Source organism: Thermoplasmata archaeon (assembly GCA_035532555.1).
Lineage (GTDB): Archaea > Thermoplasmatota > Thermoplasmata > Lutacidiplasmatales > UBA184 > Lutacidiplasma.
On the sequence record DATKQS010000012.1, the window covers coordinates 1 to 57,671 of the forward strand.

Genomic DNA, 57,671 nt, shown 5'->3' on the forward strand with positions numbered 1-57,671 from the left:
TACCCGGAGATTTGCCCGGCCAGCTACGGACGCTTTAGGCTCAATAATAATGAGCACCACTCGGGCCGCGGGTATTACCGCGGCGGCTGGCACCCGTCTTACCCGGCCCTTACTTCTCGAGCTTTTTAGGCTCGAGAACAGCTTACACAAAAGTGTAAGCACTTGGAGTTCCCCCATCGTGGTTGCCCACATTGTGGAGGTTTCGCGCCTGCTGCGTCCCGTAGGACCTGGATTCGTGTCTCAGAATCCATCTCCGGGCGACTTCTCCCAAAGCCCGTACCCGTCTTCGGCTAGGGGGTCCGTAAAACCCCCTACGACCTGATAGGCCGCAGACCCATCCTCGAGCCCCGGAAGATTTTGGCCAGGGAGCCTTCCATCATCCCAGACCTATCGGGTATTATTCCCAGTTTCCCGGGATTATCCCCGTCTCGAGGGCAGATTGTCCGCGTGTTACTGAGCAGTGCGCCGAGGGCTTACCCCTCTCGACTCGCATGGCTTAAGCGAACTCCAATAGCGGTGCCCGCCGGCAGGATCAACCGGATTTACGCACACTGAAGTGCGTGGGAATACACATTATTCTGGCTACTTGTCGCAACTACTGATCTCTCTACTGGCGGTCGTGTCTTTGCATTAGATGAGCTATTTTTCGCGTACGATACTTGCTAATCTCCCCTGTCAGTCCCGAGAGGTCACTCCCCGTCTCCAGGGAGGGGATCTCGGGGCTCCACGCCCCATCGGGCCATCGTGTGGCGCCGCCTTGGAATGAGCTCGGATCACGGATCCCCGGCTCGCCGTGGCGACGCCGCGCTCCACGCTCCCCGAAGGGCGCGTGGTGCGGCTCCGTAAGCCACTCGGGCGTGGTATTTAACGGCCGCGATGCGCTCGGGGACGGCGGCGCTCGCCCCCTCGACTTCCCTCCGTCCGCCCCATCCGCCCGATCGACTCCGCTTCGCGCGCCCTCGTCGACCTGCTTCGGCCCGCGATGACCTTCAAGTTGATAGGTGCCACGTTCTGAGAGTTCAGGGCACTCTCCGCGAGAGACGATCCGGCGCGGAACCCGGGCCCGACCTGGTCCGGCAGGTCCGCGAGATACGACCGCATGCAGTCGAGATCGATCCGATGCGCGGTCGCCATGCTTCCCGACGGAGGGCGGGATAGATATTCCTTGTACTTACTTGGAGATCGGGCGGCAGGATCGCCGACCGGCCGCGGCTCGAGGATGGGAGCGCGCCGAGTCGGCGAGGAACGGGGCCGTTCCGAGTGCCCGGGGGATCAGCGCTTTCCCTGCGCGGGCCTGCGATGCATGGAGGGGTTAACCGGACCGGTGGCTCAGGCGCGGTCGGGTACCCCAACGATTCAGATGCGGACAGCGATGGACACCCCGGTCAACCCCGGCAAAGTGAGGAGGGTGCTCGTGGTCGGGGCCAGCGGTTTCTTGGGCCAATCGGTCGTCCGAGCCTTTTCGAGGGCGGGTTATGAGGTTCGGGGCCTCGTCCGCGATCCCGTCAAAGGGGCTTGCGTCGGTGAGGACGGAGGAACCCCGGTCGTCGGGGACGTTCTGGATGTTCGAGCGGTGCGGAATGCCGCGGCGGGCTGCTCCGGGATCATCCACCTGGCCGCCAACCCTCCCGTGGAGTGGGATTCGGCGCGAGTGCGGGTCGAGGGCACCCGGAATCTCGTGGATGCTGCGCGTCGGCAGGGAGTCGCTCGCCTCGTGATCGGCTCGGGCTACTGGGTCTACCGGGGGCAGCCGGAGCTCATTGACGAAGACTCACCGGTGGAGCCTCGCGGCGAGTCGCAGATCAATTACGACGCCGAGCGGGAAGGACTGGAGGCGAACCGGGTAGGCGGTCTCCAAGTGCTGGTGGTCCGACCCGGGATGGTGTACGGAAACGGGTCGTGGTTCCGCGGCCTGGCAGAAGCGATCCGCGCTCGCGAGTACCGGGTCGTCGGTGGAGGCACGAACCACTGGTCGTTCATCGACCGGTGGGACGTGGGAACCGCGTTCCAAGCTGTCCTCGAGTCGGGAATCGCAGGCGAAGTGTACAACGCCGTGGACGGGCATCCGGCTCCCCTTCGAGAGTTTGCCGACTTCATCGCGGCCAATCTCGAGGTACCGCCCCCGAAGACTGTGACCCTGGAAACGGCGGAACGCGAAATGGGAGAGGTCGTGGCCCGCCATCTCGCCGCCGACCGGCCCTCTTCGGCCGGCAAGCTGCGGAGACTGGGCTGGAAGCCGCGGATCGCGAGCTATCGCGACGGGGTCCCCGAGCTGCTTCGGGAGATGTTCCCCCGTAACGGCACGACTCCGTAGGGGCGATCCGTTCGAGTCCCGCACCAGACTCCTCCGCCCACCATCACGGATCGCGCATCGTCGCGGGCGACCCTTCCTCCGGCTTCACCCGACTACAGGTCCAGACTCAATCGGGTAGAACAATCGAACGTACACCCACCCCCTAAGTGCGCGTCGCAATCCCCCGGACCTGGGTCGCCCACCTGCGCCAGCGACGGCGCATCCTTTGGGGTCACCTCCAGGCCCGGGACACTTTCGGCCAGGCGCCAGGGACTTTCCGCACTTTACGCCGCCCATCACCCGGCCTGGGCGCTCCGCGTCATGCGGGAGGAAGCCTCTGGGCGTCAACTGGGATTCCGAGCTACGCTATTGCCCGTCGCGGGAGAACTCCTCGCGGCGACCGCCGCGATGTGCGACCGGGGACTCGGACGACACTCCCACGAGGTGTGGAGGCGGGTGGTCGTCTCGCCTCAGTGACCGCCCGGGATCTGCCCGTCTTCGGCCCCGGCCGGATCTACGACGGAGGGCGCTCCTCGAGCTGCCGCACGACGATGGGGACCTCGAGGAGCGACGTGATCTCGGGCGGATCGTCCCCGAACCCGGTTCCGTCCCGGTGGAGCCACACCGAGTGGAGCCCGGCCGCCGCCGCGGCCTTGGCGTCGGTGTAGGCTAGGTTTCCCACGTACAACGATTGGTCGGGGCGCACCCCCATGCGGCTCACGGCCCGGTGGAACAGCTCCGGGTTCGGTTTCGCCACCCGTTCGGTGCCCGAGGAGACGATGCACGCGAAATGATGGAGGATCCCAGCGTTCGTTAGGATCTCTCGAACGCTCTCCTCGCTGCGCGAGTTCGACACGACGCCCATCTCCCGGTGCTCGGCGGCGAGGAGCTCGAGACAGCGTCGGGCGTCGGAGAACAGACGGAGGGGCCGCGCACTCCCCTCCAGCCTCGCTCCCCAGTCGTGCACGAACTTCTCGGCGACCGGGACGCTCACTTCCCGTCCGCTCGCGCGCTCGAGGGTACGCTGCCAGAACTCGACGTGCGTGACCCGTTCGGGAGTGTCCGTCTCTCGCTCGACCTCGGCGAAGGCGTGCGCGAGGTCCTCCGGATCGAACTCGATATAGAGATGGCGCGCGAGCTCGGTCCAGCCCGCGTAGTCGCGCTCGTCGATCAGCGTGCCGCCCAGATCGAAGAGCACGGCCCGGATCGCCGTGCGGTCCACCTCCATGGGCGGGGTGGGGCCTCCGAGGGCCATCAACTTGACGGATGCCCCGGTGCCGGGGTAGATCCTTCCCGGGAACCGTGCGACTACGCCACGGAGACGCTGACGATGTCAGTGTGCCGGACCAAGATCGCGCGGGCGATCTTGAGCTGCTTGCCTTGCTTGCCAATCGCGCGGGCCTTCCAGACCGGATCGACCGTCACCGTCACGTGCCGGCCCCGCTCCTTCGGCGCGAACTCGACCTTGATCGGATGGTACGGGTAGAACACGTTGAGCGCGAGCCGGGCCGGATCGTCCGAGTACTCGACGACCACGATCTCCTTCTTGAGCATCGTCTTCAGGCGCTCGACCAGCACCCCGCCGGGCCCGATCGCCTTGCGCAGATCCTCCGGGGGGATCAGGAAGATCCGCTTGTCCTCGGCCTCGAGGCAGTCCTTGACCTGGGCGCCCGTCGCCTCCTCGAAGAGACGGATGTAGGCGATCGTCTCGTTGTCGAGCGTGATCTCCGGCATGGGGAAGGGGTTCGGCGTTTCTCGACTAACCGGTTTCGAGGGTGAGGATCGCGCTCGATCCCGGATCGAGGATCGCCATCGCGCTGATCGGGTGGGGTCGACCGCAGGCCTGGCCGAGGTCGACCGCGGTGCCTTCGTAGTGATAGATCGGAGCGGAGCCGATCTTGCGACCGGTCCGGAGCGCCTCGTCCGGGCAGCTGGTAGCTACGATCACGAGCCGGGCCTTCTTGGATTCGGCGGCGGCCCGGGTCTCGGTCACCCCGATGCGGACGGTGCCGGTCTCGAGCGCGACCTTCAGCGCGTGGGCGAGATCCATGTTCAAGCCACCTCCTCGGTCCCATGCGTCGGCGTGCCGGTCGCGGCGGCCGTTGCGGCGGGGCTGGCGGGCGGGGGCACGACTCCCGGGGGTAGCGCGGTTCGGATGGGCCGGTAGACGAGGTTCACGGCCCCGGTGCCGAGCGTGATCGGCTGGCCGACGATGATGTTCTCCGCGACGCCGCGCAACTCGTCCGTCTCACCGGTGATCGCGGCGTGCAACAGGTGCGCCGCCGTGATCTCGAAGGCGGCGCGAGCGAGCACGCTCGTCTTCTTGCCCGAGATCCCGTGGCGGCCGATCGCGCGGATGTCGCCTTCGTTGGTCATCATGTCGCTCACGAGCATCAGGTGACGCACGTCGACCCCGAGTCCCTGCTCGCCGAGCGTGCGGCTCGCTTCATGGATGAGGGCCGTCCGGGCGGCCTCGACGCCGAACACACGGTAGATCTCGAAGACCGAGTTGGTGGTCGTGCGCGCAGCGTCCACCCCGGGGATCTCGAGCACGCCGTCCAGGTTCGATCCCTCGGTGTAGATGACGTACTCGTCCTTCTCCTTGCGGATCAGCGCGCGCTTGATGCCGGTCACGCCCTTGATGCGGACCGCCTTGGCCTCCTCGCTCGCGAGGAGCAGCTTCTTGAACGGCATCTCCTCCACGGCCTCCTCCTTCTTCGTCTTCGTGGCCGTGCCGCGATCGTGGAGGTGGATCTCGAGCGAGCGCGTCTCCCCGCCACCCGAGCCGGGCCGGATCTCGAACATCCGGGAGTCGAGGTTCTCCGCGAGCGCCGCCTCGATGTCCGCCCGCTTGACGCCGCGCGTGTGCAGCAGCGAGCCCTGAGGAGAGATAACGACCTTGAGTTCCTCGACGACGGTACCGACCGACGCGACATCGGGCAACGTCGTGACCTCGATCCGGAGCGCGATCTCCTGGACCGCTTCGCGGTTCGATCGCAGCTTCGGATCGACGTAGACGGTCATCATCGGCGTGGATGGGACCCTCCGCGCGTCGACGAGCTCGATCAGACGCGGGAGTCCGAGCGTCACGTTCATCTCGGCGACTCCAGCGTAGTGGAACGTACGCAGGGTCATCTGCGTCCCCGGCTCGCCGATCGACTGCGCGGCGACGATCCCGACGGACTCGTGCGGGTCGACGAGCGCCTTGTGGAATCGCTGGGCGACCTCGCGCACGATCTTCGTGGTCTCGCTGGTCGAGAGCTTCTGGCGCAGGAGGCGCTCCTTGAGCTCGGTGACGAGCGACGGGGGGAACCGGATACCCTCCTTCCGGGCGATCTCGTCGATCTTGTGGCTGAGCGCCTCGCGTCCGCTTCCCTTCTCTTCGACCATCTTCATTCGCCTCCGAACTCGGGTCCCTCTTCGGGTGCCCCGACCTCTTCGGTCTCCTCCTCTTCCTCGGATTCCTCGAGCTGGGCCTCGGCCTGCAGATCCATCTCTTCCTCGGTGACGGGCGGCGTCCCGTCGGGGGAGTCAGGTCCGCCCTTGCCGCTCGGGCGGACCCGGCGGCCGAGCACGCGTTCGACGATCTCATCGATCGCGACCGGGCGTCCCTGGTAAGAGCGCGTCGGGTCGATGCCGTCCTCTCCGTACTCGTACTGGATGATCGTGCCGGCCGTGTTGCGGACGGTCCCGTCCGCGGCGACCTTGAGGTCCTCGAGGGCGTTGATCAAGCGGCGCTGCATGTATCCCGACCGACTCGTTCGAACGGCCGTATCGACCAGCGACTCCCGGCCTCCCATCGAGTGGAAGAAGTACTCCGTCGGGGAGAGCCCGCTCTTGTAGTTGGAGCTAACGAACCCCCGGGCATCGGCCCCGAGGTCCCCCCGCTCGAAGTGCGGGAGCGTGCGGCGCACATAGCCCCGCATCAGCCGCTCTCCTCGGACGGACTGCTGACCGACCGCGCCGGCCATCTGCGTCAGATTGAGCATCGAACCGCGGGCCCCGGACTTCGCGAGGATCACGGCGGGGTTCTCCAGCCCCAGGTATCGACCCGCGATCTCGCCCGCAGCGTCCCGCGCCTGTCCGAGCTCGCGTCGTACCATCACCTCGAGCGTCTCTTCCAGCGAGCGCCCGGGCATCTGCTCGAGCTCCCCCTTGCGGTACTGCTCGACCAGTTCGCCGACCTGGTTCCGAGCGGCCTCGAGCGACTTGCGGATCTCCTTGCGCGCGTTCTCGGGAACGTCCTCGTCATCGATACCGGTCGAGAGGCCCTTCAAGCCCATCGCGGTGATCGACAAGCGGCTCATCTCATCGAGGAACTGGCGCGCGCGCCCCATTCCGTAGTTGCGCGCGATCGCGTCCAGGACGGCTCCCTTCTCGTAGGCGATCGCCTTCTTGTCAATCGTCCCGGCCTTGAGGATCCCGTTCTCGATGATGACGGTCGAGTCGGGGTTCGACCCCGGGGTCGCTCCATCGCCCTTCGACCAGATGTTCGAACGGAACTCGAGCGTCAGATCGCTCGGGAGGGTCAGGCTGAACAGCTGCTTCCCGAGCCAGTACGGCACGCCGTTCTTGTCCTTCCCCGCAGGGGGAGGCATCGGGTAGTTGAGCTTCGAGAGCAGGTAGGTGACCTCGTTCTCGTTGAAGGACGGGTTCTGGTAGGTCAGCAAGAAGGCTGCGGTGATGTGGTCGTGCAGCATCCCGATGATCGGTCCGCCGTACCGAGGCGAGAGGATGTGCTCCTCCACCTTCATCAGGACCTTCGCTTCCGCGCGGGCCTCCTGGCTCTGGAGGACGTGCAGGTTCATCTCGTCGCCGTCGAAGTCGGCATTGTACGGCGGGCAGTCACACAGGTTGAAGCGGAACGTCTTGTGCGGCAGAATGCGGACCGTGTGGGCCATCATGCTCATCCGGTGCAGGCTCGGCTGCCGGTTGAACAGGACGATGTCGCCGTCGACCAGCTGGCGCTCAACGACGCAGCCGGGGGAGAGAAGCTCCGCGCACGCCTCAGAGTTCTTTTCCATCACCTTGATGCGTTGTCCGTCCTCGCGGATGAGGTAGTTGACCCCGCAGCGGTATCGGCCGTCCTCGGTCGGTGGGGGCGTCGGGCCGCGCTTGACGAGTTCGCGCGCGATCTCCTGGTTGTGCGCGGTGACCTCGAGCGGAACGGTGAGCCCCCGTGCGATCTCTGCGGGGACTCCGACCTCGTTGATCGACAGCAACGGGTCCGGGCTGATCACCGTGCGGGCGGAGAAGTTCACCCGCTTTCCCGAGAGGTTCGAACGGAAGCGGCCGTCCTTGCCCTTCAGGCGCTGGGCGAGGGTCTTGAGGGGACGGCCCGACCGGTGACGGGCGGGAGGGATGCCGCTCGTCTGGTTGTCGAAGTACGTGGTGATGTGGTACTGCAGGAGCTCCCACAGATCCTCGACGACCAATTGCGGCGCGCCCATGTCGCGGTTCTCGCGCAGGCGCTGGTTGATCCGCAGCACGTCCACGAGCTTGTGGGTCAGATCGTCCTCGCTACGCTCCCCGCTCTCGAGCGTGATCGATGGCCGCACCTGGACCGGCGGAACGGGAAGGACCGTGAGCACCATCCACTCCGGGCGCCCGAACTTCGGGTTCAGGCCCAGGTGTAGGACGTCCGCATCGGGGATCCGTTCGAGGCGGGCGCGGACCTCCTTCGGAGTGATCTTGTGCCCGTTCTCACGGAACGTGGTGGGCTTGTCGAGCAGGATCCGCTGCTGGATCTCGTGGCAGTGGGGGCAAGCGCGCTCCTCCTTCGGCTCGCGCGTGCGCACGACGACGCCCTCCTCGCCCTCGCCGGCGGCGCTCTCGGCGCGCGGGGAAGGGGCGCTCGGCAGGAGCCGACCGCAGGCCCGGCACGTGGATTGCAAGAGGCGCTTGATCTCCTTCGCATACCCGACGTGGATGACCGGCATGGCGAGCTCGATGATCCCGAAGTGGCCCGGGCACTCGTTGACCCGCCCCCCGCAGGTGCGGCAGCGCAGGTTCGGTTCGATCACGCCGAGATGGAGATCCATCAGACCCATCTCGATGGGGAACCCGTCGTCGTCGTAGGTGTCGGCCGTGATGATCTTCGCGCCGCTCATGCGCCGGATCTCGTCCGGTGACAGGAAGGCGAACTGGAGGCTCTTGATCCGCTTGGATAGACCCTGCGCCATCGTGGAACCTCCTACCGCATCTCCTCGAGCTCGAGCCGCATGATCACGCCGAGTCCGATCAGCTCCTCCAGGAGGAGCTTGAACGAGTAGCTCATCTCGATCGGATAGATGGACGAGGTGTTCCCGCAGCTCGGGCAGCGGAGCGAGCCCGCCCGCGCGTCGGGGATCGCGATGTGGCCGCACTCCGAGTTGCCGCAGACGTACTGGATCGTACCGTCCGACTGATCGAGCAGGCGGTCCTTGATCACCATCGCGACGCCGTGGCCGATCAGGCAGTCGCGCTCCATCTCTCCGAACCGGAGACCTCCCTGGCGGGAGCGCCCCTCGGTCGGCTGCCGGGTGAGGATCTGAACGGGCCCGCGCGAGCGCATGTGCATCTTGCCCGCGACCATGTGGTGGAGCTTCTGGTAGTAGATGACGCCCATGAAAATCTCCGCCTCAAAGCGGCGACCGGTCATGCCGTCGTAGAGGGTCTCCCGTCCGGACGGATGCAGGCCGAGCGCCTGGAGGCCCTCGCGCAACGCCTCCTCTCGCTCCCCGGAGAACGCCGTGCCGTCGATCGTGCGGCCCTCGAGCGCGCCGACCTTGCCTCCCAACATCTCGAGGACATGGGCGACCGTCATGCGCGACGGGATGGCATGCGGATTGATCAGCAGGTCCGGCGACATTCCATTCATCGTGAACGGCATGTTCTCCTGGGGGACGATGAGGCCAATGACCCCCTTCTGCCCGTGCCGGCTCGCGAACTTGTCGCCGAGCTCGGGAATGCGCTGGTTGCGGACCTTGACCTTGACGAGCTTGGAGATATTCTCTCCCTCCGTCAGGATCACGTTGTCGACCCAGCCGGACTCCCCAAAGCGGACGGTGACGCTCGTCTCGCGGCGTTTCTGAGGCGTCAGCAGGTCGGTCTTCTCCTCCAGGAAGCGCGGCGGGCTCGTCTTGCCGACGAGCACGTCGCCTTCGCTGACCTCGAGCTCGGGGAAGATGAGGCCGTCCTCGGCGAGATTGCGGTAGGCGGTGTCGACGCGTGCTCCCGTCACATCCGGCCGTGGGATCTCGAAGCGATCTTCCTGACCGCCGGGATACTTGCGTTCCTCGCCCCGGTACGTCCGGAAGAACGAGGAGCGGCCGAGCCCGCGCTCGATCGATCCCCGCGAGAAGACGAGCGCGTCCTGCATGTTGTATCCCTCGAAGGATAGGACCGCGACTACGAAATTCTGGCCGGCGGGACGCTCGGTGAAGTGCACGTAGCGCATCGTCTGCGTGCGAAGCAGCGGCGACTGCGGATAATGCAACAGATGACCCCGCGTGTCAGGACGGCGACGGTAGTTCACCGACTCGACGCCGAGCGCCTGCTTCGCCATCGCCGAGCCCATCGTGTTCCGCGGAGCGGAGTTGTGCTCCGGGTACGGGATGAGGCCGGTCGTGACACCGAGCATCAGGTTCGGGTCGATCTCCAAGTGCGTGTGGCGCGGATCGAGCAGCGTGGGCGTCTCGAAGGTGGCGTGGCAGTGCCCGCACTCAACGGTGGCACCCTGGCCCTTGCCGCCCGCGGAGAGCCATTTGACGTCGGAGCGGCTGAGCGCGTGCTCGCACTTGGGGCACCGGTCGGGAGGCACCGACGCCTCCACCGCGATGAGGGCGTCCTCCTCCTCTTCCGCATCCATCCACTCGACGGCGCCGGCCCGGATGAGGTCGGAGTACGTCCGGGTCCCGATCGTGAGCTCCTCGAGGTCGGAGCGGCTGACCTTGGGGGTCGCGTTCTGAACGAAGACGAGCGGGCGGCGTAGCCGACCGGAGTCGGAGTGCACGATGACCTCGTTCATCGCTTCGTCATACCGGACATTGATCTCGTAGGTCTTCTCCCCGAGCGTGGGCGAGAGCGTCCCCGCGCGGCGGCGCTCGCGGATCTCGCGCACGAGCTCGATCGGGTTCGAATGCAGCCCGATGAGATTCCCATTGACGTAGACACGCGCGGCCCTCTTCCCCTTCGGGGCGGCCGATTCGCGGAAGACCTCGGGGCCGATCTCGCGGGTGTTGAGATCGCGCAGGATCAGCGCCACCTCCTCCTCGTCGGCGCCTTCGGAGACATCGACGCACAGCGCGTAGTTCTTGACGAGGCCGCAATTCTGACCTTCGGGGGTCTCGTTCGGGCACAGGCGCCCCCACTGGGTGGGGTGCAGATCGCGCGCCTCGAAGTGGGGTTGGCTGCGCGTGAGCGGGCTCGTGACCCGGCGCAGGTGGCTGATCGTGGACATGTGACTGGTCCGGTCGAGGACCTGGCTGACTCCCGACCGACCTCCGACCCAGTTTCCCGTCGCGAGGGCGTGGACCAGACGCTGGGTGAGCAGATCCGGGCGGATGGCGCTCGCGATCCGCAGGTCCTTCTTGCGCGCGAACGAGCGCTCGAGCTGGTACTTCAGGTCCTTGAGCAGGAGGCTGAAGGCGACGCGGAAGAGATCCTCCATCAGGTCGCCGGCGAGCTTGAGGCGCTTGTTCGCGTAGTGATCCTTGTCGTCCTCTCCTCGCTCCTTGAGGTGAAGCTCGAGGACCGTCCGCGCCATGCGCGCGAGGTACAGCGCCTTCTTCAGCCGGTCTTCGCGCGTGTCCCCGAGGTGCGGGAGGAGCGAGCGGTCGAGGATGCCGTCCACTTTGCGCTGCCGGTACTCCTTCGCCTGCCCCGTCGCGAACTTCTTCTCGAGGAACAGGAGCGCCTGTTCCGGGTTGAGGATCCCCTCGGGCGGGTAGTTCTTCTTCGAAAGGCACTCCTCGAGATTGACATTGAGGAGGTGCTTCATCGTCTGGACGAACGGTTCGTCCAGCGGCAACAGCTCTCCGAGGACCGCCTGGAAGATCTCCTCGTCGTTGTTCATCCCGAGGGCCTTCATCAGGATCGTGAGCGGGATCTGCCCGCTCGCCGTCGGGACGCTGACCTGGAGGAGCCCGTCCTTCTTCTTCTCGACGACCGTGAGCGACCGGTACCCACCGCGCTGGCTGAACACTTTAGCGCTCTCGATGGGCGTCCCGTACCGCTCGCTGTACTCCGCGAAGATCCGGTTCGGTGCGAGGTCTTCGAGGCTGATGATGACGCGTTCCGTTCCACCGATGATGAAATATCCGCCGGGGTCGAGGGGATCTTCCCCGTACTCGACGAGCTTCGCACGGTACTCCTCATCGGAGATGGGGACACCGGAGTCGCGCTCGATGTTGACGCGGTTGAGGTTGCACGGGCGGCTCTTGACCATGATAGGCATGTCGCCGATGTGCACGGTCTCCGGCGCGCGCTCGACGCCGTTCTCGACGACGGTGACGTTGAGGTAGATCGGGGCTTGGTAGGTGAGGTTGCGCAGACGCGCTTCCATCGGGGTCAAGGTGGGCTTAGAGCCGACGGGCTCCTTGACGAACGGCTGTCCGACGAAAATGGTGGACTCCGCCGACGGGTTCACGAGGTTCGTGCGGGTGTCCCGGCGCCGCCCGACGCGGACGTGAATAGAGCTCTTCGTCTTCTGAACGTCGAGGCGGACGACGCCGCGCTCGCCGGCGTCCTCGCTGACGCGGGCATCGTCGACGATCCGCTGCATCCGCGAGTTCGGGTTGTCGTTTGTCGGTAGGAAATCGTTGAAACTCGCGAGATGGTGGTTGACGATCGACCGCTCCCGGAAGAAGGCGTCTACGATTTCTCGCATGGAATTTCAGTCCCCCCCGCTCGACGGGACGATGAGCCGGTAGGCGATCGCTTCCCCCGCCGTCTCCGACTGCCGGCGGATCCGGACCAGGCGCCCGGTGAGGTTCTCGCGCGCGTCGCGCGCCTTCACGTAGGCGAGATCGGTCTTCAGACCGGGATCGTTGGCGAGGATCTTGGGGAGCCGCTCGGGCGGGGTCCCGAGGTCCTCCAACACCTTCCGGCTCTCCGTCTCGCTGAGCACCTCATGGCGGGGCACCATGTGGTGGGCGACGAACGGTCGAGCCTGGACGGGCGCGCTCGGCGACTTCGAGCTCTTCTTGGACCGCGTTCGGGGGGTTGCAGGAGTCATGGAGATCCTCGAGGAGGGTCACGGGCCCGGGGGGATGCTCGGAGGATTTCCGCGCGCCGCGCGGGAACCCGCGTTCGAACCCCCGACCAACTGGTTAAAAGCCAGTTGCTCTTTGCCGGGCCGCCGAGGGCATCGGTCGACCAACCGGACTGAGCTACGGGCCCGATCCCGCTCCGAGGAACGGAGACCCGAGCCGTGTATTTCAGCCTATCTGCGCCCGAGATCACTGTACGCTCTCCAGGTTGGACATGATCGACCAGATCGCGGTCCGGCCGTGTGTTGGAAGGTTGGGATTGTTGGCGAGATCGTCGAGCACGCCGACGGCGCTCGCGATCCGGACGTCCTCGGGAGTCCCGGGCTTGGCGAGCACGTCCTTCGCCGACTGCGCCGCACGGCGAGCGCTCCGGGGCAGGGACGCGTCGTCGGCGAGCTGCGTGAGCGATTCGAGCACGCGGCCGACCACGACGTTCGGGGACGCGGATTCCTCGCGCGAGGGGACCGGCGCGGCCCTCTCGCCCGCGGCCATGAACGAGAACGTCATGGTCGGCGCGCCTCCCCGCCTTCCTTGTAGGTCGTGACGACGAGCAGCGTCTTCGTTTCCCGGATGCCCGCGACCGATGGCAGGCGGTGGAGCACGAACTCCTTGAGTTCGTCGTAGTGGGGAAAGCGCACCTTGAGAAAGATGTCCGTGTCCCCGGTCACGAGGAAGACGTCCTCGGCCTCGGGGAACTTCGCCACCTCGCCGGCGACGGTGTCGGCCTCGCTGGTCTCGACCTTGAGAGCGATGAGGGCGACCACGTGTTCATCCCCCCACGCCTTCGTGAACGCACTTTCGACGGCTCGGCTCACCGGCGGTCTTTGAGTTGATTTCTCCATCGGTCCGCACCTCCCAATCGACTACAGCGCCACCCTCTCCACGGTCTGCGAATGACCCCCCGATCCTGCCACTCAGCTGGATGGGGCCGATTCGAACTCCTCTTGGAGGTCGTTGATCACTTGATCGATCACAGCGCCCGACGACGGCCCGCGATATTCACGAACCCCTCCGGCTTCGCTCGACACTCGGGCGACCAGTTCCGAGCTGCCGCGGAGGAACTCTACGTTGCAAATGAGCTCCTCCATGATCGGCCGGACCCCCGAGCCTAAATGCCGAAAAAGGAGTGCTATATGAGTTTTCGCATCCGTCTAGGATTCTAGAGGGTGTAGTAGTGGGCCCCGCCGGGGCCGGTCTAGCGACGACCGCGCGGGGGACCGCGGCGATCCCCGCCCCGCTGCGATTCCGCGCGATGTCCGCGGTATCCGCGATCGCCCCGGTCCCCGCGATTGCCTCCGGGTCGGCGGAACTGCCGGCCTCCCCCTCCTGCCCCACCGGAGCGGGCATGGGGGTGAGGGGTCGGCGTGGGGGGGGCCGAATAGTCGAATCCCGGGACCTGGGCCCGAAGCACCGGGGTTCCGAGGAGCCGCTCGATCCGTTCGAAGTCGCGCGCTTCCTCCGGGCTGACGAGGGTGATGGCTTCGCCCCGGCGCTGGGCGCGCGCGGTGCGGCCCACCCGGTGGATGTAGGTTTCCGGTTCGTGGGGAACGTCGTAGTTCACGACGTGCGTTACTCCTTCGACATCGATCCCGCGAGCCGCGATGTCGGTCGCGACGAGGACGCGCATCTCTCCGCTGCGGAAGGCGTCGAGGGCCTGCACGCGCTGGCGCTGGCTGCGGTTCCCGTGGATGACCGCCGAGCGAACGCCCATGGTCGCTAGCTGGAGCGCGACCCGGTCCGCCCGGTGTTTGGTCCGCGTGAACACGAGCATGCTCGTGATGGTCTCGTCCCGAAGGACCTCCCGGAGCAGATCCGTCTTCTTGGCCATGGGGACGGGCAGGGCGAGGTGAGAGATCCCCTCGGCCGCCCGCGAGGTTTCGCCGATGCGCACGACGTGGGGATCGTGCAGGAACTCCCGGGCGAGTTTGGAAACCTCGGGGGACATCGTCGCGGAAAAGAGCATCGTCTGGCGCTCCCGAGGAAGTTCGCGCAGGATCCGCCGGACGTCCGGCAGGAATCCCATGTCGAGCATCCGGTCCCCCTCGTCGAGGACCAGGATCCGCAGCGAGCGGAAGTTGACGTACCCGCGCTGCATGTGATCGAGCAGTCGGCCCGGCGTGGCAAGGATGATCTCGGCGCCGCCCCGCAAGGCGCGCTCCTGATCCCCCATTCCCACTCCGCCGTACACGACGCCGCCACGCAGGTTCGTTCGACTGCCGAGTTTTCGGAGGAATTCGTCGGCCTGCAGCGCGAGCTCGCGGGTGGGAGTGAGAACGAGGGCATAGATCGATCCCCGACGCTCCTTCAAGAGACGCTCCAAGATCGGGAGCAGGAACGCGGCGGTCTTCCCGGTCCCCGTCTGAGCCGAGCCGATGATGTCACGCCCGACCACGGCGTACGGGATCGCTTCGCGCTGGATTGGGGTGGGCTCTCGGTATCCCATCTCGCGGACCCCCTGTCGAAGGGACGGGCTGAGGGGAAGCTCGTCGAACGACGAGACGGCCGGCGTCCTCGGAGGGTGAGCCTGGTCGGTCATCGATACGAGGTCCGTTCTGATGCGTTCTATCCGCGCCGGAGGGGAACGATTGCCACGTCGCACGCAGACGGCGGAATAATACGTCTCCCTCCGCCGGGGCTTTGAAAACGGATGCCCATTTTTGACCGATCTGATTTCACTCCTGCCCATCCGTTTTCAAAGCCCTCCGCCGGTGCTGCGGGCGCCCGGACGACCTGGGCCTCGTCCGGCGGGGCCGGGAGCCGTTATGAAGCGAGGGCGATTCGACACGCGAGGCCCCTCGTGGACCCGGCGCAGCGCACGGTGCGGATCGAAGTTCGCGTCTCGCTCAAGCCGGGGGTAATGGATGCCGAAGCGGAGAGCGTAGAGAAGGCACTCGGCCTGCTCGCGATTTCCCCGACGCCCGTCGTACAGACCGCGCGCATCTACGATCTAGAGTTTTCGGGCGTCACCGTCGAAGAGGCCCGCCACCTGGCCCAGGAGGCGGTCGACCGATTGCTCGCCAACCCGGTCGTTCATCGCGTCAGCATGCGTGCCGAACCCGGGTGAGGAGATGCAGGCCGAGATCCCCGGCGCGCCCGAGCCCTGGGCTCCGAACGTCCAAACCGTACCCGTGAACCGGGCGCGCCCGGCGGAACTTGCGAAAATCTCTACGGAGCGGGGTCTCGGCCTCGACCGGGAAGAGCTCCGCCGGATCCAAGAGTACTTTCGCGCGGAAGGACGAGAACCGACCGACGTCGAGCTCGCCGGCCTCGCGCAGAGCTGGAGCGAGCACTGCAGCTACAAGAGCTCCCGAGTTTTTCTGAAACGATCGTTCTCCCAGCTCCATCCCAAGCCGCGCGTGCTCGGCACCGGGGACGCCGGGGTCATGGCGTTCGAGCCGGGATGGGCCTACGCCCTTCGGATCGAATCCCACAACCATCCGTCCGCGGTCGAGCCGTACGGCGGCGCCGCGACCGGGATCGGCGGGATCCTCCGGGACGTGCTCGCCGTAGGAGGTAAGCCCATCGCGCTCGCCGATCCGATCTTTTTCGGACCGCTCGACCTCGACCCGGAAGCGCTGCCTCCCGGAGTGAAGAGTCCGCGTTACCTGATGGACGGGGTTGTCAGCGGAATCCGCGATTACGGCAACCGCGTCGGGGTTCCCACGGTGAGCGGCGGTGTGTATTTCGATCCGTCGTTCGTGGTCAACCCCCTCGTCAACGTCGGATGCGTGGGCTGGCTTCCGAGATCGCGACTTCTTCCGAATCGCGCGCGACGCCCCGGGGACCGGCTCGTCCTGACCGGCGGGCACACCGGTCGAGACGGGATCGGTGGCGTCGCGTTCGCGTCGCGCGAATTGACGTCCCAGAGCGAGACGGAGTCGCGCGGAGCGGTCCAGCTCGGTAACCCGATTCTGAAGGAGCCGTTGATACACGCCTGCCTAGAGGCCTTCGATCGCGGGCTCGTGCAGGGACTGAAGGATCTCGGAGGGGGTGGGATCGCGAGCGCCGTCGGTGAGCTCGTGCACGCCGGAGGCTTCGGTATGCGGATCGATCTCGCACGCGTCCCGCTGCGCGAGCCCGGTCTGGCTCCTTGGGAGGTCTGGATCTCCGAGTCGCAGGAGCGAATGGCGCTGGACATCGCCCCCGAAGACGTGGAGACGGCCGCGGCGATCTTCCGTCGGTACGACGTCCCATTCACCGATATCGGTCAGGTCACGCGGGGGCCCCTCGAGGAGATCGACTGGGACGGTCACCCCATCGCACGGCTGCGACTCGGGTTCCGGGTCGACCCGAAGCTGCGTCACCGGCCCTATCGGGTCCGACGCCGACGGTTCGGTCGCGCGCCGTCGGTCCCCGACACGAACCTCGATGGATTGGTGGAGGAGCTAGTGCTCGCGCCGGATTCTCGCTCTCGCGAGCCCTTCCTGCGGGTCTATGATCACGAGGTCCAGGGGCGCACCGTGATCAAGCCCCTCCACGGGCGCGTCACGAGCCCCTCGCACGGAGACGCGGCCGTCCTTCAACCCCGGCCCGAAAGCTGGAAGGGGCTCGCTATCGCGGTCGCCGCCCAGCCCTGGACCTGCCGGGAGGATCCGTATGCGGGGGGCGTCGCGGTGGTCGAAGAAGCGGCCCGCAATCTCTACTCGGTCGGCGCGCGGCCGGACGCGTTCACCAATTGTTTGAACTTCGGGAATCCGGAAGATCCGCGCGTCCTCGGCGACTTTTCCGAGACCGTCCGCGGGCTGGCGGCCGGCGCGCGCGCGCTCGGCTTCGCGGTCCCTTCCGGCAATGTCAGCTTCTACAACGGAGGCATCGGGCACGAGATCCCCCCGACTCCCGTCCTCATGGCGACGGGGATCGTTCCCGATCTGCGGCGGGCGATCACGTCGGATCTGAAGACGAGCGGCGACGCGCTCTACCTCGTCGGTCGCTCGTTCCCGGAGCTCGGGGGCTCACTGTGGGCACGCCGTCATTCCGATCGACCTCTTGCGCCGCCGCGGCCCCGCCCTGCGGAGACCCGACGCGCCGGGGAAGCGATCCTAGCGGCCGGACGCCGGGGGTGGCTGCGCGCGGCTCACGACATCTCGGATGGAGGGCTCGCCGTGACCCTGTGCGAAATGGCGTTCGGGGGCGGATTCGGATTCTCCGTGGACCTCCAAGCGACCGGCCTGAGCTCTCCAGGACTCGCGCTCGCGAGCGAAGGCGCGTCGCGCTGGGTCGTGGAAGTGGCGGCCGGCCGCGAGCGTGCGTTCGAACGAGCGATGCGGCCGAACCGAGTGGCGCGCCTGGGCGCGGTCGAGCCGGGAGCCGGACGTTGGCTCTGGGGGGCGACCCCTCGGGCAAGCACCGATCTTGAGCGACTGTACGAGCGCTGGCGGACCGGCCCGGTCTAGAGGGAGACCGGAGGAACATGACCGTCACCGCGCTCGTCTCGGGCGGCAAGGACTCGATCTTTTCGGCGTACCTTGCCGACACCCAGGGATGGACGGTCGACGAGCTCCTCGTCCTTCGGCCGGAAGACCCAGATTCTTGGATGTTCCACACGCCGAACCTCGCGCTGGTGGCGCTCCAGGCGGAAGCGTGGGGAAAGCGGTGCCGCTCCGAGCCGGTCGCCGGCCGCAGCGAGGCGGATGAAGACAACGCTCTCCGTTCGGCCCTCTCCACCGCTCACGGACCCGTGGTCGTCGGAGCGATCGCCTCCTCCTACCAATGGTCGCGCCTCTCGCGCATCGCCGACGAGATCGATCGGCGGGTGTACGCTCCGCTGTGGGGCAAGGACGGATCGATCGTGGTCCGCGCCGAGATCGACGCGGGACTTGACATCCGGATGATCCATCTCTCGGCCGAGCCCTTGACCGAGGAGCTCCTGGGCCTACGGCTCGACCTTGCTCTCTTGACCGAACTCGAGCGGCGGAGCCGGGAGCAGCGGCGCTTCCACCCGGCCGGCGAAGGTGGAGAGTTCGAGACCCTCGTCGTCGACGCTCCCTTCTTCGACCGGCGGATCGCGCTGGACGAAACGCATGTCGAAGAGCGGGGCGGTGCCCGGCGACTCACCGTGGACCGCGCCCACCTGGAGGCCAAGCTGACACCGGGTGGACCGAGGACGGGAGGCAGGACCGCGTGACCCTCTCCCGAACCTTCTCGCCTCCCGCGGAGGCCGAAGTAGCGCGTCGACGGCTCGGCGACCCGCGGGCACGAGCGAACGTGCGATGGCTCTCCGCGCTGCTCGGTCTCCCGCCGCGATCGGTGCAACGGACCCTGAAGGAGACCGGCGCGTTCGTGAGCGTCGATCAGGAGATCCACGATCGGCTTCGGTCCGGTGGCCGGAGCAACTACGCTCAGTTCCGTGCCCCGCTCGAGCTCTACACGATCGTGCGGTCTCTTCGCCCCGAACACGTGATCGAGACCGGGGTCAGTAGCGGCGTCTCCTCGGCGCATCTCCTCCTCGCGTTGCGCCGGAACCGACGCGGGACCCTGCACTCAATCGACTTCCCCACGCATCAACGAGGAGCCCAACTCGGCCCGAGCGAATCTCCGGTTTCTCTGCCTCCGGGCCGCTCGACCGGCTGGGCGATTCCGCCGTCCCTTCGACACGGCTGGGACCTCAGGATCGGCCCAAGCCAACGCCTCCTCCCCGAGCTCGTGGAGGACCTTCCCTCGATCGGCTTGTTCCTGCACGACAGCCTGCATACGAGCGCGCACCTCACCTTCGAGCTCGAGACGGTGCGCCCCAAACTGGCCGCGGGCGCGGTGGTGCTCGCCGACAACACGGCCTGGACAGGGAAGGCATTCCCTCGATTCGCGCGACGGGTCGGATCGCGCTTGCATCGTCGAGGGAGGGGCGACCTCGTCGGCTTCCGATTCGACCCGGGACGAGTTCTCGCGCCGTCGCCTCCCTAGCCGAGCCGGCTACGCGGCGGCGAGGTTATGGCCGCCAAGGATACTCGCCTATCCATGGCGGAGAGCCGCTCCCGGCCCACCTCGGAAGGCCCGGGCCGCCCCCGCGCCTCGCGCTCCGACCCCCTCGTCGAGGCGGAGAAGCGCTGGCGGGAGGAAGTGCTCGCGCCCGCGCTCGCGAGGGGCCCGGAGCGGCGATCGGAGTTCACCACGCTCGGCGGGATCCCCGTGGACCGCCTGTACACTCCGCGGTCGCCGAAGAGCTCGTTCGAGCGTATCGGCTACCCCGGTGAGTTTCCGTTCACCCGTGGCATCCACCCGACGATGTACCGAGGCCGGCGCTGGTCGATGCGGATGTTCTCCGGCTTCGGCTCACCCGAGGATACCAATCGCCGATTCCACTATCTGCTCGCCCACGGGGAGTCCGGACTCTCGATCGCCTTCGACGACCCGACGCTCTACGGGATCGATGCCGACGATCCGGAGGCGTTCGGCGAGGTGGGAAAGTGCGGGGTCAACGTCAGTTCGCTCGACGATATGCAGCGCCTGCTCGCGGGGATCCCGCTCGCGAAGGTCACGACGAGCATGACGATCAACGCGCCCGCGAACGTCCTCTGGGGGATGTACATCCTCGCGGCCGAGCGAATGGAGATCGGACCCGACCAGCTCGGGGGCACCACGCAGAACGACATACTGAAGGAGTACATCGCTCAGAAGGAGTTCCTCTACCCACCGCGCCCGGCGCTCCGATTGGTCACGGACACGATCGAGTACGCGACGCGCACGATGCCCCGCTGGAACCCGGTTTCGATCTCGGGCTACCACATTCGGGAAGCCGGTTCGACCGCGGCGCAGGAGCTCGCCTTCACGCTGGCCGACGGGATGGCGTACGTGGACGAGACGATCCGCCGCGGGATCCCGGTGGACGACTTCGCGAGCCGCCTCTCCTTCTTCTTCAACGCCCACAACGACTTCTTCGAGGAGATCGCGAAGTTCCGCGCGGCCCGCCGCATCTGGGCCGAGACGATGCGGGACAAGTACGGTGCGAAGAAGGAGCGCTCGTGGTGGATGCGCTTCCACACGCAGACCGCGGGTTGCTCGTGCACCGCGCAGCAGCCCGAGCTCAACATCGTGCGCACGACGATCCAGGCGCTCGCCGGGGTGCTCGGCGGTACCCAATCGCTCCATACGAACTCCTACGACGAGGCGCTTCAACTACCGAGCGAGGACGCGGTGCGGATCGCGCTCCGCACCCAGCAGATCCTGTCGCACGAGAGCGGCGTGTCCGAGGCCATCGACGCCTTCGGTGGCAGCTACTACCTCGAGTGGCTCACCGATCGGCTCGAAGAAGAGGCCCATCGGTACTTCGACCGGATCGACGAGCTGGGAGGCGTCGTTGCGGCCATCGAGCGGGGATTCTTCCAGCGGGAGATCCAGGAGGCGTCCTTCCGCTACCAGCGACAGGTCGAGAACGGAGACGCCAAGGTCGTCGGGGTCAACGTCTACGCGAGCGCGGACCCCGTCAAGGTCCCCCGCCTCAAGATCGGGGAGGAAGCGCGGACGCGGCAGGCCCGGCGACTCAAGGCTCTGCGCGAGCGGCGCAACGCCTCGAAGCACGCGAGCGCGCTCGATCGCCTGCGCAAGGTCGCCGCGACCGAGGACGAGAACACGATGCCCGCGGTCCTCGACGCGCTACGCGCGCGGGCGACGCTCGGCGAGATCGTGCGCGCCTTCCAGGACATCTACGGGCCGTACCGCGAGCGCTCGATGTTCTGAGCGCGCGTCCGCACCGGGGCGGTACCCCTTAAACAGGCTTGCACCTTTCCCCATCGATTCCCGTGAGCACCGATGCCTATCGGGCTACGCTCGGGGAGCTGTTCCGTCGCCGCCGCTTCGGGATACGCCCCGGGCTCGATGTGATCTCCGCGCTCCTAGAGGCCCTCGGGGCTCCCCAGCGTTCGTTCCCCGCGGTCCACGTGACGGGGAGCAAGGGCAAGGGTTCGGTCTCGGCGATGACCCAGGCCATCCTATCCGCCCACGGACTGCGCACGGGACTGTTCATCTCCCCGCACCTCGCGAGCTATCGAGAGCGGATCCAGATCGACGGGAGGCTGATCTCACCCGCCGACGTGGTCCGTGGTCTTGATCGGATCCTCGGGGCCGAGCGGACGCTCCACCGGGAGCGCCGCATCGAGCGGGACGCGACCTTCTTCGAGTGCACAACCGCCCTCGCGTTCGACCACTTTGCGCGCGCGCACGTGGACGCCGCCGTGATCGAGGTGGGCATCGGAGGTCGATGGGACGCGACGAACGTACTCGGGTCGCGCGTCGGGGTGATCACGACGCTCGAGCTCGAACACACGGAGATCCTCGGTCCGACGATCGCCGCCATTGCGCGCGAGAAATCGGGGATCTTCCACGCCGGGATGACCGGGGTACTGGGGGATCTCCCCGCCGAGGGCCGCGCCGTCATCGAGGCCTTCGCCTCCGAAAAGGCGGTCGCTCTCTGGCACCTCGGTCGCGAAGTGCGGGTGGAGAACCGCGAGCTCCGCCCCGAAGGGCAGACCCTCGATGTGCACATCCCGGCGGTGACCCTCCCGGGCGTCCGCATCCCGCTCCTCGGCCGGTTCCAACCGGCCAACGCCGCGCTCGCCATCGCCGCGGCGGCCCGGTTCCTCGAGTCGAGTTCGACCCGGATGGACGGGGCCTCCGTGCGCAAAGGACTGCGCAGCATTCACTGGAGGGGGCGAATGGAGCGGATCGCACGCCGGCCGGACGTGTATCTCGATGTGGCCCATACGCCGGAGAGCATCCGGGCGGTGGCCCAGAGCCTCGCCGAGATCGATCCGGCGATGGATGCGATGGACAACGCGATCGTCTTCGGCTGCCTCCTCGGGAAGGATGCCGGCACCATGCTCTCCACGCTCTCCGATCTCGCGCGCACGCTGGTGCTCGTGCCCGTCGCGAGCGAACGGGGCATCGCCCCCGCCGCGCTGAAGGTCTTCGCCGCCGGCCGTTTTCCGATCGTCGTCATCGCCCCCAGCGCGTCGGAAGGCTTGCGGCTCGCGCGCGCTGCGGCCAGCCGCGACGGGTTCGTGCTCGTCACCGGCAGCGATTACCTCGTGGGCGACCTCCTCCGCTCGCTCCAAGGCGACGCATCGGAGGAACCCGACCTCTCGGATCCCGGCCAGGGGCCGCCTCCCGCGCTCGGGAACTCGGCCTCCCCTTCCCTCGCGGACGGACGAACTCGATGACCACGACCCCCGCGTTCGACTGGGAACGGGTGATGGATCGCCTATCGTCGTTCTATGGCCGGGGCGATTGGCGCGTGCCATACCTGCGGGAGCACGCGGAGGATCCGTTCCAGGTCTTGATCGGAACCGTGCTCAGCCAGAGGACCCGCGACGAGGCGACCGATGTCGCCTCGGCCCAGCTGTTCGCGCGGTACCCCGACCCCGGCTCGCTTGCCCGCGCCCCTCGGGCACGCCTGGAACGGCTCATCCACGGGACGGGGTTCTATCGGGTCAAGTCGCGTGCGATCCGCAAGATCGCTCGCGAGATCTTGGATCGGTTCCACGGTGAGGTTCCCCGGACGCTGGAGGAACTGACCTCGCTGCCCGGCGTGGGGCCGAAGACCGCCAACTGCGTCCTAGTGTTCGGATACGGGATCCCGGCGATCCCGGTCGATACGCACGTCCATCGGATCGCCAACCGGCTCGGGATCGTGCGAACGCGCACGCCCGAGGAGACGGAGCGACGCCTGCGGCAGGTCGTGGATCGACGGTACTGGATCCCGCTCAATCCGCTCCTCGTGCAGCACGGACAGAACCTCTGCCGGCCAATCTCGCCGCGCTGCCCGGAGTGCCCGATCCGAGACGACTGCGCTACGGGGCGCGCTCTAGCGGCCGGCCGGGCACCGCCCCGACCGCAGGACCGGCCCCGCCGGAGACCGCGCTCCTCCGCGACGAGCGGCGGAGCGGGGGGATCGCGAGGAGCACCGCGAGCGGAACGAGCATCATCACCGCGAGCGCCGGCCAGGCGAACGAGTACGAGGTCGCCGCGAGGACCCAACCAAACGCGGACGCGATCACCGCCGAGCCGGCGAGCTGGATCGAGTTGAACAATCCGATCGCGAGCGGGATCTCCTCGCGGGGGAGATCCGGCATGTACTGCGGAACGATGTACATGACGGCGTAGATGAACCCGTACGAGAAGGAGAAGGCGATCCCGATCACCACGGCCCCGACGAGGCCGGACCACGGAAGGACGAACAGTACGGCCGCACCCGCCAGCGTCGCGAGGACGAACTGGGTCCGATGATCCGGTCGGCGTTCGGCGACCGTTCCGCCGTACGGGCCGCCCACGACGCTCGGTAAGACGAAGGCGATCCCCACGGCACCGGCCGCCGCCGCCGTCCATCCTTGGGTTAGGGTCCCGTACGGAACGACGAACTGGCTGGTCACGAACGCCGCTCCTTCGAGACCGATGAACGCGAAGCCGATGGCCCACACCGCGGGGGTCCGGAACGCTCGAGGGGAGCGTTCCATGCGAACGGTCCGAGGAGGTGCGGCGCCGGCGCTCCGGGGGATGATGAACGCCGCGATGCCCGTTAGGACGAGCAGGCCGATCCCGCCGAGCGCGAGATCCCATTGCCAACCGATATCGGCAACCACGATTGCCGAGACGAACAGGCCGAGCGCGGCCCCAGCGCTGAAGGCCGAGCTGAATCCCCCGACCGCGAGACCGCGACGCCCTTCGGCATGGAGCGAGGAGACGAGCCCGATCGCGGGGGAGAAGAACAGGCCCGCGCCGATCCCGGCCACGATCCGCAAGACCCAGAGGATCAGGAAGGACGGCGCGAGCGCACAGAGGATGCTCCCGACCCCGAGGAGGACCGCTCCGGAGAGTCCGACCGATCGGGGACCGTACCGTCGGGCCCACAGCCCCGCGGGGACCTGCATCGCCCCCGCTCCCACGAGGAAGGAGGCGACCAGGACTCCCCACTCCCCCGGTCCGACCGAGAACGCCGCCCCAATCGCCGGCAGGGCCGGGCCGATCGTGAACCAGTTGTAGGCATAGCCGGCCCGGACCGCGATGAGAATCCACGTGGAGCGGTTCGCGTCCCTAGCGGAGGGCGCACCGTCGGACGACACGGGGGCGGAGGAGGCGCCGAAGGTCTTGAAGCTGGGGCGCGCGTGAACGCCGGTTCGGCGCCCACGCCGTTCGTCCTCCCTTCGCTCGACCAAACGGCTTAAGGGCCGGGAACGGTCCAAGCGTGTGACGATGGACCCGAGCGAGTACGACCTGGCCTACTTCCATCGGGAGGGGTTCCAGCGCCGGACGTGCACCGAGTGCGGATCGGCATTCTGGACCCTCGGGGATCACACGCGCTGTCAGGAGGCGCCGTGCGCCCCGTACGCTTTCATCGGCCAACCCGGGTTCCGCCGTCCGTACACCCCCCACGAGGCGCGGGAGGCTTACCTCGGTTACTTCGAACGGCACGGCCACACGCGGGTGCGTCGCTACCCCACGGTCGCGCGGTGGCGCAACGACGTGTTCTTCACGCAGGCGAGCATCTACGACTTTCAGCCGTGGGTGACCAGCGGTGCGATCCCGCCTCCGGCCAATCCGCTGACGATCTCCCAGCCCTGCCTGCGGTTCATCGACATCGATGAGGTCGGCGTCTCGGGCCGACACTTCACGGAGTTCGAGATGATGGCCCACCACGCCTTCAATCGACCGGACCACGAAGTGTACTTCAAGGACCGCTGCGTGGAGCTCTGCCAAGGCGTCTTGGTCGGAGAGTTCGGCGCGGACGCCCGAGGGATCACCTACAAGGAGGAGACCTGGGAGGGAGGCGGGAACCTCGGCCCCTCGCTGAGCGTCGGCCTCGCCGGCCTCGAGTTGGGGACCCTGGTCTTCATGGAGTACGTGCGGGACCCGGCCGGCATCCGGCCGATGCCGCTAACGGTGGTCGACACGGGCTACGGGCTCGAGCGATTCGTTTGGATGAGCCACGGGACGAAGTCCGCGTACGAGCCGGTGTTCGGAGCTGCGTACGAGGAGCTGCGCCAGACCCTCGCTCCCCGGGATGCCGCGATCGTCATCGATCACGCCCGCGCGCTCTCGTTCATGCTGACCGACGGGATCGTGCCTTCCAACTCGAAGGAGGGGTACTTCGCCCGGCTCCTGATCCGACGCGCTCTGCGCGTGCTGTCGAAGGTGCCCGAGGCGCCCGACCTGATCTCGGTCATCGAACGTGTGGCGCGGGAGATCGCCCGGGAGTATCCGGAGATCGGTGCCCACCGCGACGATCGCGATCGGCTCCTCACCGCCGAGATCGAACGGTACTCGGAAGCCCTCGAACGAGCGCGCCCGATCCTCCAGCGGCAGGAAGAGCGGCTCGCCGCCTCCGGCGGTCGCGTCACGGAAGAGAACCTCGTGGAGTGGTACGACTCCCTCGGGGTCCCACCGGAGGTGGCGGTCAGCCTGATCTCGAATCCGCCGAAGGTCCCCGATGACTTCTATTCGAAGGTCGCTACGCGGCACGAGCAGGAAACCCCGACCGGCGATTACGTGGAGCCGTCGGTGAGCCTCCCCGAGGTCTCCGCGAACGTGCCCCCGACCGAGGTGCTCTACTACCTCGACCCGTACACGCTCGCCTTCGATGCCCACGTGCTCTGGACCGAGGGAGCGTTCGTCGTGCTCGATCGAACGTACTTCTATCCGACCGGGGGAGGCCAGGTTCACGACACCGGCCACCTCGGCGAGCTCGGGGTCACCGATGTCCACCGCAAGGGCCCCTGGGTGCTCCACCGTCTCGATGCCCCTTCGCCCTTCCATGCGGGCGATCGCGTGCATGGGAAGATCGACCGCGCGCGCCGCATCCAGCTGATGCAGCATCACACCGCGACGCACCTTCTGAACGGAGCCCTGCGCGAGACCCTCGGCCCCCACGTTTGGCAGGCCGGCGCGTACAAGGGCACCGAGGCCGCCCGGATCGACATCACCCACTACCGGCCCCTCTCCCGGGACGAACTCCGCCGTGTTGAGCGACGGGTCAACGAGATCGTGCGCGAGGACCGGCCCGTCAAGAGCTACTTCGAGTCCCGCAACGAGGCCGAGCGGCGATTCGGCTTCACGCTCTACCAAGGAGGGGCCGTGCCCGGCAAGGAGCTGCGGATCGTGGACATCGGCGACTTCGATGTCGAGGCATGCGGGGGCACCCACTGCACGCACACGAGCGAGGTCGGTGCGATCGCGCTCCTCGGGGTCGAGCGGATCCAGGACGGGATCGTTCGGCTCACGTACGCGAGCGGCGAGCGGGCGCTCGACATCCGGGACGAGCACGAAGAGGTGCTGCGCGAAGCGGCGCGCCGGCTCCACGTCCCGCTCGAGAAGATCCCCGATGGGATCGATCGACTGCTCTCGGAGGTGGAGGCATCGCGCCGGGCCGAGAAGGGGCGACGCGGCGACGACCTGCGGGCGGTCGCGGACCGGCTTTCGACCGATCCGGGCAATTCGGAGACCGTCGGCAGCCGGACGATCGTCCACGCCCGGATCGACCTCGATCGGAACGAGCTGATGGAACTCTCGCGCTTGCTCACACGCCTTCCGGGCCGCGTAGCGCTCCTCGCATCCGAGCGCGAGGACAAGGGTACCCTCTTCGTCGGCTCCTCGGACCCGACGGTCGCGGCGGACGCGCTCCTGCGCCTCGCCCTACCGGCCTTCGAAGGAAGAGGCGGAGGGAACCGGTCGGCCGCGACCGCGGTCGGCGAACCCGGTGCACCGCTCGAAGCTGCGCTCGAGGCGGCCCGTCGCGGGGCGCGCGACGCCTAGTCGCTCGGTCGCGGGCTCAGTGGACGAACCCCGGCGAGATCCACACGATCGCGTACACGGCGACGGCCGGGATCAGGGTCATGGCAAGGTCGTCGTCGACCAGGGTCCACTTGGGCCGCTCCACGAGGAGCGCGAGCACGGCCGCGACCACGGCGAGGGAGAGTGCCGGCACGGGCGCCCACGCCCCGAACCCGATGAACGCGACGTACGCGAGCCCCGCGTACAGCGCGAAGGGGACCCACGGGTAGGCGGCGCGGTACGGATTCGGCCGACGGAGCTCCCCGATCAGGGGGTCGATCAGGGACGTCCCGAGCACGACGGCCGCGGCGATCGGCGGCGGGAACAGGAGGACCGCCAGCACGAGCGCGATGGCGAAGTAGGCATAGCTCGCGAGCCGGTGCTGCTCGTACGGTCGGATCGTCGGGATCTCGATCGTACCCCGGAGACGCAGCGCCTCAAGGACGAAGATCACCGAGACGGCGAGGAGGGGGATGACGAAGTTTGGGACGATGACGAGGAGGTTCGGCGGGAAGAGGTAGTAGGCCAGGATCGCCACGCCGGCACCGTGCAGGATCCGGCGGAGCGCCCGATCGCCGGTCTCCACATCGCCTCCCAGCCGGGTTCCGAGCCAGGTCCGGAATCGGCCGCCCCCATGGAGCCGGTGGGTGGTCATCGGGGAGCGGAGGGTTTCCGTGCTATGAGACTATGGTGAGGGACCTCCCGAAGCCTTTTCTCCCGCGAATCCTCCATGGCGTCGTGAAGGTCGCAGTGCTCGTAGGGAGCGCGTCCGATCTCGAATTCGCGGAGAAGGTCCGCACGCGCCTGATCGAGTTCGGCATCGCCTGCGACGTGCACGTGGCCTCGGCCCACCGCAACCCGGACAAGGTCGATCGGTTGACGGCCGATGCCCGTACGGACGTGTTCATCGCGATGGCCGGACTCTCTGCCGCGCTCCCGGGCGCGGTGGCCGCGCGCACGCTCAAGCCGGTCATCGGCGTGCCCCTGCATCGAGGGCTCGGCCTCGACAGCTTGCTCTCGGTTGTCCAGATGCCTCCCGGGGTGCCCGTCGCCGCGGTCGGGCTCGATGCCACCGAGAACGCCGCCCTCCTCGCCACCGAGATCCTGGCCCTGAAGTATCCGGCTCTCGAGGAGAAGCTCCAGAAGTACCGGGCGAAGTGGCGGGAAGAGCCGCCGGCGCTCCCGGGAGACCGGGCGTGACCGATCCCGCGCGATTCATCGAGGAAGCGCTCCATCGGCTACGCTCGGAGATCCCCGGCCGCGCCATCGTCGCGGCGTCCGGAGGCATCGATAGCACCGCCGCGGCCATCCTCACCCAACGCGCGGTGGGCGATCGGGCGCGGGCGATCTTCGTCGACACGGGTCTCTTGCGGGAGGGCGAGGCAGCGCGAGTCCGCGCGCTCTTCGAGGCGAGCGGATTGCGCTACGAGGTCCTGGATGCCGCGGCCCGCTTCTTCGAGGCACTCGACGGCATCGTCGATCCCGAGGAGAAGCGACGTCGGATCGGCGCGACGTTCATCCGACTGTTCGAGATCGAGGCCGAGCGGTTCGGTACCGACCGGTTGGTCCAAGGGACCATCGCGCCGGATTGGATCGAGAGCGGCGGTTCGCTTCGGGACACCATCAAGACGCACCACAACGTCGGTGGGGTTCCCCCGGACAGCCGGCTCCGACTGATCGAGCCCCTGCGCGATCTGTACAAGGACGAGGTCCGCGCGCTCGCCCGGGCGCTTGGGATCGCCGAGCCGGATCGCCAGCCGTTCCCGGGCCCGGGACTGGCCGTGCGGGTCAACGGCCTCGTGACGCCCGAACGGGTACGGCGCGCCCGCGTCGCGAATCGCATCGTCGAGGAAGAGGTCGAACGCGCCTTCCGGGCGGGCACAATGCCGCGCCCCTGGCAGTACTTCGCGGTCCTACTGCCGACGCGCACCGTCGGCGTGATGGGGGACAACCGGGTCCACGGGGAGGCCGTCAGCGTGCGCATCGTCGAGTCGAGCGACGCGATGACCGCGACCGCGGCGACTCCCCCTCCCACCGTTCTGAAGACGATCGCCGAACGGATCACGCGCGAGCTCTCCGGAGAGGTCGTACGCGTGCTCTACGATGTCACCGACAAGCCCCCGGCGACGATCGAGTGGGAGTGACGCGCGCCGGACGCCGACCCGTCCGTGCCCCACGCGCCAGCAACTTCAGCTCCGACCACGAGCCCGGGACATAGCGGGCGCGGGATATCGCCCCGCGGGGCGAGGTCGGCGCCCCGGGTCCGCGTGAGGGTGGCGCCGCGACCTCCACGGCGGAGCATGCGAGAGGACGCCCCGACCGCGTACTGCGATCCCGACGGCCCACAACCCACGGCATCGCGTGCAATCTCACGTGATGCGAGGTCCCGGGAGGACGCCGTTGGACGGCCTCAGAGCTCCGTTCGCGGCAGGTACCGCCCGGTCCAACTCCGGAGGGCGGGTCCCGACGAACGCTAAGGGGGGCCGTCCGATATCTCAGACGTGCTGAACTGCCCATTCTGCGGAGCCGCCGAGAGCGATCGGATCGATATCGAGGGCCAGCGGTTCGTCGTCTTTCCCTGCATGTTCACACCGGCAATCGATCCCCAGATGCCCGAATCGGCCCTCCCGGACTACCTCCGGACGGAGTACGGCCGCCAGGGACCGCAGTACTTCCGCTCGATGTGCGACCGACTCCACCTCGCGGTCGTCCGCGAGCCCGCGTCGGAGGGTACCACCGAGGAACGGGGGCCCTAGGCGGGTCGGTCGGCGCGACGGTTACGGGGCCGTCCCGATCCGGGCCAAGGCCGGCTCGACCGGTACGAGGTGGCGCGGAAGGCCGAGCTCCTCCGGCGAAGCTCCCAGCGCGAGGCCCACGAGCTGGGGGAGGTGGAAGACCGGCATGTTCAGCTTCTGGCCCACGGCGGCCGATGCTTTGTTCTGGAAAGAATCGAGCGAGATGTGGCACAGCGGACATGGCGTCGCCATGGCGTGCGCTCCGTGATCGCGCGCGTCGACGATCTGGCGCGCCGAGATCCGGTTCGCGGTCTCGGGTTTGACGAACAGTATCGGGAATCCGCAGCACATCACCCGACCGCGGTACATGACCGGGGTCGCGCCGATCGCGGCCAGCAGGTCCTCGAAGGCGTGGGGCTCCTCCGCGCTCTCCGATCCGAGCTCCAGGGTGGGCCGAAGCAAGTGGCACCCGTAGAATGCGCCGACGTTCATCCCGGTGAGAGGACGACGGACCTTCGCCCGGATCGCCTCGACGCCGATGTCGTTCACCAGGACCTCGAGCAGGTGCTTGACCCGGACCTTGCCTCCATAGGCGATCTGGAGCTTCGCGAGGACGGGATCGATCCGGGCTCGCATCGCCGGCTCGGTCATCTTGACGTTGGCGAGCGTGAGCATCCCCTGGCAGGTCGAGCAGACGGTGAGAAGGTCGAGCCCCGCCCGCTCGGCGATGGCGAGGTTGCGGGCGTTGAGCGCTACGTTGAGGGTCAGGTTCGCCTCGTCGACGAACCCGGAGCCGCAGCAGGAGAACGTCGGGAACTCGACCAGCTCGATGCCGAGCTCCCGGCAGACCCATCGGGTGGCCATGTCGAGCTCGCGGCCGGACTCCTGGGCGACGCAGCCGGGATAGTACGCGATCTTCATCGGTCCCCCTTCGGCTTCGGATCGAGCTCCTCGTAGATCCGCTCGACCTCCTCGATCCCTTCGATACGACGGGGCTTCTTGGAGATCTCCGGCTTCTTCCGCCAGATCTTGAACCCCTGGCCGGCCTGTCCGACCGCTCCCAGGATCCCGTCGGTCTGGAGGACGAGTTTCATCTCGTTGAGCTGGCCGCGTTCCCGGATGTTCTGCTTGAACCCGATCGCGTGTCGCGAGCCTCGTTCGGTACCTCCCTGGGCAGCGATCGCCATCTCCTTCAGGTCACGGATACGCTCGGAGGGGCGCACGTCCTTGGGGCAGGCCTCGGTGCAGAGGTGGCAGCGCAGGCAGAGCCACAGGCCCTCGGTCTGGATCCGCAAGAGGCGGTCCTGGCGGGCCTGGTCCCGCGGGTCGACGACGAACCGGTACAGCTTGGCGAGCGCCATCGGCCCCGGGAAGGACGCATCGGCCTCGACCGCGGGGCATGCGGAGTAGCAGGCGGCGCACGCGATGCATCGCGGGGTCTCGCGGAACTGCTCGACCTGCGCCGGGGTCATGGAGGTCTCCCTCCCCTCGGGCATCGGGCGCAGCGGATCCGTGATGAGGTGGGGCCGCATCCGATCGTAGGCCTCCCAGAAGGACGTTTGGTCGACGACGAGATCGCGGACGCCGCCCTGATTGCGCATCGGCTCGATCACGATCCGTCCGTGCTCGGCGATCTCGGGTCCGATGGGGGTCTGACATGCGAGCCGGCTCTTCGAGTTGATCTGCATCGCACACGAGCCACAGATCGCGCTTCGGCATGAGTATCGGAGGGTCAGGGACGGGTCCTGTTCGGCCCGGATCCGCAAGAGCGCGGTCAGCACCGGGGTGTGCGGGGGAAGCTCGAGCGTGAACCGTTGGTACCGCGGCGCACCGCCCGCCGCGGAATCGTGCCGGAAGACGTCGATCTGGGCCGATACCATCTTCTCCGGCATCAGTACACGCGCTCCTTCGGTTCCCACCGGGTATAGCCCACCGGCGCATAGGTCAGGTTCGGTCCCTCGGGGGTCTTTCGCGCCAGCGTGTGCCGCATCCAATGGGCGTCGTCCCGCGAGGGATAGTCCACTCGGGAGTGCGCTCCCCGGCTCTCGGTCCGGGCGAACGCTCCGACGACGATCACCTCCGCCAGCTCGAGCATGTGACCGGTCTCCAGTGCATCGGTGAGGTTGAGGTTGTACACGTTCGAGCGGTCGACGACTCGTACCTGTTCGAATCGCTTTTGGATGGCACGGATCTGCCGCAGCCCCTCGAGAAGGTCCGCTTCGGTCCGATAGATCCCGACGTACCGGTCCATGGTCTGCTGCATCGCCGTCCGGATGGCCTGGGGGTCCTCTCCATCGGTGCGGGACATCATGCGCCGGACAGGTGCTTCGGCGTCGGCGACGTCCGAGTCGTTGAGCTCCGGCGCGCTCGCGCTCGCGGCGTGCGCCGCGGCCGCGAGTCCCGCTTGCTTGCCGAAGACGAGCGTCTCGAGCAAGGAGTTGCCTCCGAGCCGGTTGGCTCCGTGGATCGATACACAGGCCGCCTCGCCCGCGGCGTAGAGCCCCGCGATGTTCGTCTCTCCGCGGATGTTCGTTCCCACTCCGCCCATCATGTAGTGCTGGGCCGGGAAGATGGGGATCGGACTCACGACCGGATCGACGCCCGCGAAGTTTCGGCAGAAGTCGCAGATCTCCTGGAGGCGGGTCTCGATGCGCTCCTTCCCCAGGTGCATCAGCTCGAGGTGGACGAAATCCCCCGGGAACCCTCGGCCTTCGCGAACCTCGGTCACGATCGCCCGTGAGACCACGTCTCGGGAGGCGAGGTCGAGGACGTGGGGGGCATACTTCCCCATGAACCGCTCCCCGAGGACGTTCTTCAGAATCCCGCCCTCCCCTCGAGCGCCTTCCGTGATGAGGATTCCCGACTCGAGGAGAGCGGTCGGATGGAACTGGACGAACTCCAGGTCCTTGAGCAACGCCCCGGCATCGTACGCCGCAGCGACCCCGTCCCCGGTGCACGTGTGAGCGTTCGTGGTCCGCCCGTAGATCCGACCGGCCGGCCCCGTCGCAACGATCACGCTCTTCGCGGCGATACCCTCGAACTGCCCGGTGCGCCGATCGAACGCGACGATTCCCTGGACCCGCCCCTCCCGGACGACGATGTTCGTAAGGTCCCATTCTTGGTAGAGCGTGAAGTGCTCCGTGCCGAGGCGCTCCCACAGCGCCTGCAGCAGGGCGAGCCCGGTTCGATCCGCCGCATAGATCGTGCGGGGGAATCCCTGACCGCCGAACGGCCGTCGAGCGAGCGAACCGTCCTCGGCCCGGCTGAAGATCGTGCCGTAATGCTCCATCTCGACGACGGTCGGGCCGGCCTCGCGGCAGAAGAACTCGATCGCGTCTTGATCGCCGAGGTAGTCCGAGCCCTTCACCGTGTCATAGATGTGGGTGTCGACCGAATCCTCCTTCCCCACGGCCGCGTTGATCCCGCCTTGCGCCGCGCCGGAATGGGATCGTAGCGGGTGCAGCTTGGAGATGATGGCGACGTCGCGCCGGGCCTCGACGGCGGCGAGCGCCGCGCGCTGACCGGCGAGGCCGGCCCCCACTACGAGCACCTCGTGACGTCGCATGATGCTTCGGTGCCCCCGAGCCGTCCCGGGGATTAATGTTTCCCACCCTCCGATGCCGTACTCGGTCCGGAAAACGTCGCGCGCGCGAGCGGCCGGGAGGCACGTGCGCTTCCGTCGGTGGTGGAAGCGTAATTCGTTCGCGAGCGGTTATATACCGACCCACGGTCCCCCGGTCGTCTTCCCCACCTCGGTGGGAGGTCGATCGATGCAGAACAGGGTCAACGCGATGGATGAGGACCGGCTGCTCAAGGGCACGACCACGATCGGTCTCGTCTGCAAGGACGGGGTCGTCCTCGCGACGGAACGCCGGGCGACCGCCGGCAACATGATCGCGAACAAGCAGACCCAGAAGCTGTTCAAGATCGACCAGAACATCGGCATCACGATCGCGGGCCTGGTCGGCGACGCCCAGACCCTCACGCGCTACCTCAAGGCCGAGGTCTCGCTCTACCGGCTGCGGCGCAACGGCCAGCTCAGCGCCGAGGGCGCGGCGACTCTGCTCGCCAACATCCTCTCGGGGAACCGGATGTTCCCGTTCTACGCATGGCTGATCCTGGGCGGCGTCGACGCGAAGGGCGGCCACGTGTTCTCCGTCGACCCCGCCGGGGGCTCGATCGAGGACCGGTACGTTTCGGTCGGGAGCGGTTCGACCTTCGCCTACGGGGTCCTGGAGGAGGCGTACAACCGCGAGCTCTCGGTCGCCGACGGCGTCGATGTGGCCCTGCGGGGGCTGACGGTTGCGATGAAGCGCGACAGCGCGAGCGGGGACGGTTACCTCGTTCACTCGATCACAAGCAAGGAATATCACGAATTCTCCGACGACGAAATCAATAAACGCCTCAAGGCGTTGAAGATCCCGTTGCCTCCGGTCCTCGCGTAACCTGCGCGGGGGCTGGATCGCGGCCCAACCCCTTCTCTCCAACCCCTTCCGAAGTAGATGAGTTTCGACTCGCTCATAGAGCAAACGAAAGAGGCACTGCGAGAAGTGCTGCCCGAATCGGTGGTCGTCACCGACATCGAGCTGGAAGGCCCACACATCGTGCTGTACACGAAGCAGCTGGACTCCTTCCTATCGGGGGGAGACCTGCTCCGCCAGATTGCCCAGCGACTCCACCGCCGCGTCCTCGTCCGGAGCGACCCGGCGAGCCTGATCGATCCGAAGGAGGCGGAGAAGCTGATCCGCGAGACGATCCCGCCCGAGGCGGAGATCACCCAGCTGTTCTTCGAGCCCGAGACGGGCGAGGTCAGCATCGAGGCGTCGAACCCCGGGGCCGCGATCGGCCGGGGCGGCTCGACGCTCAACGATCTCAAGCGGCGGATCGGCTGGATCCCGACGGTCGTCCGCACGCCCCCGATCCCGTCGAAGACGGTCGAAGAGGTTCGCATCCACCTGAGGAACGTCTTCGACGAGCGGCGGGCGTTCCTGAAGAAGGTCGGGATGCGCATCGCGCGGGATCGACTTCCCGAGAAGCTCTGGGTCCGGAGCACCGCCCTCGGCGGTTACCGCGAGGTCGGTCGGAGCGCCCACTTGCTCTCGAGCCAGAATTCGAAGATCATGATCGACTGCGGGCTCGATCCCGGCTCCGACCGGACCCCGTACTTCAGCGCCCCGGAGCTCCTCCCGCTCGACTCGCTCGATGCGGTCGTGATCACTCACGCCCATCTGGACCACGTGGGACTCGTTCCGGTGCTCCTCAAGTACGGGTACAAGGGGCCGATCTACTGCACGGCCCCCACCCGCGACCTGATGACGCTGATGCTCCTCGATGCGATCAAGGTCGTCAACCAAGAGGCCCGCAAGGGCCTGTACGATTCCTCCCACGTGCGGGAGCTCGTCCAGCGGGTGATCCCGCTGCGGTGGGGCGAGACCACCGACATCTCTTCCGACGTGCGGCTGACGCTGCACAACGCGGGGCACATCCTCGGCTCGTCGATCTGCCACTTCCACATGGGCGATGGGGACCACAACCTCGCCTACTCGGGGGACATCAAGTTCGAGCGGAGCTGGCTGTTCAACCCGGCCACGAACCGCTTCCCCCGTCTCGAGACCCTGGTGCTCGAATCGACCTACGGAGGGTTCCGCGACGTCCAGCCGACGCGCCAGCAGGCGACGGAGGACTTCACGCACCTCGTCAACAAGGTGCTCTCCCGACGAGGCCACCTCATCGTGCCCGTGTTCGCCGTCGGCCGATCCCAGGAGGTCATGCTCGTGCTCGAGGAGAAGATGCGGGAGGGCAAGATCCCGCAGGTCCCCGTGTACCTCGATGGGATGATCTTCGAAGCGACCGCGATCCACACCGCCTATCCGGAGTTCCTCAACAGCCAGCTCCGCACGCAGATCTTCCAGCAGGGGGACAACCCGTTCCTCTCCGACATCTTCCACCGGGTGGATTCCTCCACGATGCGGATGGGCATCCTCGACTCCAAGGAGCCGTGCATCGTGCTCGCGACCTCGGGCATGATGAGCGGAGGACCCGTCATGGAGTACTTCCGCGCCTGGGCCCACGACGAGAACAATGGGCTCCTGTTCGTCGGGTACCAGGCCGATGGGACGTTCGGCCGGCGTCTGCAACGCGGACTCTCCGAGGCGACGTTCATGGAGGGCCCCCGGCAGTCCGGCGTCGCGGTGCGCCTGGAGCTCGCCACAATCGAAGGGTTCTCGGGCCACTCCGACCGGGTGCAGCTGATGAACTTCGTCGCGTCGCTCGATCCTCGGCCGCAGCGGATCATCCTCAACCACGGCGAGGAGTCCAAATCGCTCGATCTCTCCTCGAGCCTGCACAAGCGCTTCAATCTCGAGAGCCGGGTGCCGTACAACCTCGAGGCGATACGGCTGCTGTGAACCTACCGACGCTCAGTCGTCCGGCCCATCGAGGCGCGTAAGCTCCTCGATCGTGAACTCGGCGAAGCCGCGGCCCCCCGACGCGTGGCGAACCATCCGCCCGATCCCTCCCCACTCTACTCCCGCGGGGATCTCCCCGCTCGCGAGCCGGTCGAGAACAGCACGAAAGCCTCGACGCTCCGCTTCGTACGGGGCATCCGAGCCCGACCATGGTTGGCTCCCGCGCCGCACGTCGACCGTATCACCGCGGACGAGCCAGATCCCCACGCGACGCGCGAGCGGCGTGGTGCGCACGCGCATCAACCGCTCGGCGCTCCGTTCGGAGGCCACGGCGACCGCCACCCAGTCCCCCCAGGCTCGGCGGCGGAGTGCTTGAGCGAACACGCGGGGCCCGTCGGCGAGCTTGAGTTCGACGAGGCCGACCTCTTCGTTCCGCTTCGCGACCACGTCGAAGTAGTCGCGCCCGTCCGGATCGACCCAGACTCGGTAGCCGAGCGCTTCGAGGTGGCGGCGCACCGGGCCCGCGAGCTCGTGCTCGGAGGCGGGCCGACCCCGGCTCATGGGCCGCTTCGCAGGAACCAACGATCGAGCCGGGAGCGGGGGATCTGGAGGAGGATCGGGCGTCCGTGCGGGCAGGAGTAGACCGCCTCCGTGCCCTCGTACAATGCATCGAGGACCCGGGAGATCTCCCCCGGGGCGACCGGGTCCCCGGCCCGGATCGCCGAGTGGCACGCGATGGAAGCGGCCGTGCGTTCCATCGCCCCATCGGGGACGGTCGGACGCGCGCCCGCGGCGAGCTCGTCGAGCAGGGCGCTCAGTCCCTCGGCCCGGGCGCGCCCGCCCCTCCACGCGGGTACCGAACGGACCCGGTGCGCGTCCCCTCCGAACGGTTCGACCGTGAAGCCGGCGGAGTGCACCGCCTCGGTGTGGGCAAGGAGGGCGGCGCGTTGCGTGTTCGTGAGGTGGATCGTGATCGGTTCAACGAGCTCCTGGCGTGCGAGCTTTCCTTCGCGGAGGAGCGCGTCGTAGAGCAGCCGTTCGCTGGCGGCGTGCTGATCGACCAGCACCAGTCCATCATCGCTCTCCGCGACCCAGTACAGCGCCCCGACGCACCCGAGGAGGGTGAGCCGGGGTCGCCCTCGCGCCGATGCGGCAAGTCGGGTAGGGGACTCGGTGGTGTCCAGCCGACGCTGGGAAGCCGGACCCGACGCCGCCACCGCATCCAGGCGAGGAAGGGGTGGGAGCGAGGAGAGATCGACACCGCGCGTCTCCACCAGAAAGCGCTGAGCCCGGGCCGTCGCGGATGGGTCCGGCAGCTCGGCCAGCGGCGGGGCCCCGATCAGGGCGTGTCGGACGGCGAGCCGAACGGCGTCGGCGATCTCGGTCTCCCGCGTGAATCGGACCTCCCGCTTCGTCGGGTGGACGTTGACGTCGAGCCGCTCGGGCGGGAGCTCGATGTGGAGCACGCCGATGGGGTAGCGGGTCTTGGGAATGTAGTCGTGATAGGACACTCGAACCGCCTGGGCGATTGCGCGGGCCTGGATCGTTCGCCCGTTCGCCGCGAGGTACAGACCCCGCGAGTGTCCGATCGCCGTCGCGGGTCGCCCGAGCACGCCGCGGACGTGCCCGCCGCCGGGCAGGTCGCCGTCGACGGCGAACGATTGGTGGAGGATCTCCGGTCCGAGCACGCGCGCGGCCGCATCCCGGAGATCGGAGGTGGCCGGATACGCGCCGACCTCGCGTCCGTCGATCTCGATCCAGATGCCAACGGCGGGATGCGCGAGGTACAGGTGGTCGATCGTGCGCAGGACCTCCATCTGCTCGGCCGCGGGCGCGTGCAAGAACTTCCGCCGTGCGGGGGTGTTAAAGAACAGATCCTCCACCTCGACGGTGGTCCCGACGGCGCGGCCCGCTTCGAATCGCCCGAGAATCTCGCCTCCCGCCACGGTGATCCCGGCGGCCGCCGCCGCTCTCGCGGTGCGCGAGCGGATCCGGAACTTCGAGACGGAGGCGATCGCCGCGAGCGCCTCCCCGCGGAACCCGAGAGTTCGGATCCCCTCGATCGAGCCATCCACGTCCAGCTTGCTCGTCGCGTGGCGCTCGATCGCGAGCTCGAGTTCGTCGGCGGGGATGCCTCCGCCATCGTCCGCGACCTCGATACGTCGTAGACCCCCCCCCTCGAGCCGAACGATGATCTCCTCGGCCCCGGCATCGACCGCGTTCTCGACCAGCTCCTTCACGACGGACGCCGGCCGTTCAACGACCTCGCCGGCCGCGATCCGTCGGATGGTCTCTGGGGTGAGACGGCGGATGGGAGAGCGCGAGGCGGCCGCGCTCACGGCGCTCGCTCCGAGGGGTGACTCTCCAGCGCCTTGCGTCGCAGCTCGGCGAGCTTCGCGAGGGCTTGCATCGGGGTCAGGTGGTCGATCTCGAGGTCCCGTAGCTCCTCGACTATCGGTGAGGGGGGTGCCGGGGCTTCGGCAGAGAGGAGCACCGCCTGGGTGTACTTTCCTGCGCGGGTCGTGGTTCCGCGCGAGCGGCCCGGCAACTCCACGCCTTCCATCTCGAGCTGGCGGAGCAGCCGATCGGCCTCGTCGAGCACATCCTTGGGTAGGCCGGCCAACCGCGCCACGTGCACCCCGTAGCTGCGATCCGTGCTCCCCGGCACGAGATGGTGCAGGAAGACGATCCCCTCCGGTCGCTCTTGGACGGCGAGATGGGCCTGACGCGCGGAGGAGAGCCCTTCGACGAGCTGGGTGAGCTGGTGGTAGTGGGTCGCGAGCACGGTGCGGCACCGGGTGACGTCGTGGAGGTGCCGGATCGTCGCCCACGCTACGGCGAGCCCGTCGAAGGTGCTCGTTCCCCGGCCGACCTCATCGAGGAGGACCAGCGATCGCTCGTCCGCGTTGCGCAGGATCTCCGCGACCTCGGTCATCTCCACCATGAAGCTCGACTTCCCCCGGCCGATCTCGTCCGTGAATCCCATACGGGTGAAGAGTCCCGAGACAATCCCGACCCGGGCGTACTGGGCCGGTACGAGCGAGCCGGCTTGCGCGAGCACCACGATCAGCCCGATCTGGCGCATGTACGTCGATTTGCCGGACATATTCGGGCCGGTCAGCACCAGGAGTCGCGCGCTCTGCGCGTCGAGCTCGGTGTCGTTCGGCACGAACCGCTCTCCGAGCATCCGGTCGAGGACCGGGTGACGCCCGCCGCGAATGGTCAAGTTCGAGGAGAGGTCCACCGTGGGGCGGACGCAGCGGCGGCGCTCGCCGACGCGCGCGAAGGACAGGAGCGTGTCGAGCGCTCCCACGCCGCGCCCGATCCGGTGGATCGCCGGAACATCGGCGTCGATCTCCGTGAGGAAGCGCTCCCACCGTGCGGCTTCCTCCGTCCGCAGGTGATCCCGGGCGTCGAGGATACGGCGTTCGATCTCCTCGAGGGCTTCCGACGTGAACCGCTCCGCCTGGGCGACCGTTTGACGGCGTCGGAAATGTCCCGGCACCTTCTCGAGGTGGGGCCGGGAGACCTCGAAGTAGTACCCGAACACCTGGTTGTAGCCGATCTTGAGCGTGCGGATCCCGCTCGCCTCCCGCTCCTTCGCTTCGAGCGCGGCCATCTCGTCGGTCGCGGCGCGCTCGGTGGCAATCCATCGATCGATCTCGGGGGCGTGCCCGGAGCGGAACAGCCCTCCGGCGCCTTCCGTCGCGGGAGGTTCGTCCGGCAGCGCCGAGCGCAACCGTTCGAGGAGGCGCGTCGGCGGGACCATCGAACGCACGACCGTTTCGAGGAGGGGAGGATCCGAGGGCACGAGGAGGGAGTCGGCGAGCGCGGCGGCCCGGGTCAGTCCATCGCGCAGCGCGGCGAGCTCGGGCGGCCGAACGCGCCGGCCCGCGAGGCGCGAAGCGATCCGGGCGAGATCGGGGACCCCGGCCAGGCTCTGGCGGATCTCCTCGATCGCGGCCCCGCGGCGGCCGAGCGCCTCCACCGCGTCCTGACGCGCCACGATCGCGTCGAGGTCGGCGAGGGGCGCGCGAAGCCAAAAGCCGAGGGTCCGCCGGCCGGCCGCGGTCACGGTCTCGTCCCACGCCGCGATGAGCGTGGCTCCGTGGGGATCGTCCGGGTTCATCGGTCGACTGATCTCGAGATGGCGCAGCGTCTTCGCGTCGAGCACGAGGCGGCGTCGCTCCCGTGCGCCGTCCACTACGGCGACGTACGGCAACAGCCGCGGCTGCGTCGAGCGGACGTAGGCCGCAAGGATGCGATCCGCGACATCCGCGGACTCTCCGGCTTCGCCTCCGCTACGAAGGCCCACGGGGAGCTCCGTCGCGTCCATCGGCGGTGGGGCGATCTCGAGCCGTGTCCCGGGGAACTCCTTTCGGAACACCGCGGGAATCTCGGTCGATCGGCCCTCGTGAGGAGGGGGAGCGTAGAGAATCTCTCGAGGGGAGAACGGCGCGAGGGCCGTCGCGAGCCCGTCGACCCCCGGTCCATCCGCCGGGCCGCGATGCCACTCTCCGGTGCTGATATCCACGAGGGCGTACGACCCCGGCCCGGAATCGGTCGCCCGGGCCACGGCGAGAAAATTGTGATCCGGACCGCCGAGGAGGCCGTCCTCGACGACCGTTCCGGGGGTCACGACGCGGGTGACCTCGCGCCGCACGAGACCCTTCGCGAACTTCGCGTCCTCGACCTGGTCGCACAGCGCGACCTTGTACCCCTTCTTGACGAGCCGCCCGAGATACGTCTCGATCGCGTGCTGGGGGACGCCGGCCATCGGCGTTCGCTTCCCCTGGGCGTCCGCCGAGCGTGCGGTCAGCACGACGTCGAGCTCCCGCGACAGGAGCTTCGCATCCTCCCCGAAGGTTTCGTAGAAATCTCCGACCCGAAAGAGGACGAGATGGCCGGGGTACCGGGCTTTGACCGACTCGTACTGGTCGAGGAGCGGGGTGCCGCTGCTCGTCTCCGACATCTGAGGGTGGCGACGAGGGCGTGCGATATAACCCGTTGTGAGGGGGCGCGAAACGGGAAGGGCGCTGAGGGGGAGATTTGAACTCCCGAGGCGAATCGCCACCAGTTTTCAAGACTGGCGCCTTCCCGGGCTAGGCTACCTCAGCGCGGCCGTCAAGGAACCGACGCCGACGGCATAAACGTATGGTCCCAGGGCCCGCGCTCGGGCCGCTAGATGCAGGTGCCGGGAGCTTCGCCGCGGATCGATCGCGATCCGCCGTTTCGAACCCGGGCGGTCAGCTTGGAAGGCTGACATCCTACCACTAGATTACACCTGCACGGCTTTGCGCGGGCGCCCCGAGGACGGGGTCGTGTCGTTAATGCTTTGCCTTTGGACCGGCACCCGTCGAGGGCGCGCGACCGGGCCCGTTCGCGGGGGGGTTCGCGGGCGGCTCCTTACGCGCACGCCCAGAGTCGCTCGCCGTGCTCGCGTTGAGGTCGACCAGCGCGACGCGCTCGAGGACCAGCCCCTCCCAGGAGCTCTGCGCCACGGCCGCACGATCTGCCCCGCCGATCCCCAACCGTTCGAGCGTCGCCTCGCTCGGAGGAACGGGGTAGGCGTCCGGGTCGAGCACGAGGCCGAAGCGCTTGAGGAGCGGACCCGGCTCGAGCGGACGTTCTCCCACGAGCACGAACCGCTCGGTGTCCGCGGCCACGCCGACCTTCGCGAGCGCACGGCCGAGCTGATCATCCCCGGCGACGTAGAGCGCGAACTCCGCCCCTCGGTCCCGCAGGCGCGACTCGCCGTGCTCGCGTGATCTACCGAGATGCGCCCACGCCGAGAGGAGGTGGCGTTCCCCCGCGATCGCACGACCGTCAAACAGGGCCACCAGCGCGTCCGATTCGAGCGCGAGGGCACGCAAGGTCCGGATCATCGCGCCCGCATCGGTCTTCGCATTCCCGGCCCGTCGCGCTCCGACCGCCCAGAGCTTGCGATTCTCGGTGGCGGGCAGCGGAGTCATGGAGCTGGGGTTCACTCCTGGAGGAATCGAAGGAACTCTTCGTGGGTCCGGGGCTTCAACGTGTAGTTCTCCCTCTTCTCCTGGCCAATCGTGGAGGTCGGAGTGGGCCCGTAGTCGTGGCCGGGCAACACGACGAGCGCGTCGTCTAGACGGATTACGCGACCGAAGAGGCTGTCGTACATCTGCGATGGGCTTCCTCCCGGCAGATCCGTCCGGCCGCATTCGCCTACGAACAGGGTGTCGCCCGTGGCGACGTTCCCCTCGAAGAGATAGAGTACCGAGTCCGCGGTGTGCCCCGGAGTGTGGAGCACGTCGAAACGGATCCGTCCGATCTCGATGCGATCGCCATCGTCGACGGATCGATCCTGGCCGAGCGGAGCCGAGCGGTGAGCGACCACCTTCGCGCCGGTGCGTTCGCGCACCTCCCCGTTGCCCGCGATGTGATCCGCGTGACTGTGGGTGTTGAGGACGTACCGCACTTGGACCCGGTGCGCGTCGATCGAGCGGAGGACCGGCTCGATGCCGTAGGAGGGATCGATAACGACCGCGTCCCCGCCCTCCCCGCTCGCCACGAGGTAGGTGAAGTTGAGGTACGGGCCGACCCGGTGCTGTTCCAGGATCACGAAACGGCGCAGGGGCGGTGTGTATTTGACGCTCGGTGGGGTCGAGGGTGCCTCAGGGAGGGCTCTCTTCGCTCGTTCGCCGGCCCGTCACGGCGTCCAGGACGACCCGTCCGTCGTTCCCCTCCACGTACCAGAAGGGTACATAGATCAGGACCCGGGGACCGATCTCGATGTCCCCGATCGCCGGAGGGAGGCGTCGGGTCTCGATCACGATCGCTTCGCCGTGCTGTTCGGTGTGATCGACGTTCACCGTATGGTGACGTCGGATCGCCTGGAGCGCAATCGCGAGGGCCTGAGGTTCGGTGATCTCCGGATGCAGGCGGGGCTGGTGACCGGGGAGATCACTGACGAGCTCGCGCTCCTGCGGCTCCCAGATCTCGGCTCGGCGAGCGAGTGCATTGACGGCGACCACGTGGTCGGACACGACGCCCGCTCCACCGTGGGCGGAGGGGGCCCGCACCCGGTAGGGAGCGAGGAAGTACGGAACGAGCCGCAAGGTGTAGCGCACGCCGACGCCCGCGACCAGCGCTTCGACCTCCTCCTGACCGATCCGCGGACGGATCGTGTTCGCGCCCTCCGGTATGAGGAGGGCCGGTGCGACCAGACCTGCTGCGGGGGAGGAATCCGGGCCTTCGGGGACTGGGAGCATGGGGCCGAGCAGGAGCTCTCCAAGTGCAGGGCCGAGGGTCCCGGGATCGAGCACCTCGATGCCCCGACGCGCCGCCAGCTGTCGAGCGACCTCCCCGGGGTCTGCCGGGTAGTACAATACGCGATGGACGGAATCCGGTGGGTACCACGATTCGAAGTCCGCGGGCGAGTTGAGCGCGGCCGCGGCCACGAACGCCCGACGGTCCCACGCCCGGACGGAGATCCAGCCCTGCGGCTGATCTTCGATCCGGTATCCCGCGGCCTCGAAGAGGCGGCGCAGTTCTGCGGCCGTACCTGCCCCCTCTCCCATCGCCTCTCAACGATGGGAGCGGGCCCTAATATCTTCCTTCGGGGAGTGGTGCCGGTCGGCCGAAGCCATTTAGAGCGATCCGCGCGTGGACGCGCTCGCCGATGGGGGAAAATGCCCACCTCCGCGTCGCAGAGGTCTCCCAGCAGGACGTCGGCCTCGGGGCCGCTCGTCTCGACAACCAGACGCGCCAGCGGCTGAAGGTCGGGATCGGGGATATCGTCGAGATCCGGGGTCGCAAGACGACCCCCGCTGTGGTGAGCCGGGCGCCCGCCGACGACGAGGGAAAAGCACTCGTCCGCGTCGAGGCGGTCGTTCGCCGCAACGCCGGCGTAAGCATCGGGGACCGCGTCCAGGTGACCCGCATCGACTGCCCACTCGCCGACGCGATCACCATCGCACCGATCTACGCCGGCTCCTCTCGCATGGACCTCGGACCGGGGCTGGACGCTTTCGTCCAGAAGGCGCTCGCGCGACGCCCGTTCGTTCGCGGGGACGTGTTCGTGATCCCCGGGGTCTTCCTCATGGGGGGCTCGCTACCGTTCATGGTCGTCTCGACACAGCCGAAGGGGATCGTCCAGGTGGCGCCCTCGACCCTAATCACGATCAAGGAGGAGACGGTCAGCGAGACCGAGGTCTCAGCCCCCCGGATCTCCTACGAGGACATCGGCGGCCTGAAGGAGAAGCTCGGGCGCGTCCGGGAGGTGATCGAACTCCCCCTCAAGCACCCCGAACTCTTTGACCGGCTCGCCATCACCCCACCGAAGGGCGTCCTGCTCTACGGACCCCCGGGCACGGGCAAGACGTTGATCGCGAAGGCCGTAGCCAACGAGGCCGGGGCGCACTTCATCGGGATCCAGGGCCCCGAGATCATCTCGAAGTACTACGGAGAGAGCGAGAAGGAGCTCCGGGAGAAGTTCGAGGAGGCCGAGAAGAACGCCCCGAGCGTGATCTTCATCGACGAGCTCGACTCCATCGCACCCCGACGGGACGAGGTCGTCGGCGAGGTCGAGCGACGGGTCGTCGCCCAGCTTCTCACGCTCATGGACGGGCTCTCCGGCCGAGGGAACGTCATCGTCATCGGGGCGACCAATCGGGAAGAGGCGATCGATCCGGCGCTGCGGCGCCCGGGGCGGTTCGACCGCGAGATCGAGATCGGGGTCCCGACCCAGGCCGGGCGCCTCGAGATCCTCCAGATCCACACCCGCGGCATGCCCATCGAGGGGACCGAACGCGAGCGCGAACGGACCCTGCGGGAGCTCGCCGCCCTCTCCCACGGGTTCGTCGGAGCCGATCTCTCCGCGCTCGCCCGCGAGGCGGCGATGCGGGCGCTCCGCCGGTACCTGCCCGAGATCGACTTCGACCAGCCGATCCCCATCTCCCTCCTGGAGCGCATGAAGGTCACCGACAAGGACTTCCGAGAGGCGCTCAAGCAGATCGAGCCGTCGAGCCTGCGCGACGTCACGATCGAGATCCCCTCCACGCGCTGGGAGGAGGTCGGAGGGCTCGCGAGCGTCCGCCGGATCCTCGAGGAATCGGTCGAGTTGCCGTTCAAGAACCCCCAGGTCTTCGAGCAGATGGGGATCGAACCGTCTCGCGGGATCTTGTTCTACGGGCCTCCCGGGGTCGGGAAGACCCTGCTCGCCAAGGCCGCGGCCACCGAGAGCCAGGCGAACTTCATCTCGGTGAAGGGACCCGAAGTGATGAGCAAATGGGTCGGGGAGAGCGAGAAGGCGATCCGGATGATCTTCAAGAAGGCCCGTCAGGCCTCCCCCTCGATCGTCTTCATCGACGAGATCGATGCGATCGCGCCGAAGCGCGGGCTCCAGAGCTCGAGCGGCGTCACCGAGCGGATCGTCAACCAGCTCCTCACCTCGATCGACGGGCTCGAGTCGTTGGAGCGGGTGCTCGTGCTGGCGGCCACCAACCGACCGGACATCATCGATGAAGCGCTCCTGCGCACGGGGCGCTTCGACCACTTGCTCTACGTGGGACCCCCCGACTCGGTCGGACGGCTCGAGATCCTCAAGGTGCACACCCGGAAGATGCCGCTCGCTCACGACGTCGATCTCGAGCAACTCGCCGCGCGCACGGACGGGTTCGTGGGGAGCGACCTCGCTGCCCTCTGCCGCGAGGCGGGACTCGGGGCGATCCGCGAGAACGTGAAGGCCACGAAGGTGGGGATGGCTCAGTTTGATGCGGCCCTGCGACACTTGCACCCGTCGTGCGATGCCGAGAGCCTGCGGTTCTACGAGGAGTTCTCGCGCCACCTCCTCCGCGAGCGGGCGACGCGGCGCAAGGAAGAGCCCGTCCAGGCGATCTACCGATAGAGAACGCCTCGGCCGGCGGCGGACCGCACCGTTTGTTAGGCAAGCTATATGTATAGCGACTAGGTTCGCCGCCGAGTCCTCCGATAGGGGGACGATAGAAACGGGAGTCGTGAAGTCGTTGCATCGAGCCGTGCCGCAGGTCGCCTTGGTGGGATTGGTCTTGGTCGTCCTCTTGGCCGCAATTGTGCCGGTCGGGGCCGCCCCGGCTACGACGACAACCACGTACACGCTGTACGGGTACGTCACGCAGCCGACGGGCGCGCCTAACCCGGTTCCGGGCGGGGTCACGGTCAGCCTCGTCTCCCAGGCCACGAACCAGACCTACACGACCACCACGATCGGGTCGAGCGGTCAGTTCACGTTCTCGAGCGCCACCAACGCCCCGGGGCTCGCTCCGGGCTGGTGGGGCGCCTGGGTCGCGCCGCAGGCGAAGCTCAGCCTCTCGGGCTGCAACCCATGTGCGGCCATCCCTCAGAACCCGAGCCCCGCGTTCCACTACTTCTCAGCGGCGAACCTCAGTTCAACCGGACCCGGCGCGCCCGTGGCGATCACGGGGGTCTCGATTCTTCCGTACTCGTCGACCCTTAACGGGACCGTCACGTACGCCGGCCGAACGGTCGTCTCGACCGTGGAGATCCTGGACCCCGCCTACAACGCATTCGTCCTGAGCTCGAACACCACGAGCTCGAACGGGTCGTACAGCCTGCGCGCTCCCGAAGGGACCTGGGTCGCGGAGACGATCGTTCCGGGCCCGACCACGCACTACAACTTCACACAGGTCGTGATCAACGCGGCCCACGAGTTCCGCAACATCTCGGCCAACAACTACCTCATCTCGGGCTTCGAGAACATCGCCGGAACGAGTCCCGCCGTCCACGTGCCCAACGGAGGGAACGTCACCATCTACGACCCGAATAACGGGTACATCTACTCCGGCAGGACCTCGCCCGGTGGGTTCTACTCGTTCGGCACGTACCCCCTCAACTTCGCGAGCGGGCCGCAGCCGTTCGACGTCTTCCTGTCGTCGGTCGGCTACTCCACCGCGTACTACGCCCAGACGGTGTCCGCGAACTCGCCGGTCTACCAGAACGTGGCCGTGACGGCGATCACGCCGCCGGCCGTCTACAACACCGTGCTGAACTTCTCGGGCTTGACGCTCGGCACGACCGGGAACGGAACCCTTTCCGTCAACACCACGGCGCAGCTCAGCTCGAACGCCGTCCTCCCGTACTTCGCGAACGCCTCGGTCGGCGACCTGTGGTCGCAGCTCGGGCTCGACTACAACTCCTCGGTCTACTTCCCGGCCTCGTCGCTGGGGGCGGCCGCGTCCGCGATCCAGTTGGCCGGTCCGTTCTTCCCGGCGGTCCAGGCAGCGACCACGGTCAATGGCACCGCCTTCACCGAGCCGGCCACGAACACGTTCACCTACGCGTCCACCTGCACGGCCGGTTCCTGCGGTCCGACGAGCACCGCCACACTGACCCTGAACTACGCCCAGAGCTACGCGCTGAGCTCTACGCTCCGGGCGAACAACAGCAAGTACACGCTCCAGTTCGACTACCGCTACCCCACGCGCGCGCAGGCGTTCGTCTACAACGTCGTCCTTCCCCAGGGATACTCGCTCGTGGCGGGGACGACCGCCCCGACGAACACCCTGCTCAGCGCGACGGGAAGTGGAAGCACGTGGACGTCCTTCTCGCTCACCCCGCTGTCGAGCGGGTCGGGAAGCGGCACGGCGACCCTCTCGATCGTCAAGTACGGAGGGGTCACGGCCGCCGTGAACGCGTCCGCCGCGAGCTTCACGTTCTCGCAGGCGAACGTCCTCAACCAGAGCAAGGGCAACTACACCGTCGTGGTCGGAGAGGGCCAGGGCGTTACGTTCAGCGCGTCGAACTCGATCTATCCCGCGGGGACCAACGGCTCACAGTTCGTATGGCACTTCGGGGATGGGAGCTCGCCCGTCTCGACCAACAGCCCGACGACGAGCCACACCTACACTGCCCCGACCACCTCGACTCCGCTCACTGGCAGCCTGACCGTGACGAACTCCGGTGGCCTCACGAACACCGTCGCCTTCCACGTCTGGGTCGTCCCGGCCGGCCTCACGAAGGCGAATATCTCCTACAACGCGACGGGCACCCAGGTCCGTCAGACCTCGCCCGGCGGCACCACGTACCTCTACCTCAACTGGTCGACGGCGATCCAGTTCAACGCATCGGGCAGCTCCGGCAACTTCACGGCGCCCCACGTCCCGAGCGTGCTGTCAGTCGCCTCGTTCGTGGTCACCGCGAACGACTACAAGACGGTCGCGAACTTCTCGGTCGGCCAGGGCGCGCGATTCCTCTCGAACTGGTCGCTCGCTTTCCTCGGAAACGGCCTCTACCTCACGAACGGGCTCGTCGGTACCTTCTCCGTGCCGTTCCTAGGCTGGCAGTACAACATGACCCTCACCGTCTGGGATGGTGCGGGCCACTCCGCGAGCACGAAGCTCGTCATCCTGGTCGTGGACACGCAGAAGCCCGTGCCGGCCTTCGCGATCCAGAACTCCAGTGGCCAGACGGTCCCGGGCAGCGGTGTCATCGAGGGGGCGAACGGAACCGCCCAGGTCCGGTTCAATGCCGCGAACTCCACCGACCCGAACAATGGCTCGATCGTGCGGTACTCCTGGCACATCAACAACACCGGGAACAAATCAATCCAGGTCTGGTACAACCAGACCGCGAACGCCCCCGGCTACGCGTACCCCGGTGCATGGACGTACTGGCTGACCCCGCAGTCCAAACCGTACACGATCAACCTGACCACGACCGACCGCAACTCCAACGTCGCATGGACGACTCAGGCGCTCACGGTCTCCCCGAACTCCACGACGCGGCCGATCATGGCGGCGACCAACCTGAACGCACCCGGCACGATGAACGCCGGTACGTCGTACACGATCTGGGTTAACGTCACGGTCGGAGGCGGCTCCAAGGCCGTGGCGACCAACGTACAGGTGGCGTTCTACCTCATGGCCCCGAGCGGGACCGGCTCGCAGAACTTCATCGTCAACGCGGGCTCGACTGCGGTGGCCTTCTACAACTACACCAACGGGGTCGTCAACCCGACCCCCTGGGCCTTCGGAACGATCTCGAGCCTGCCGCATAACGCCACTGTCCGTGCGCAGATCTCCTGGACGCCCGGCCCCACGGGGAACTGGATCCTCTACGCGAACGCGACCGCCTCGAACGAGTTCCCGGCCAACTACGTCAACGGCCCGAACATCGCGTCGACGCCAATCACGATCAACCAGAACCCGACCAACCTCTACATCGAGTACGGGATCATCGCGGCGGTCGCGGTGGTCATCATCGTGCTCCTGGTGTTCCTGTTCCGCCGCCGCGCCCACCGTGCGAACCCCAAGATGGGGAAGCCCGGCCTCGAGCGCGGCTCGAAGAAGGACAACAAGCAGGCGTAGAGCGGTCCGTCGGTTCTACGGACCCCGCGCCGGGGTGTTCGTAGACCGGGCCGCACGCGATCGGGCGGCGTGCTCGGCGAGTCGTGGGATCGACCAGACCGCGATGCGGACCCGATGATAGGTATCCACCACCCCGGTCCGATCGGTCGGAAAGCGCGCCCGGGCTCGCTGTACGGCCCTTCGGTGGGGTCCCTCCGGGACGTTCCACTGATTCGACCACTGCCGGTGCTCGAGGATCTGGAGGATCCCCTCCGTGCTGGTAGTGTCGGTGTACTCGATGGGCTCAAGCCATCGGTCCGGCGGCAACTCTTCGGCCAAACGCCGCTCGTGGATGCCGGGATGCGCGGTGGAGATCCCCTCCTCGGCGAGGGACCGGTAGTACTCCGAGGCCGGCCCGTCGCGCCGTTCGGGGTCCTCGAGCACCGACAGGTACTCGGTGCGGGTCACCCGAGAGATCTCGTGGAGGACGTGGGCCCAATCGACCAGGAGATGCGTGAGGTGCACCGTGATCGCGGCGTCGAACGCACCCTCGCGGAAGGGCAGGTGCGCCCCGTCCGCAACGAGACCGGCGGTGAGGCCCTTATCGACGGCGCGGCGCAGCATCGGACGCGAGACGTCCACCCCGACCACCGAGATCCCCCGCTGCACGAGAGGAGCGGAGATGCGGGCCGTTCCCACCCCGACCTCGAGGAGGGATCTCCCATCGAGCTCGGCCGCGAGGCGGGCGCCGAGCTCGTCGCTCACCGCAGGAGGAAAGCCGCGAGTGGCGTCGTAGTAATCAGCCGCACGGTCAAAGGAGGTGCGCGGCGGTCGCCGAGAATCGTCGCGATGTTCAGCCGTACGGGCCGACCTCGTCAAGCAGGTCGACGTGGGTGAGGAGCATCCGTCGGCAGCAGTACCGCTCGAGGCCGAGCGCGTCCAGTACGTCACCGGCGTTCTCCCCGCGCGCCGTCCGGTCGAGATACGGGTCCCAGAACTGGCCGATCACGGTCCCGCACGTGAAGCAGCGGATCGGGATCATCATCGTCATGTTCGATCTCCCTCCCTCGCTCCGCTCAACGGTAGGACTTCTGTCGGCGCTTGCGGGCGCCGCGGCCGCCGGGGCGCTTGGGCAGCTTCCGGCGCGGGTCGTTCACGATCAGCGAGCGATCGTAGCGCTTGAACATCTCGGCGAGCGCGGGGTCCTTGATCCAGCCGAGGAGGCCGCGCGCGACCGCCGTCCGGGCCGCCGAGGCCTGTCCCATGATGCCCCCGCCTTGGACGTGGACGGAGATGTCCACGGTCTTCCACTTGTCCCCGACCATGAGCAGCGGTTCCTGGATCTTCAGGCGAACGAGCTCGGGCTCGACGAACTCGAGCGGGGTGTCGTTGATGCGCACGCGGCCGGACCCCTTGCGGATCGAGGCGCGGGCGATCGCCTCCTTACGCTTGCCCGTCGTGAGCACGACTGTGGGCGCCTTCATACACGCGCCCCCAGAAGCTTGGAGACCTCGCCGAGTGTGATGGCGGTGCGCAGCGTCGCCGGCGCCTTCGCGATGTCGAGGACCTCGCGGGGGGTGCTCTGGTATTCGGCCGGAACTCCCATGAAGACCTCGAGGCGATCGTAGGCTTCCTTTCCCCGGGTCTTGAGGTGGGGCAGCATCCCGCGGACGGTCCGTCGGAAGATCCGGTCGGGGTAGCGAGGGAAATGGGGCCCGGAGCGCACCGAGCCTCGCGCGCGGGCGGCCGTATAGTGCGCGATCACGCTCGCGCGCGGTCCGGTAACGACGCACTTCTCCGCGTTCACCACGACGATCTGTTCGCCGGCAAGGAGGCGCTGCGCGATGAGGCTCGATGCCCGGCCGAGGACGAGGCCCGAGACGTCGACCACCTTCGCCGACGCTGCGGGAAGGGCGGCCGCCGCTTCAGCCAAAGATCCGTACCCCCGCCCCGTCGGGCTTGGACTTGATCAGCTCGTGGATCGTCAACACGGTTCCGCCGGCCGCCTGGATCTTCGAGCGCGCCGCGGGAGAGCACTGGAACGCTGCGACCGTGATCGGTTTGGAGATCGAACCATCGGCGAGGAGTTTACCGGGAACGACGACGACCTCCTCGCCCCGGACGAGTCGGTCGAGGTGTCCCACGTTCACGGGGTTCGTCTGGTGACGCGCGCGCCCGAGGCGCTGGGCCACCGCCCCCCAGATCGCGGCGTCGTTTACCTTGGCCGCGATTTGGAGCTCCCGCACGGCGTGGGAGAGCTCTGGATTCAGCTTGTCCAAGATGGGGGCCATGGGCGGAACGGCTCCGACCAAGGTCGCCGATATAAGCGTTGCCGGCCGCCGGTGGAGCCCGGGCGTGCGTCCTGAGGTTTTGGCTCTGCGGCGCCCGGCGCACTAGCCAGTTACCGCCACCGGGCGCTTCCCATCCAGCCAACGGTTAAATAGCGTGGCCCGACATGGCCGAGTGAGGCCACGATGCGCAAATTCCTCACCGAACTACGGGGAAAAACCGTAATGACCAACGACGGACAGATCCTCGGAATGATCGACAACTTCGTCGTGGATACGGTCACCGGCATCATCGCCCATGTCCTCGTCACCCCGAACGAAGATATCGAGCCCCGCCTGTTCCAGAGCGACGCGTCCGGCCGCCTCGTGCTCCCCTTCAAGAGCATGCGTGCCGTCAAGGACGTCGTCGTGATGGACATTGGCAAGTGAAGCACCTTTTCGTCCGCTAGTCTCGGTCGTCATCACCGTCCGGAACGAAGAACCGAACCTCCGTCGACTGTTCGAGGGCCTGCTCGTTCAGGAGCCGCCGTTCGAGATCGTCTTCGTCGACGCGCTGAGCCGGGATCGGAGTTTCGAGATCGCCGAGGAGTACGCCCGGCGCCATCCGGGCATCATCCTCGCCTTCCAGCGCTACGGATCCCGCGGGGTCGGGCGGAACGCGGGTGTTGCGCGCGCACGCGGGGAGTTCGTCGCCTTCATCGATGGAGACTGCGTTCCGGACCCCGCGTGGCTCTCCGCGCTGCGCCGGGAGCTCCGCCACGCTGAGGTGGTCGCCGGACGCACGGAGCCGATCGGTCGCGTCCGGTACGGAGCGCTCGAGCGGATTGAGCTCTACCAGAAGGGGAGCGACGTGACATATCCCTCCTGCAATCTCGCCTACCGGCGGGCGCTGTTCGACCGACTGGGAGGATTCGACCCTCGCTTCATCACGGCGGAGGACATCGATCTGAACCTGCGCGCGGTCCGCCGGGGCGCGACGATCCAGTACGCCCCGGACGCGGTCGTCTACCACCAGATGCGCACGACGGTCCTCCGGTTCCTCTATCAGGCCTTCTGGAACGGCTACGGTCGCAAGCAGCTGACGGAAAAGCACGGATCGCTGTGGTCGGACTACCGGCCCCGGCGGCTCCTCCAACGGCAGCGAGGCGGTATGGCGTGGCTCCGCCTCTGTGCCGCCGCATTCGGATACTCCGCGCGGATCGTGGGCGGATGGGGTTCCCGGCTCACACCGGCAGCATCGTCTCCGATCGTAGCGAGCCCGGGAACGGAACGCTGAGCGGAGCGGCGAGGACTACCCGCGTCCGGTCTTCTGCAGCTCGAGCAGATCGGCGGTCGAGACTTTCTCGCCCTTCTTGAGCCGGGCGAGGAAATCCTCTTCCTTCGGAGGCTCGGCCTCTTCGCCCCATTCGGCCGGGGCGCGGCCGCCGCGGGTCGCGTAGAGCATCTTCTCGATGTCACGCACCTCCTCAATCGCCGCGATGTGCGCGCGGTGGAGCTCGTCCGCGCGACCCTTGACCTCGATGAGCCGGGCCTGCACCTCGTCGGCCTTGCGTCGGAGCTCGTCGACCGACTCGTACAGAGCGACCATCGCCTCGTGGGCGTTCTGAGCCGCCTCGGCGTTCTGACCGACGGCCGCGTGGTGTTTCTCGGCCTCGACCCGGGCCTCGTTCATGGCCTGCAGTGCCTGATCGACCTCGGGATCGCGGCGCAGCTGCTCGTCCTGCTCCCGGATCGCCTGCTCGAGGCGCTTCATCTCCTCGATGAGGCGCTTCTCCTGCTCGGTGGTGTGCGCCGTCGTCATGTGGCGGAACTCGAGCTCCTTGAGCTCCTTCTTCATCCGCCAGACGGGGACGGCTCCGGGGCGCGGTTGGCGGTTGCGCTTGAGCTCCTGGACCCGGTCGCTGGTCTCCTGGAGCTTGCGGTTCCACTCCTCGCGGAGGGCCTTCTCCTCCCGGACCTGCTCGTTCAGCTCGTCCCGGTGCCGCCGGTGATCCTGCGCCTCCGCGCTCTTCGCGTGGAGCTCGTCGAGGATGCGGCCGCGCTCGTCCGCGATCTGACGGGCCTCCGCGTTGAGCCGGTCGCGCGCCGCCCGGTGCTCGTCCGCCCGCTGATTGGATTCGATGCGCTTGCGTTCGAGCTCTTGCGTAGCGTCGGCCAACCGACCACCTCCGACCGGCGCTCCCGATAGGGACCGGGGCATCGTTCGAGAGAGGCGGCCGATATAAGGGCTTCTCGTGAATCCCGCGGCGGGTCGAAGGCGGAGGCACGGCCGGATGCTTCCTCGGTCGCGGCAGGCTAATATCGGGCGGCCCGCTGAATTGGGGCGTGGAGGAGGTCGGCCGCATTTTCGGAGACGTCGGTCTCGGTCGCTTCCAGCTCAGCCTCACCCATCCGGTCGAGCGGGGCGACTACCTGTGCGTCGAGGACGACCTGCACGGCAGCGTGCTCTGCCAGCTCGACGATCTCCAGCGCAAGAGCGATCTCGACATCGAGCGCGCGCGCACCCTCGTCTCCGCCGACGAAGCGTCGATCCGCGAGAACCTGCTCGGCATCGCGCGGATCGTCGGGTTTCGGGACCCCCAGGGTCTCGTGAAGATCCCCACGATCCCCTTCCGCCCCGGCGCTCGGGTCTACCGCGCCGAGGACCCCCTCATCGCCAAGGTGCTCGGCCTGAGCCACCACACGAACTCCGGCGCGTACATCGGACTCCTGCGCAACCACGACCTTCGAGTGGAGCTGGACATCAACCAGCTCGTCCAACGCCACGTCAGCGTGCTGGCCAAGACGGGCGGTGGGAAGAGCTACCTCCTCGGGGTCCTCATCGAGGAGCTGCTGCGCCACAAGGTCACGTGCGTCATCATCGACCCCCACGGGGAGTACAAGTCGCTGCGAACGCCGGCCGACAAGAACGGCGCGCATCACCGCTTCGGCGTCGAATCGCAAGGCTTCTCCCGCCAGATCCAGGAGTACTCGCCCGACGTCTCCCTCAACCCCTCGGCGAAACCGTTGACGTTCTCGCTGCACCACCTCGAACCGCGCGAGCTGCTGGTGTTCATGGGGCTGACGAACATCAAGACGTTCCTCGCCCCGCTCAAGCAGCTCATCGAGCGCGTCTCGACAGCGAACCCGGACTACACCGTCGCCGATCTCGTCCGCGCCGCGGAGAGCGGCGAGGGGGCGATCGCGGAGACGCTCCACGAGCGCCTGCTCTACGTGGAGCAGACCAAGCTCCTGGGACCCCAGGGCACGAGCCTGAGCGATCTCGTGAAGAAGGGAGAGGCGACGCTGATCAACCTGCGCGGGGTCGCACCCGACGTGCAGGAGCTGGTCGCCGCCCGGATCTCGTCGACCCTGTTCGAGAACCGGAAGAAGGGCAAGATCCCACCGCTCTTCCTCGTCATCGAGGAGGCGCACAACTTCGCTCCCCAGCAGGGTCAGGTGGTCTGCTCTCGGATCCTGAAGACGATCGCGAGCGAGGGCCGCAAGTTCGGTCTCGGTCTGTGCGTCGTCACCCAGCGCGCCGCGCGCATCGACAAGAGCGTCCTGAGCCAGTGCAACACCCAGCTCATCCTCCAGGTGACGAACCCGCTCGACCTGCGCGCGATCAGCCAGTCCATCGAGGGGCTCACCGCCGGGATGACGGAGATGATCCAGTCGCTCCCGGTCGGGGTGGCCCTGATCACCGGAGGGGGCTATCACACCCCGCTCTTTTGTGAGATCCGACCCCGCGCGACCCGGCACGGCGGGGAAAGCGTCCAGATCGTCGAGAACTGAGGCGCGATCGCGCCCTAGCGGGCGTAGTCGATCAGGAACCGGGTGACGAGTCGTACGCCAAAGGCGGTCGCCCCGATGCCCTGGTACGCCGGCTGGAGCCGCCGGGTCGTGATCGTAGTGTACGCTGCGCCGGCGATGTCGAGGTGAGCCCACGGCCCCGATCCGGCGAAATGTTCCAGGAACGCTCCGGCCGTCAGCATCCCCGCGAGCGGGATCTCGATGGAGTTGCGCACGTCGGCGACCTCGCTCTTGACCAGCTCCCGGTGGTAGTCGGTGAGCGGCATCCGCCATACGGGCTCGCCCGTCGCCTTGGAGGCCGCGAGGATCCGCGTCGCGAGGCGGTCGTTGTTCGACAGGAGCCCGGCCATATCATCCCCGAGAGCGACCACCTGGGCCCCGGTGAGGGTCGCCAGGTCCACGACGGCGTCCGGGTGGAACTGATCGACAACGAACGCGAGCGCGTCGGCGAGGACCACGCGGCCCTCGGCATCGGTGTTGGCGATTTCGATGGTCGAACCTCCGTAGGCCCTCACCACGTCCCCGGGCCGGTAGGACGTTCCGCTCGGTACGTTCTCCGCGCACGCCATCACCCCGATGACCCGCGGGCGGACCCGAAGCTGGGCGGCGGCCCGGAGGATCCCGAGGACCGCGACTGCGCCGCTCTTGTCGAACTTCATGTCCCCCATCTTGAGCGACGGCTTGATCGAGATGCCTCCGGAGTCGAAAGTGATCCCCTTCCCGACGACCGCGATCGTCGGGACCTTCGCCCCGGCGCCGGGGTACTCGAGGACGATCATCCGCGGAGGGTGGGCCGACCCCCCTCCGACCGCGAGATGGCCTCCGCAGCCGAGCCGAGCGAGCTCCTTTTCGTCGTAGACCGTGACCTTGAGATGCTCTGCCCGGGCGAGGTCCTCCGCCTCAGATGCGAGCCGCGAGGGGTGCGCCTCGTTCGCTGGAAGGTTCGCAATCTCGCGCGTCCAACGAACGGTCTCGATGAGGCTCTGTTCCTGGGCGAAGGCACGGCCGAGGGTGCGCGCCTGGGCGCGATGCTCGGAGCCGAGGCAGATCGTTCCTTCCTCCAGGAGCGGCTCCTTCGGCGCCTTGTACCGCGTGAACTCGTAGCTCCCGAGCCCAATCCCATCGGTCAGAGCGCGCACGGCCACCTCGGGGCTGACGGAGCGGCCGGTGAACGACGCGAGATGGAAGGCGACGCGGCGCACGCCCTTCCCGCGCACCGCTTTGACGGCGCTCGCCGAGGCGCGACGGATCCGCTCGGCGTCGAGCCGGTCGCGCGGGCCGAGGCCGAGGATCGCGATGCGTCCGGCTTTCTCGGTCCGGTGGAACACGCTCAGCTCTTGGAACCGGCCGCGGACCTCTCCCGAGGCCCATCCACGCTGGATCGCGCCTGCGACCGCGGCGTCAGCGGCCGCGAGCGACGAAGGGAACGAGGGATCCTTCCCCGTGGCCTCGGGTACCCCTACGATCGAAACGTCGGCGTCCGCCGCGAGCGCCCCTCCGGGATCGAGGCGCACCTTCACGGAGCGATCCGCCTACAGGGTGGGACGGAGCTTCTGCCGGTCGACCCGGACGCCCGCCGGGGTGATGCAGATCAGGTTCTTGGCGATCCCCGCGACATCACCGCCGATATCCTTCGAGACGTTCTTGAGATCAAGGCTCATGCGCCGCATCGCCACCTGATCGTTGGCGATCGAGGTGTAGTCCAGGACCACGATGTCGCCCTGGTAGGCGAGCTTCGAGTACGTGCCAACGTCCTCGTAGCGGAGCACTTCGGCCATCCGTACGGTGCCCCGGGAGCCGAGGGGAGAGTCCTCCCCTTCGAATCCCATCGCTCCG

At 67.6% G+C, this 57,671-nt stretch carries 50 protein-coding genes, 3 tRNA genes, 1 rRNA gene and 1 pseudogene (1 of these 55 running past the window's edge); 20 read left to right on the forward strand and 35 right to left on the reverse strand.

All coding sequences use genetic code 11. The features are described from left to right. A 16S ribosomal RNA gene (locus VMV28_03135) occupies positions 1-543 on the reverse strand; the annotation flags it as partial. Positions 544-864: 321 nt separating this feature from the next. After that, positions 865-1,134: a hypothetical protein gene (locus VMV28_03140; protein ID HUZ79598.1), complete on the reverse strand. Its 270-nt coding sequence runs from the start codon at positions 1,132-1,134 to the stop codon at positions 865-867. 226 nt (positions 1,135-1,360) lie between these two features. On the opposite strand from VMV28_03140, the gene VMV28_03145 reads away from it, so the two are divergent. Both VMV28_03145 and VMV28_03150 read left to right on the forward strand, forming a co-directional pair. Next, the gene (locus tag VMV28_03145) at positions 1,361-2,314 is read left to right on the forward strand and encodes an NAD(P)-dependent oxidoreductase (GenBank protein ID HUZ79599.1); all 954 of its coding nucleotides are present in this window, start codon (positions 1,361-1,363) and stop codon (positions 2,312-2,314) included. A 300-nt stretch (positions 2,315-2,614) separates the two neighbouring features. Next, complete coding sequence (locus VMV28_03150) at positions 2,615-2,770, forward strand: hypothetical protein (GenBank protein ID HUZ79600.1); 156 nt, start codon at positions 2,615-2,617, stop codon at positions 2,768-2,770. Positions 2,771-2,807: 37 nt separating this feature from the next. Here the strand turns inward: VMV28_03150 and VMV28_03155 are convergent, their stop codons facing one another. The 12 genes from VMV28_03155 to VMV28_03210 all read right to left on the reverse strand — a co-directional run bounded on the left by VMV28_03155 (position 2,808) and on the right by VMV28_03210 (position 15,079). Further along, complete coding sequence (locus tag VMV28_03155; protein HUZ79601.1) at positions 2,808-3,521, reverse strand: HAD family hydrolase; 714 nt, start codon at positions 3,519-3,521, stop codon at positions 2,808-2,810. Positions 3,522-3,601: 80 nt separating this feature from the next. Beyond that, the gene (locus tag VMV28_03160) at positions 3,602-4,027 is read right to left on the reverse strand and encodes a NusA-like transcription termination signal-binding factor (protein ID HUZ79602.1); all 426 of its coding nucleotides are present in this window, start codon (positions 4,025-4,027) and stop codon (positions 3,602-3,604) included. Positions 4,028-4,052: 25 nt separating this feature from the next. After that, on the reverse strand, positions 4,053-4,343 hold the full coding sequence (locus VMV28_03165) for a 50S ribosomal protein L30e (GenBank protein HUZ79603.1): 291 nt from the start codon (positions 4,341-4,343) through the stop codon (positions 4,053-4,055). Between the two features lie 2 nt (positions 4,344-4,345). Continuing rightward, on the reverse strand, positions 4,346-5,689 hold the full coding sequence (gene rpoA2 / locus VMV28_03170) for a DNA-directed RNA polymerase subunit A'' (GenBank protein ID HUZ79604.1): 1,344 nt from the start codon (positions 5,687-5,689) through the stop codon (positions 4,346-4,348). Continuing rightward, positions 5,686-8,475, reverse strand: a complete 2,790-nt coding sequence (locus tag VMV28_03175; GenBank protein HUZ79605.1) for a DNA-directed RNA polymerase subunit A' — start codon at positions 8,473-8,475, stop codon at positions 5,686-5,688. The genes rpoA2 and VMV28_03175 overlap by 4 nt, the downstream gene beginning before the upstream one ends. Positions 8,476-8,486: 11 nt before the next feature. Then, positions 8,487-12,161 carry a DNA-directed RNA polymerase subunit B gene (locus VMV28_03180; GenBank protein ID HUZ79606.1) on the reverse strand — a complete coding sequence of 1,225 codons (3,675 nt, stop codon included), beginning with the start codon at positions 12,159-12,161 and terminating at the stop codon, positions 8,487-8,489. 6 nt (positions 12,162-12,167) lie between these two features. Further along, positions 12,168-12,509, reverse strand: a complete 342-nt coding sequence (locus VMV28_03185) for a DNA-directed RNA polymerase subunit H (GenBank protein ID HUZ79607.1) — start codon at positions 12,507-12,509, stop codon at positions 12,168-12,170. Positions 12,510-12,530: 21 nt separating this feature from the next. Beyond that, positions 12,531-12,673: transfer RNA gene (locus VMV28_03190), tRNA-Lys, on the reverse strand. A 59-nt stretch (positions 12,674-12,732) separates the two neighbouring features. Beyond that, on the reverse strand, positions 12,733-13,050 hold the full coding sequence (locus VMV28_03195) for a UPF0147 family protein (protein ID HUZ79608.1): 318 nt from the start codon (positions 13,048-13,050) through the stop codon (positions 12,733-12,735). Next, positions 13,047-13,358: an Lrp/AsnC ligand binding domain-containing protein gene (locus VMV28_03200; GenBank protein ID HUZ79609.1), complete on the reverse strand. Its 312-nt coding sequence runs from the start codon at positions 13,356-13,358 to the stop codon at positions 13,047-13,049. The genes VMV28_03195 and VMV28_03200 overlap by 4 nt, the downstream gene beginning before the upstream one ends. A 99-nt stretch (positions 13,359-13,457) precedes the next feature. Further along, positions 13,458-13,631, reverse strand: a complete 174-nt coding sequence (locus VMV28_03205; protein HUZ79610.1) for a hypothetical protein — start codon at positions 13,629-13,631, stop codon at positions 13,458-13,460. Between the two features lie 107 nt (positions 13,632-13,738). After that, positions 13,739-15,079 (reverse strand): DEAD/DEAH box helicase, encoded by a 1,341-nt coding sequence (locus VMV28_03210; GenBank protein ID HUZ79611.1) that lies wholly within the window; start codon positions 15,077-15,079, stop codon positions 13,739-13,741. 261 nt (positions 15,080-15,340) lie between these two features. Between VMV28_03210 and purS the strand changes: the two genes are divergently transcribed. The 7 genes and pseudogenes from purS (at position 15,341) to nth (ending at position 23,155) form a co-directional block, all read left to right on the forward strand. Then, on the forward strand, positions 15,341-15,607 hold the full coding sequence (gene purS / locus VMV28_03215; GenBank protein ID HUZ79612.1) for a phosphoribosylformylglycinamidine synthase subunit PurS: 267 nt from the start codon (positions 15,341-15,343) through the stop codon (positions 15,605-15,607). Continuing rightward, complete coding sequence (gene purL, locus VMV28_03220) at positions 15,591-17,936, forward strand: phosphoribosylformylglycinamidine synthase subunit PurL (GenBank protein HUZ79613.1); 2,346 nt, start codon at positions 15,591-15,593, stop codon at positions 17,934-17,936. Before purS ends, purL begins: the two co-directional genes overlap by 17 nt. Positions 17,937-17,953: 17 nt before the next feature. Further along, positions 17,954-18,667: a diphthine--ammonia ligase gene (locus VMV28_03225; protein HUZ79614.1), complete on the forward strand. Its 714-nt coding sequence runs from the start codon at positions 17,954-17,956 to the stop codon at positions 18,665-18,667. Further along, positions 18,664-19,443 carry a class I SAM-dependent methyltransferase gene (locus VMV28_03230; protein ID HUZ79615.1) on the forward strand — a complete coding sequence of 260 codons (780 nt, stop codon included), beginning with the start codon at positions 18,664-18,666 and terminating at the stop codon, positions 19,441-19,443. Before VMV28_03225 ends, VMV28_03230 begins: the two co-directional genes overlap by 4 nt. 54 nt (positions 19,444-19,497) lie before the next feature. Continuing rightward, a complete protein-coding gene (locus tag VMV28_03235; GenBank protein ID HUZ79616.1) occupies positions 19,498-21,216 on the forward strand; it encodes a methylmalonyl-CoA mutase family protein in 1,719 nt (572 codons plus the stop codon). A 62-nt stretch (positions 21,217-21,278) separates the two neighbouring features. Next, on the forward strand, positions 21,279-22,694 hold the full coding sequence (locus VMV28_03240) for a folylpolyglutamate synthase/dihydrofolate synthase family protein (protein ID HUZ79617.1): 1,416 nt from the start codon (positions 21,279-21,281) through the stop codon (positions 22,692-22,694). A 32-nt stretch (positions 22,695-22,726) separates the two neighbouring features. After that, positions 22,727-23,155, forward strand: a pseudogene (gene nth, locus VMV28_03245) (endonuclease III). 169 nt (positions 23,156-23,324) lie between these two features. Here the strand turns inward: nth and VMV28_03250 are convergent. Further along, entirely contained in the window at positions 23,325-24,593 is a 1,269-nt protein-coding gene (locus tag VMV28_03250) for an MFS transporter (GenBank protein ID HUZ79618.1), read from the reverse strand. Between the two features lie 130 nt (positions 24,594-24,723). On the opposite strand from VMV28_03250, the gene alaS reads away from it, so the two are divergent. After that, positions 24,724-27,279, forward strand: coding sequence for an alanine--tRNA ligase (gene alaS, locus VMV28_03255; protein ID HUZ79619.1), 2,556 nt, complete (start codon positions 24,724-24,726; stop codon positions 27,277-27,279). Between the two features lie 16 nt (positions 27,280-27,295). On the opposite strand, the gene VMV28_03260 is transcribed toward alaS, so the two are convergent. Beyond that, complete coding sequence (locus tag VMV28_03260) at positions 27,296-27,952, reverse strand: hypothetical protein (GenBank protein HUZ79620.1); 657 nt, start codon at positions 27,950-27,952, stop codon at positions 27,296-27,298. Between the two features lie 83 nt (positions 27,953-28,035). On the opposite strand from VMV28_03260, the gene purE reads away from it, so the two are divergent. From purE to VMV28_03275, 3 genes are all read left to right on the forward strand, one after another. Further along, entirely contained in the window at positions 28,036-28,497 is a 462-nt protein-coding gene (gene purE, locus VMV28_03265) for a 5-(carboxyamino)imidazole ribonucleotide mutase (GenBank protein HUZ79621.1), read from the forward strand. Then, positions 28,494-29,441, forward strand: a complete 948-nt coding sequence (gene guaA, locus VMV28_03270; GenBank protein HUZ79622.1) for a glutamine-hydrolyzing GMP synthase — start codon at positions 28,494-28,496, stop codon at positions 29,439-29,441. Before purE ends, guaA begins: the two co-directional genes overlap by 4 nt. A gap of 357 nt (positions 29,442-29,798) precedes the next feature. Next, positions 29,799-30,053 carry a hypothetical protein gene (locus tag VMV28_03275; GenBank protein HUZ79623.1) on the forward strand — a complete coding sequence of 85 codons (255 nt, stop codon included), beginning with the start codon at positions 29,799-29,801 and terminating at the stop codon, positions 30,051-30,053. A gap of 21 nt (positions 30,054-30,074) precedes the next feature. On the opposite strand, the gene VMV28_03280 is transcribed toward VMV28_03275, so the two are convergent. Genes VMV28_03280 through VMV28_03290 form a run of 3 tightly spaced genes read right to left on the reverse strand, consistent with a single transcriptional unit; the run spans position 30,075 to position 33,597 of the window. After that, positions 30,075-30,953, reverse strand: a complete 879-nt coding sequence (locus tag VMV28_03280; protein HUZ79624.1) for a CoB--CoM heterodisulfide reductase iron-sulfur subunit B family protein — start codon at positions 30,951-30,953, stop codon at positions 30,075-30,077. Beyond that, entirely contained in the window at positions 30,950-31,924 is a 975-nt protein-coding gene (locus VMV28_03285; GenBank protein HUZ79625.1) for a succinate dehydrogenase/fumarate reductase iron-sulfur subunit, read from the reverse strand. Before VMV28_03285 ends, VMV28_03280 begins: the two co-directional genes overlap by 4 nt. Further along, the gene (locus VMV28_03290; GenBank protein ID HUZ79626.1) at positions 31,924-33,597 is read right to left on the reverse strand and encodes an FAD-binding protein; all 1,674 of its coding nucleotides are present in this window, start codon (positions 33,595-33,597) and stop codon (positions 31,924-31,926) included. The genes VMV28_03285 and VMV28_03290 overlap by 1 nt, the downstream gene beginning before the upstream one ends. A gap of 205 nt (positions 33,598-33,802) precedes the next feature. On the opposite strand from VMV28_03290, the gene psmB reads away from it, so the two are divergent. Together psmB and VMV28_03300 are read left to right on the forward strand one after the other, a co-directional pair. Then, positions 33,803-34,477 carry an archaeal proteasome endopeptidase complex subunit beta gene (psmB, locus tag VMV28_03295; GenBank protein ID HUZ79627.1) on the forward strand — a complete coding sequence of 225 codons (675 nt, stop codon included), beginning with the start codon at positions 33,803-33,805 and terminating at the stop codon, positions 34,475-34,477. 57 nt (positions 34,478-34,534) lie between these two features. After that, positions 34,535-36,439 carry a beta-CASP ribonuclease aCPSF1 gene (locus VMV28_03300; GenBank protein HUZ79628.1) on the forward strand — a complete coding sequence of 635 codons (1,905 nt, stop codon included), beginning with the start codon at positions 34,535-34,537 and terminating at the stop codon, positions 36,437-36,439. Between the two features lie 12 nt (positions 36,440-36,451). Here VMV28_03300 and VMV28_03305 read toward each other — a convergent pair whose 3' ends face one another. The 8 genes from VMV28_03305 to VMV28_03340 all read right to left on the reverse strand — a co-directional run bounded on the left by VMV28_03305 (position 36,452) and on the right by VMV28_03340 (position 43,992). Further along, positions 36,452-37,000: a hypothetical protein gene (locus VMV28_03305; protein ID HUZ79629.1), complete on the reverse strand. Its 549-nt coding sequence runs from the start codon at positions 36,998-37,000 to the stop codon at positions 36,452-36,454. After that, the gene (gene mutL, locus VMV28_03310; protein ID HUZ79630.1) at positions 36,997-38,778 is read right to left on the reverse strand and encodes a DNA mismatch repair endonuclease MutL; all 1,782 of its coding nucleotides are present in this window, start codon (positions 38,776-38,778) and stop codon (positions 36,997-36,999) included. Before mutL ends, VMV28_03305 begins: the two co-directional genes overlap by 4 nt. After that, a complete protein-coding gene (gene mutS, locus VMV28_03315) occupies positions 38,775-41,411 on the reverse strand; it encodes a DNA mismatch repair protein MutS (GenBank protein HUZ79631.1) in 2,637 nt (878 codons plus the stop codon). The genes mutL and mutS overlap by 4 nt, the downstream gene beginning before the upstream one ends. A gap of 62 nt (positions 41,412-41,473) precedes the next feature. Beyond that, positions 41,474-41,556, reverse strand: a tRNA-Ser gene (locus VMV28_03320). A 69-nt stretch (positions 41,557-41,625) separates the two neighbouring features. After that, positions 41,626-41,727: transfer RNA gene (locus VMV28_03325), tRNA-Gly, on the reverse strand. 39 nt (positions 41,728-41,766) lie between these two features. Beyond that, complete coding sequence (gene cgi121, locus VMV28_03330; protein ID HUZ79632.1) at positions 41,767-42,411, reverse strand: KEOPS complex subunit Cgi121; 645 nt, start codon at positions 42,409-42,411, stop codon at positions 41,767-41,769. Between the two features lie 11 nt (positions 42,412-42,422). Further along, positions 42,423-43,034: an MBL fold metallo-hydrolase gene (locus tag VMV28_03335; GenBank protein HUZ79633.1), complete on the reverse strand. Its 612-nt coding sequence runs from the start codon at positions 43,032-43,034 to the stop codon at positions 42,423-42,425. 52 nt (positions 43,035-43,086) lie between these two features. After that, the gene (locus VMV28_03340; protein HUZ79634.1) at positions 43,087-43,992 is read right to left on the reverse strand and encodes a hypothetical protein; all 906 of its coding nucleotides are present in this window, start codon (positions 43,990-43,992) and stop codon (positions 43,087-43,089) included. 101 nt (positions 43,993-44,093) lie between these two features. Between VMV28_03340 and VMV28_03345 the strand changes: the two genes are divergently transcribed. Both VMV28_03345 and VMV28_03350 read left to right on the forward strand, forming a co-directional pair. After that, positions 44,094-46,319 (forward strand): CDC48 family AAA ATPase, encoded by a 2,226-nt coding sequence (locus tag VMV28_03345; GenBank protein ID HUZ79635.1) that lies wholly within the window; start codon positions 44,094-44,096, stop codon positions 46,317-46,319. A 109-nt stretch (positions 46,320-46,428) separates the two neighbouring features. Continuing rightward, positions 46,429-49,776, forward strand: a complete 3,348-nt coding sequence (locus VMV28_03350; protein ID HUZ79636.1) for a PKD domain-containing protein — start codon at positions 46,429-46,431, stop codon at positions 49,774-49,776. Between the two features lie 15 nt (positions 49,777-49,791). Here VMV28_03350 and VMV28_03355 read toward each other — a convergent pair whose 3' ends face one another. From VMV28_03355 to VMV28_03375, 5 genes are all read right to left on the reverse strand, one after another. Next, positions 49,792-50,520, reverse strand: a complete 729-nt coding sequence (locus VMV28_03355; protein HUZ79637.1) for a class I SAM-dependent methyltransferase — start codon at positions 50,518-50,520, stop codon at positions 49,792-49,794. Positions 50,521-50,608: 88 nt separating this feature from the next. Then, on the reverse strand, positions 50,609-50,800 hold the full coding sequence (locus tag VMV28_03360) for a DNA-directed RNA polymerase subunit N (protein ID HUZ79638.1): 192 nt from the start codon (positions 50,798-50,800) through the stop codon (positions 50,609-50,611). 31 nt (positions 50,801-50,831) lie between these two features. Continuing rightward, entirely contained in the window at positions 50,832-51,239 is a 408-nt protein-coding gene (locus VMV28_03365) for a 30S ribosomal protein S9 (GenBank protein ID HUZ79639.1), read from the reverse strand. Further along, positions 51,236-51,688 carry a 50S ribosomal protein L13 gene (locus VMV28_03370; protein ID HUZ79640.1) on the reverse strand — a complete coding sequence of 151 codons (453 nt, stop codon included), beginning with the start codon at positions 51,686-51,688 and terminating at the stop codon, positions 51,236-51,238. The genes VMV28_03365 and VMV28_03370 overlap by 4 nt, the downstream gene beginning before the upstream one ends. Beyond that, entirely contained in the window at positions 51,681-52,046 is a 366-nt protein-coding gene (locus VMV28_03375) for a 50S ribosomal protein L18e (protein HUZ79641.1), read from the reverse strand. The genes VMV28_03370 and VMV28_03375 overlap by 8 nt, the downstream gene beginning before the upstream one ends. Positions 52,047-52,268: 222 nt before the next feature. Here VMV28_03375 and VMV28_03380 point away from each other — a divergent pair, with 222 nt between their 5' ends. Further along, positions 52,269-52,472 carry a PRC-barrel domain-containing protein gene (locus tag VMV28_03380; protein HUZ79642.1) on the forward strand — a complete coding sequence of 68 codons (204 nt, stop codon included), beginning with the start codon at positions 52,269-52,271 and terminating at the stop codon, positions 52,470-52,472. After that, positions 52,462-53,319, forward strand: a complete 858-nt coding sequence (locus tag VMV28_03385) for a glycosyltransferase (GenBank protein HUZ79643.1) — start codon at positions 52,462-52,464, stop codon at positions 53,317-53,319. Before VMV28_03380 ends, VMV28_03385 begins: the two co-directional genes overlap by 11 nt. Before the next feature lie 15 nt (positions 53,320-53,334). Here the strand turns inward: VMV28_03385 and VMV28_03390 are convergent, their stop codons facing one another. Continuing rightward, a complete protein-coding gene (locus VMV28_03390) occupies positions 53,335-54,201 on the reverse strand; it encodes a hypothetical protein (protein HUZ79644.1) in 867 nt (288 codons plus the stop codon). A gap of 167 nt (positions 54,202-54,368) precedes the next feature. On the opposite strand from VMV28_03390, the gene VMV28_03395 reads away from it, so the two are divergent. Further along, a complete protein-coding gene (locus VMV28_03395) occupies positions 54,369-55,817 on the forward strand; it encodes an ATP-binding protein (GenBank protein HUZ79645.1) in 1,449 nt (482 codons plus the stop codon). Positions 55,818-55,831: 14 nt separating this feature from the next. Here VMV28_03395 and VMV28_03400 read toward each other — a convergent pair whose 3' ends face one another. Beyond that, entirely contained in the window at positions 55,832-57,355 is a 1,524-nt protein-coding gene (locus tag VMV28_03400; GenBank protein ID HUZ79646.1) for a leucyl aminopeptidase, read from the reverse strand. A gap of 12 nt (positions 57,356-57,367) precedes the next feature. After that, positions 57,368-57,671, reverse strand: partial view of a cell division protein SepF gene (sepF, locus tag VMV28_03405; GenBank protein ID HUZ79647.1) — the 3' portion only. It continues 71 nt past the right edge of the window; 304 of the gene's 375 nt are visible here — the last part of the coding sequence; its start codon lies beyond the right edge, outside the window — the gene reads right to left on this strand; the stop codon is at positions 57,368-57,370.

Coding starts and splice junctions, on each gene's coding strand:
- VMV28_03140 (HUZ79598.1), bottom strand. CDS start 1,134: ATGGCGACCGCGCATCGGATCGATCTCGACTGCATGCGGTCGTATCTC.
- VMV28_03145 (HUZ79599.1), top strand. CDS start 1,361: ATGCGGACAGCGATGGACACCCCGGTCAACCCCGGCAAAGTGAGGAGG.
- VMV28_03150 (HUZ79600.1), top strand. CDS start 2,615: ATGCGGGAGGAAGCCTCTGGGCGTCAACTGGGATTCCGAGCTACGCTA.
- VMV28_03155 (HUZ79601.1), bottom strand. CDS start 3,521: ATGGAGGTGGACCGCACGGCGATCCGGGCCGTGCTCTTCGATCTGGGC.
- VMV28_03160 (HUZ79602.1), bottom strand. CDS start 4,027: ATGCCGGAGATCACGCTCGACAACGAGACGATCGCCTACATCCGTCTC.
- VMV28_03165 (HUZ79603.1), bottom strand. CDS start 4,343: ATGGATCTCGCCCACGCGCTGAAGGTCGCGCTCGAGACCGGCACCGTC.
- rpoA2 (HUZ79604.1), bottom strand. CDS start 5,689: ATGAAGATGGTCGAAGAGAAGGGAAGCGGACGCGAGGCGCTCAGCCAC.
- VMV28_03175 (HUZ79605.1), bottom strand. CDS start 8,475: ATGGCGCAGGGTCTATCCAAGCGGATCAAGAGCCTCCAGTTCGCCTTC.
- VMV28_03180 (HUZ79606.1), bottom strand. CDS start 12,161: ATGCGAGAAATCGTAGACGCCTTCTTCCGGGAGCGGTCGATCGTCAAC.
- VMV28_03185 (HUZ79607.1), bottom strand. CDS start 12,509: ATGACTCCTGCAACCCCCCGAACGCGGTCCAAGAAGAGCTCGAAGTCG.
- VMV28_03195 (HUZ79608.1), bottom strand. CDS start 13,050: ATGACGTTCTCGTTCATGGCCGCGGGCGAGAGGGCCGCGCCGGTCCCC.
- VMV28_03205 (HUZ79610.1), bottom strand. CDS start 13,631: ATGGAGGAGCTCATTTGCAACGTAGAGTTCCTCCGCGGCAGCTCGGAA.
- VMV28_03210 (HUZ79611.1), bottom strand. CDS start 15,079: ATGACCGACCAGGCTCACCCTCCGAGGACGCCGGCCGTCTCGTCGTTC.
- VMV28_03225 (HUZ79614.1), top strand. CDS start 17,954: ATGACCGTCACCGCGCTCGTCTCGGGCGGCAAGGACTCGATCTTTTCG.
- VMV28_03235 (HUZ79616.1), top strand. CDS start 19,498: ATGGCGGAGAGCCGCTCCCGGCCCACCTCGGAAGGCCCGGGCCGCCCC.
- alaS (HUZ79619.1), top strand. CDS start 24,724: ATGGACCCGAGCGAGTACGACCTGGCCTACTTCCATCGGGAGGGGTTC.
- VMV28_03260 (HUZ79620.1), bottom strand. CDS start 27,952: ATGACCACCCACCGGCTCCATGGGGGCGGCCGATTCCGGACCTGGCTC.
- VMV28_03280 (HUZ79624.1), bottom strand. CDS start 30,953: ATGAAGATCGCGTACTATCCCGGCTGCGTCGCCCAGGAGTCCGGCCGC.
- VMV28_03285 (HUZ79625.1), bottom strand. CDS start 31,924: ATGCCGGAGAAGATGGTATCGGCCCAGATCGACGTCTTCCGGCACGAT.
- VMV28_03290 (HUZ79626.1), bottom strand. CDS start 33,597: ATGCGACGTCACGAGGTGCTCGTAGTGGGGGCCGGCCTCGCCGGTCAG.
- psmB (HUZ79627.1), top strand. CDS start 33,803: ATGCAGAACAGGGTCAACGCGATGGATGAGGACCGGCTGCTCAAGGGC.
- VMV28_03300 (HUZ79628.1), top strand. CDS start 34,535: ATGAGTTTCGACTCGCTCATAGAGCAAACGAAAGAGGCACTGCGAGAA.
- VMV28_03305 (HUZ79629.1), bottom strand. CDS start 37,000: ATGAGCCGGGGTCGGCCCGCCTCCGAGCACGAGCTCGCGGGCCCGGTG.
- mutS (HUZ79631.1), bottom strand. CDS start 41,411: ATGTCGGAGACGAGCAGCGGCACCCCGCTCCTCGACCAGTACGAGTCG.
- cgi121 (HUZ79632.1), bottom strand. CDS start 42,411: ATGACTCCGCTGCCCGCCACCGAGAATCGCAAGCTCTGGGCGGTCGGA.
- VMV28_03340 (HUZ79634.1), bottom strand. CDS start 43,992: ATGGGAGAGGGGGCAGGTACGGCCGCAGAACTGCGCCGCCTCTTCGAG.
- VMV28_03345 (HUZ79635.1), top strand. CDS start 44,094: ATGGGGGAAAATGCCCACCTCCGCGTCGCAGAGGTCTCCCAGCAGGAC.
- VMV28_03360 (HUZ79638.1), bottom strand. CDS start 50,800: ATGATGATCCCGATCCGCTGCTTCACGTGCGGGACCGTGATCGGCCAG.
- VMV28_03365 (HUZ79639.1), bottom strand. CDS start 51,239: ATGAAGGCGCCCACAGTCGTGCTCACGACGGGCAAGCGTAAGGAGGCG.
- VMV28_03375 (HUZ79641.1), bottom strand. CDS start 52,046: ATGGCCCCCATCTTGGACAAGCTGAATCCAGAGCTCTCCCACGCCGTG.
- VMV28_03380 (HUZ79642.1), top strand. CDS start 52,269: ATGACCAACGACGGACAGATCCTCGGAATGATCGACAACTTCGTCGTG.